The following is a 57,671-nucleotide window of genomic DNA, read 5'->3' as shown; positions in this document are numbered from 1 at the left end:
CCGGCAACGTCAAGGTCATATTTTCCGCGCGCAATAATGCGTCGGTCGATTTCGGCGATCTGGATCGTCTCACCGGTGAAATCGGGTTCCACCAGCACATTTCCGAGCGGGTCAATGATGCATGAGCCGCCTCGTATCAGGACAGTGCTCGGATCATCACCCTGAATCGGCGCATAATCGGCAGGGCCATCGCTCCTCGTGAGGTATTGGCACGCCGAGATCACAAAACAGCGGCCTTCGAGGGCGATCGTGCGCATGGTCGGAAGCCAGGCATCACGGTCATCTACTGTCGGCGCACAATAGAGCTCCACGCCCTGCGCATACATCGCGGCTCGAAGCAGCGGCATATAGTTTTCCCAGCATATGACACTACCGATGCGCCCGATCGGTGTGTCGACCACGCCGATCGTCGAGCCATCGCCAAAGCCCCAGACCAGTCGCTCCAGCGCCGTTGGCATCAGCTTGCGGTGCTTGTAGAGAAGCTTGCCTGCAGGAGAGTAGGTCAGGGTCGAGCAGTAGAGCGTGCCGCCATCCCGCTCGATGATGCCAACGACCAAATGCACGCCATTGTCCCGCGCGATCTCACCGATGCGCGATGCCTCCGGGCCTGGAATATCAATGGCACTCTCGAAATAACGGCGGAACTCTTCGCGGCCTTCCGGGCTTCGAAGCCCAAGCCGGGCACCGAAATCCAAACCCTTCGGATAGCCTCCGACAAAAGCCTCCGGGAAGACAACGAGCCCTGCACCTCGGCCTGCGGCTTCGCGGGTCAGCTCGGCGAGCTTCGCTACGGTCTTGGATGTGTTGAACAGGACAGGGGCGGCTTGAACGACTGCGGCTTTGATGAGAGACATGGCAAACAATCCTGAAATTACACGACGGCGCGTGTGCTGAGTGAGGGCTGCGTGATAAGGTTGGCAAGCTGATTGAGGCCATCTTCGAGATCTTCGCGGTCTGGCGCGACGCCAAGGGAAATCCTGACGGCTTCAATGGGATGTGCAACGGTTGCGAAGGCGGAAGAGGGGACGATTGAGACACCGGCACGGTCAGCATGCGCAGCAAAGTCAGCCGCGCGCCAATGTTGAGGCAGGTGCAGCCATAAATGGTGACCATGGGGGTCGGCCGCGTAATCATGACCTTTGAGGATTGATCGGGCCAGCTCTTGACGCGCTGCGTTCTCGTTCCGAATGGAGCGGGTAATCTCGCCCATGGTGCCGTCCGAAATCCATCGGCTTGCCAAGGCTGACATAAGCGGCGGAGCCATCAGGGTCGTCGCGCGCAGCACACCGGCAAGTCGAAGAGCCTTCGTGCTGTTGGGCGCAATCACATAGGCAACCCGCAAAGCGGGGCTTGCACATTTGGAAAGCGTGGCGATGTGCCAGGTGATGTCGGGCGCCAATTCCATCATCGAAACCGTGCGATCCGGTATCAGTGGTGCATAGGGGTCATCCTCGATGACCGCGACACCATTCTTGAGTGCTATAGAAACCAAAGCCCGACGGCGGTCTTCCGGCAAGGTCGCAGTGGTCGGATTGTCGATGCTGGGAATGACATAAATCGCCTTTGGCAAACGCTCGCGGCACAGCTTTTCGAAGGCGTCTGGAATGATCCCCTGCTCGTCCATTGCCAGAGGTTCAATCACCATTCCTTTCTGAACAGCAACCGCCTTGAGGCCGGGATAGGTCATGGCGCCGGTCGCCAATATGTCACCCCGATCAAGCAGCAGTTCACACACGGCGAACAATGCGCTCTGTGCCCCCCCTGAGACGACGATGCGGTCCGGCGTAACCCCTTCAATCCGGGGACGAAGCCAGCTTGCTGCGGCTTGCCTGTCCGGTTCTGATCCTGTGCTTTCCTGATAATGAAGATTAAGCAGCCCGCGCGTGCCCCCGAGAACCCCCGCGATTCCACTGGGAAAAACCTTTCTGAAATCGATATCAGACGGCTGTGAAGGAATGTTCATGCTCAGGTCAATCAGCGGCGGTGCCTGATCATGAGGCTCGCTATTGAGTGCCTCACGGATGAACGTCCCACGGCCCGCTTGTGCCTCAACGAGCCCCCGGCGGCGGGCTTCATTGCAGGCACGCGTGACTGTGGTGAGATCGACGTTAAGCGCCTCAGCGATCACGCGCTGCGCCGGCAACCGATCTCCCCCGGCAACCCTTCCGGAGCGAATATCGGCTTCCAACGCCTCTACGATACCGAGATATTTCATCCTCGCGTTTTCGATCAGTCGTGGCTTCCACATTTCGACCCCTCAAACTGTATGGCTTATTAACATACAGTTCTAATATCATGTATGGATACCAAAGGGAAGCGGAGATCGTGCTGCACATAAAGTTCTAAGAGCGCGGCAAGGACATCACGTCATTCGCGGTCTGAGCGAGTTACGCCCTGATCAATTGCCATTCTGCCCAGCCGCCCCATCAAGGGGCAACTGCCGCTTCACTGGATATACCCAAAAATTCAAAGCGTTGGAGAACTACACAAGCAGTTATGGCCTGTTGGATTCCTTATTCTCCCCCATTTTCTTCTCCTTCTCCTCTTTATCCTTATTATAATGCCATTTGATGGCGAAAAACATAGCCACAACCAAAACGATGGCTTTGAATATGCCGGCAATGATGGGGAACCAATCCCTGATTCTGAATCTTTCCAGGATTATTATGTGAACGGAGGAAACGTTAGCGAATGCGCCGTTTCCAGTGGTGTTTTCCAGCCGTCAGGACTGTCGAGCCAGGCCATGACGCCATGAGCAGACGAGCTGAGGCAATGACACTTCGAAACGGCGTATTCTCGAGAAGGCGCGCTATCAGGCAGCGCGCTGTATGGCGGGCCAACCAATATCGCTGCCTACAGCGAGAAGAGCATCGATAAGCGAATGCATATGAGCTTCAGTGTGGAATGGCGTCGGTGTTATGCGAAGCCTTTCCTGCCCACGAGCCACAGTGGGGTAATTGATTGGCTGGACGTAGATCGCGTGCTCGGTGAGAAGTCGTTCGCTGATCAGACGGCACAGATGCGCATCGCCGACGATGACGGGAAGAATGTGGCTTGGGGTGTCAAGGACGGGCAACCCTGCATCATTCATCATCGCCTTGAGACGGGTTGCATTGGCTGTCTGGCGCGCCCGTTCCTCAGGATGCGCCTTGACGTGTTGTATGGCTGCGAGCGCCCCGGCTGCGAGATGCGGACACAGCGAGGTCGTGAAAATGAAGCTGTCCGCCATGCTACGGATGACGTCGATCAAAATCGCCGGTCCGGTGACATAGCCACCCATCACACCAAATGCCTTTGCGAGTGTTCCCTCGATGATTGTCAGGCGATGCGCAAGCCCCTCGCGCTCGGCAACACCGCCGCCGCGCTGTCCATAAAGGCCCACGGCATGAACTTCATCAAGGTAAGTCAGAGCTCCGTGCTTATCCGCCACATCACAGATGGCCGAAATTGGGGCGATGTCGCCATCCATGCTGTAGACGCTCTCAAACGCGACGATCTTTGGACGATCCGGGTCGATCCCGCTCATGAGTTCATCAAGATGTGCTGCATCGTTGTGACGGAAGATAAATTTATCCGCGCCGGATCTGCGGATACCTTCGATCATCGAGTTGTGGTTCTGAGCATCCGAGAAGATTGCGCAGTTTGGCAGAACGCGACCCAGCGTACCGAGAGCGGCAAGGTTCGAGATCCAGCCCGATGTGAAGATTAGCGCAGCGTCTTTTCCGTGCAGATCGGCCAGTTCAGCCTCAAGGGCGACGTGCTGACGATTGGTGCCCGAAATATTGCGCGTTCCGCCCGTGCCTGCTCCCGAAAGATCGATGGCCTCGTGCATCGCGGCGAGCACGTCCGGGTGCTGGCCCATTCCGAGGTAGTCGTTGCTGCACCAGACTGTGACGGGCTGTTTTTGCCCGTCTGGACGATGCCAGAGCGCCGTCGGAAATTCCCCGGCAATCCGCTCTAATTCAGCAAATGTTCGGTAACGGCCGTCGAGCTTCATATCAGCAAGCAGATCTTCGAAAGACTTGTCGTAATTCATATCAGCACCCTTGGACTGTAGGTGCGGAAAATCACCTACATGACAGTATCATATCCATACAAATGTCGGGCTCTGTGTATGCCAATAAACAATACATTGCAATAGATTTGTACGCTTTGCGTTGGCGTGGATGTTGCAGAAACGTTGTCGCAATGGGTTTTGTCGCAAAAATTTGATCAGGCTGAAAGCAGCCAGATCGTCGGATGCACCTATGCTGCAAGCTCCGCAAATAACTGGGATGGTGGCTGATTGTCGTTGTCGACTTGACATCTACGGATCATGCGGGCCGCTTCGATGCCCGCGATTGTCGCTGAGGCTGAATGGAATGCCCTGAAGCCCATCATGTGTTTGGCAATGCGTGTGATAAAGCGGCAACCCAGTGCAAGAAGATTGTTGAGACATTTGGTCTACCGGATCGCAATTATGCCCGGAATATCATTGCTGGCGACGGCTTTCTTGGAGCGGGTTTCAATCGGAGTGGATCAGTTCTGCGCTCTCAAGGTTGGCTTAACGCGCATTTTTTCCGAAAGCCGTTTCACACTTTTTGGAATGCGCTCTAAAGAAAGGCCACGTTAGCCTTGATTTGCTGAAGATCTCAATCAGATATTGAACAACGGGCGCAAAAGAAAGCAGTATAAAGGATGATACTTTTTGGAAAAACGAATTCATTCGAAATCGACTGTCATCCACGTTCACCCCACTCAATCATGCGCAAAGATACTATCAAGGCTCAGTAAAAGTGAATTTTGCGATAAAGCCAGGCGATGCTATCCCTTTCGGGCAGCGGGTGAGAGTTCATAGCGACTTCGATTTTCCAGCGAGCTGGTTTAAACGCTCTTCATTTAGCGGCGCTATTTCGCTGTCCGAAATGAATTGTACGCCGATTTCGCAATTTTGCCGCCAAACGATCCGCGTCAGCAAGGCGCGGCCGTAAAAATCGTCGAACAGCCAGAAACGTTCTGGCAGACTGGGAACATCCGCGGTTCTCAATCGCGCGCCATGCGAAGCTATATCGCTGAATTGACATTCGATGATGAAACGCCCGTCGAGCCCAACAATTTTACCTGATCGCAAGCGTGTACGCTGTCGTTCTTCGCTTCGCCTTTCGCTTGTTGGCCTTTTGCGCACCATGATAACGTGCCTCTTGTTCCCTCTAAACAAGCTTCATAACAGTATTGATTTATCCAAACGTTACTCTCATCCGCGGTAAACCGACTTCTTTTGAATATGACTAATTAGGTGTCTAGAGCATTTCAAGCAAAAGTGTGAAGCCGTTGGGGTGGTGGGATGATACTTGAAAGCAAACAGATAAAGCATTTCCAATGACACAATCAAAACAAGAAATGCTCTAGTTGCGGGATTTGATGGTGGGGTTCATCCGCTCGACCTGATCATCGGTTCAATGAATGTATGGTCAAACTTCCTGCCGTGCTTAACCGCGATTTCCTAAAAGTCGGGAAGGGCAATGGAATAACGGGCATCGAAATATAAAATAATGCCCGACCCGGCATTTGCCGGGTCGGATTTCAAGAGCGCAGCGTCTCGTGTCCGTTTCTCTGCTGTTTTCAGGCGGCGAGAATGACTTTCATTGCCTTTTCGCGCGCAGCATTGCCGAACACTTCGTAAGCGTCCAGAATCTGATCGAGTCGGAAACGGTGCGTGATGAGTTTTTTCGGATCGAATTTACCAGCCTTGACGGTCTTCAGCAACATCGGTGTCGTGTTGGTGTTCACCAACCCCATCGAGATTTTTATGTTCTTGATCCAGAGATCTTCAATGCGAAGCTCGACTGGCTTCCCGTGAACGCCGACATTCGCGATATTGCCGCCAGCCGAAACGATCTTCTGGCAGATGTCGAATGTCGCGGGGACACCGACGGCTTCAATCGCCACATCGACGCCCTGTCCGTCGGTCATTTCCATGATCCGGGAGGCTGCGTCTTCTTCACCGACCTGAATGGTGTCGGTGGCGCCGAACTGACGCGCAAGAGCCAGACGCGCCGGGTCCATATCGATCATCACGATCTTACCCGGTGAATAGAATTGCGCCGTCAGGAGTGCAGACATGCCGACTGGCCCTGCGCCTACGATGGCGATCGTATCACCGGGCTTCACACCACCCGCCTGCACGCCGATTTCAAGCCCTGTTGGCAAGATGTCCGACAGCATCACCAATGCTTCTTCATCTGCACCTTGCGGGATCGGATAGAGCGAGTTGTCGCCATGCCGAATGCGGACAAATTCGGCCTGTGTACCGTCGATCGTATTGCCGAGCTGCCAGCCGCCATCATCACAATGGGAGTAAAGCTGTCGTTTGCAGTTTGGGCAGGAACCGCAGGATGTGATGCACGAGATCAGCACCGCATCGCCCCGGCGGAAGTTGCGAACCGCACCGCCAACCTCTTCAACAATGCCAACGCCCTCATGGCCGAGCGTCCGTCCTTCGGCGACGCTTGGCACATCGCCCTTCAGAATATGCAGATCGCTGCCGCAGATCGTCGTCTTCGTAATTCTCACGATGACATCCGTTGCTTCCTGAACGGTCGGCTTGGGCTTTTCGACCCAGTCTTTTTTACCTGGTCCGTGATAAACCAACGCTTTCATCATATCCTCCCTCGGGGGCATACCCCTCAGCATATTTTTGCAAAGATCACACAAACCTGACTCCTGTCCGGATAGTGAGGCGCCGTCGGCGCTTGCATGCAATGTAGACAACGACCGCGGATGGCCGAAGACTGATGGTTGGTCCATTCAGGAAGCCAGTACTCCAAATCAGAAGAAATCAGCCTACACCATTTGATCACCTGCCGAAATGGATTGAACAACGCGTATCCAGTCAAAATTCACCTCAGCATGAGGACCTTGTGGCGAGGGTTGTCACACGCGCCCTGTTCGGCTGCGCAGTGTCTGGTAGGGCGTTTCGCCGAAACGCTGATGATAGGACGCAGTCATCGCGGTGAGGTTTACATATCCTCTTTCCGCTGCAATTGCAGACACGGTTTGCCCGGGCATTGCCTCTTCGAGCGCCTTGCGAAGACCATCAAGACGGCAGGCCGTGAGATAGTCATGCGGGGTGACGCCACGAAACCGCCGAAACCCTTCGGAAAGGCTCCGGGCCGAAATGCCGACCTGTTCAGCAATCGCTGCCACGGAGGGTCCCTCATGCGCCCGTTCTTTCATGAGACGTTCCGCCTCGCGCACATATCGGGGGGCTGCACCGCGCGCTCCGGTCTCAAGATTGAGCCCGGCACTTTCCGCCCAGCCACGCAGTAACTCCAGACAAAGGGTTTCCTCGATCCGCTTTTCGATCAAGGGGCTGGAAATACCGTCATTCCGGGCGTCGACCGAAAGGGTTGCGTAATTGAGAAGGGAAAGCCAGGCAGATTGGCGGTGGCCGAAAACCAAACGTTTCTTCCAAAGGTCATCTTCCGGGACGAAGCCGTACCAACGCTGCGCCGTTTCCTCCATGAGCTTATGGGGTATCGTCAGGTTGAACTGAAGATCGTGTCCGTCCGCCACGTTCCAGTAGTCCGTGCGACTGCAATCCACAACATAGCTGTCACCGGGGCTGGTGTCGACGCTGATGCCGTTCGTCAATGGATGACGCACACTTCCACGCATGGTGTTGACCACGATAATGTTGCCCGAGGAAGGGTCGAATTCATCCGCTTTGGTGGGCACTCCAAAGCAGAACCGGCTCAAAATGATCCGGCCGATCGATAATGTACGCAAAGTGGCATTTGGGTCGGCACCGTCGATGAGGGGGCGCGCTACAAGTGGCATATAAACGCGATGGCAGAAGGCATTGACCTCTGCCCAGTCCCGGGAAGCATTTAGTTTTCCGCTCAGCAGCGGCTGGCCTTGCGCATCATAAAGCAGAGCATTCTGTAGCAATTTCTCCTCCCCCTCCTGAAACTCAGCAGTATTTGATCTGCTTTTCCATTTGGCTTTGCCAATCTATACTTACATGAAGAGAGGTTTATAGACAAATTTTTCAATTTAGAGCATTTCCTGCCAAAGCGCGAACGCGCTTGGGCGGGATAATGCGTGAAAGCAAATAGATAGGGCATTTCCATGCACTAATAAAAACAGGAAATGCTAAAATGAATCATGCGAAAAGAAATGCGTTCGCCCGCGCTTTTGTAAGAGGCTCGTTTCAGATCACGCGGCCATTTTCTTAAACCGGGTGAGGCTTGGATAGTTGGGTGCTAAGAGATGTGCATCATTGAGAGACGCAGACCGGGATGATGGTGGCTCTCAAGGAAGCTCATTTGATCCAGAGCGCCGATCTCATTGAATTGGATCAGCGCCTGAAGCATATCATTGTGCCCAGATATAGCGTCTCTTTGAGACTGCTGAAATTTTTGCAACAGAACAGCTGTGAAAGAAAGCTGTTTGTAATGTTATTCGATCAGCAAAGCATCGTCATCGAGTGTCTGCCCTCGCACTTTGCGGAACATGTCGATCAGGTCTTCCACGCCAAGCGTCTTGCGTTTATCGCCGGTGACGTCGAGCAAAATCTTGCCGCCATGCAGCATGATGGTGCGGTCGCCATAATCAAGCGCCTGACGCATGGAATGGGTGACCATGAGTGCCGTCAACTTGTTTTCAGCAATCAGCGTGCGGGTCAGCTCCATCACAAATTCCGCCATGCCTGGATCAAGCGCTGCCGTATGTTCGTCCAGCAGCAGCACTTCCGAGCCGGCCAGTGTTGCCATGATGAGCGAAAGCGCCTGACGCTGGCCACCCGATAGCAGCTCCATTCGATCCTGCATACGGCTTTCGAGTCCCAAATTGAGGCTTGCCACGCGTTCGCGAAACCAGTCGCGCCGCTTGGCATGAAGCGCATGGGTGAGACCACGACGTGCTCCACGCGATGCCGCCAGCGCCAGGTTTTCTTCAATCGTCAGCGTGCCGCAGCTGCCTGCAAGCGGATCCTGAAACACGCGCGCCACAAGACCGGCGCGCTCAGCGGTGGATTTGCGTGTAACATCCTGTCCGCTGATCTCAACTTTACCGGCTGTCGGAATGACATCGCCAGCAAGAACGCCTAGCAGTGTGGATTTGCCAGCGCCATTGGAGCCAATCACGGTTACAAATGAACCGCGATCCATAGTCAGATTGATCTTGTTGAGCACCTGCTTTTCCAGCGGTGTTCCACGGCCGAAAATAACGTCCAGATTGGATACTTCAATCATGATGATGCTCCTCCACGGCGCAGGCGCGGCAAGATCAGGGCGAATGTAACAAGAAGCGCTGTTGCGATATTGAGGTCGGAAGCCTGAAGTCCGACAATGCTGCCATTGGAAAGTGCGAGCTGGATGGCGATACGGTAGATGATCGATCCCAAAACACAGCCAATGAGAATGACAAGGATGAGGCGCGAGCGCAGCAAGGTTTCACCGATGATCACAGCCGCAAGGCCAACCACGATGGTGCCGACGCCGGAGGTCACGTCTGCAAAGCCGTTTGTCTGGGCAAAAAGCGAGCCACCAAGCGCTACGAGCGCATTGGAGAGTGCCATGCCGAGGTAAATCTGGCGATCGGTGCGCACGCCCTGCGCACGCGCCATTTTCGGATTGGCACCGGTTGCGCGCATGGCAAGGCCCATGTCACTTTCGAGAAAGCGCCAGACCAGGAACACTGCGATGGCAACCAGCACAAACAGGAAGGCCGGGCGCACATAATATTCAGGAATGCCGTGACCGAAAAACGGAGACAGCATTGTATCCTGATTGATGAGTGCAATGTTTGGGCGGCCCATAATGCGCAGATTGACCGAGAACAGCGCAATCATCGTAAGGATTGAAGCGAGCAGATTGAGGATCTTGAAGCGCACATTGAGCGTTGCTGTCACAAGACCGGCAATCGAGCCTGCAATCATTGCAACACCAGCAGACAGCCATGGATTCCAGCCAGCAAGGATCAGAACGCCCGTGACCGCTGCACCGAGCGGAAACGAGCCATCCACGGTCAGATCGGGGAAATCGAGCACGCGGAAAGCCAGATAGACGCCAATGGCGACAAAAGAAAAGACGAGGCCCAGTTCGACCGCGCCCCAGAAGGCGATCTGACTCACATTGCGATTCCTTGTTCTTTGCCGTCATCGAAGATGATAGGGCAGCTTTTCAGCGCCATATCATTACCGGCCTTCTGGAGGTTCTGGCATTTGCCAAAGACCGCCTGGAAGGTCTGCTTCAATCACGACCGGTTTTGATTTGAGTTTGTTCCTTGAAGCGAAAGCCTTGTGGAACCATCCCCCGGTTTTGCATGCGCAATTGCATTGATTGCGCTTGTTCTGGCTAACTCTTTTTGCGGATACAACTCAAAAGTTTCAACAAGCAAGCATTATCGCTGAAAAAGCGCTGAAAAGCCGCGTTCTGTGGGCGGGTTACAACATTTTTCGAGCTATTTGCGGGTCAGACTTCGCCGCGCGCACGCCACAACTCCCAGGCAAAACGCGCGCGGACGCCGATATCGAGGAATGGGCGCGGTGGCAACCCGCTTGGATTTCCCAGTTTTAACATGTCGTCGATCAGCGGATTGTCGAGATCGCAGGCCATGTCGGCTGCAAGGATGCCGCCAATCGTACCCTTGGTGATGCCGACTCCATTCTGGCAGAGTGAGGTGTAAATATTTTTGGCGATCTGGCCAAAACCCGGTGCACCGTTGCGCGACAGGCAAATAAAACCCGTCCAGGTGTGTTGCATATCGACATTGGCCAGCATCGGGAAACGTTGATCAAAAAGCCGCTTGTGCTCGCGCTTGATTGTTTCACGCTGCGCATTCGACTGGCGCAGCGACGGGCAGAAATGCACGTTCTGCCGCACCAGAATGCGCCGATCAGAAGTCAGGCGCATGGTGATCCCGGCAAAAGAATTGGCAGGCGTCAGGCCCCACGGTGCGACTTCGCCTATGGCCTTGTATTCCTGATCATCAAGTGGACGGCTGAGGCTCGCATGGGCTGCGAAGTTCAGCAGCTTATGTCTGAAAAAGCCAAACTGTTCACCAAACCCATTGACCGTCAGGATCATGGCAGGGGCCTGAAGCCGGCCCTCTGCCGTGGTAATGAGGATGCGATCACCATAGTCGATTTTGGTGACAGCAGAGTTTTCATAAAGCGTGACATTGGCGGGCAGGCTGTCTGCAAGGCCACGCACCAGAGCGGCCGGATTTAAAAGCGCGGTGCCATAGGTGAAGATCGCTGCTTTGAAATGGCTGGTGCCGAGCCGTTTGGCCAAAGCATCGCCTTCGAGCCAATCAAAGGGCTCGTTAAGACGCTCAAGCTCCTTGACTGTCGGCTCCAGAACTTTGCGCATCCCCTGATCGGAAACGGCGGCGTGAAACTTGCCATCCTGCCGCCAGTCGCAGTCGATGCCATGCTGGTCAATCTGCTGTTTAAGGTGATTGATTGCCGCGCGTGCCAGTGCGCGGTAGCTGTGCGACTTGGCCAGTTCCTCCATGGATGAGCTGACATTATGCGGCAGATCAATGGCAAAACCTGCCGCCCGGCCCGATGTGCCTTTTCCCACTTCCTGTGCATCAACCAGTGCAATGTGATCATTGGGCCGGTTTTCGGCAAGCCGTCTTGCTGCCGCGACACCGGCATAGCCTGCACCCAGCACGATCCAGTCGGCTTTGATGTGGCCTTTGAGGGCAGGGCGTGGTGCGCGCGCAGGCAGTATCCTGCTCCAGCCATTGGTGTTGTCATCAGCGGGAAGGATACGGATGGCGGGCATTTTAAAAGCTCAACAGATGTGAAACATGTTTAAAAGAAAAGGGCGGGAGATCGTCCCGCCCTTTTCCTTACAGTAGAAATTGCAATTATTCGACCTTGCTGGTTGCGCGGTCGATAACAGCCTGTGGGAACTCGACGCCCATCTTCTTTGCAGCAGAAAGATTGATGACGAGGTCGGTGCCTTTTGCGATGTCGACAGGAATATCGCCCGGCTTTTCGCCGTTGAGGATTTTTACAACCACAGCGCCGGTCTGTTTGCCAACGTCGTAATAGTTGAAGCCGAGAGCGGCGAGTGCGCCGCGCTTGACCGAATCCGTATCTGCGGTGAAGAGCGGCAGCTTGCTTTCTTCAGCAACACCGACCGCACTTTCAAGCGCTGAAACGATGGTGTTGTCGGTTGGCACATACATCGCATCTGCACGACCAACGAGCGCGCGGGCTGCACCCTGAACTTCTGCCGACTTGGTTGCAGCCGATTCAACCACTTCAATGCCTTCAGCCGCAGCCGCTTCTTTCAGTGCTGCCAGAAGCGAAACGGAGTTGGTTTCACCGGAATTATAGAGATAGCCGAGCTTCTTGATGTTCGGCATCACTTCCTTGATGAGCTTGATGTGTTCGACAACCGGCGACATGTCGGAAAGGCCGGTGACATTGCCACCCGGTTTTGCCATATCCTTGACGAGCTGTGCGCCGACCGGATCAGAAACAGCGGTGAAGACAATCGGAATATCACGGGTGGCGGAAACAACGGCCTGTGCCGAAGGCGTGGAAATCGGAACGATTACATCCGGCGCGTCCCCCACGAACTGCCGTGCGATCTGTGCGGCGGTTGCCGGATTGCCCTGCGCGGACTGATAGACGAATGTCAGATTTTCGCCTTCCTTGAAGCCGGCCTCTGCCAGCGCATCCTTGACGCCATCGCGTGCCGCATCCAGTGCCGGATGCTCAACAATGGCCGTAACGGCAACCGTTACGTCTTTGGCCTGCGCGTGCGTTGCGATGGCCGTTGCGGCCAGCAAGGCTAGAAGCATAGAACGCATGAAAATCTCCCCTGTTTTGGTGCGTCGTCTGTCGGCATAGGCTCAATATCCGGTTCCCCGGATTGAAGGGCTTAACCGCGTCTTTTGAGGCTTAATCCGGTCCGAATAGACTGTCAACGTGTTGTCATCACAGCCCGGCTTGCGCGCGTTATATTCCGTTTCATGAACACAGTGTTCAGCGGCCTTTCAATGACTATCGCCCGGTGCCATATTCTGACAAAACAGATGAAAAGTGCTTCCTCGCACGCAAGGACAATCGTCATGAAAAAGATAGGCTTTCTTTCATTCGGCCATTGGTCGCCTTCTCCGCAGTCGGGAACCCGTTCAGCGGGTGACGCGCTTCTGCAATCCATCGATCTGGCGGTTGCCGCTGAAGAGCTGGGCGCAGACGGCGCTTATTTCCGCGTGCACCATTTTGCGCGCCAGCTTGCTTCGCCATTTCCATTGCTTGCAGCCGTGGGTGCCAAAACCAGCAAGATTGAGATCGGCACTGCCGTGATCGATATGCGCTATGAAAACCCGTTCTATATGGCTGAAGATGCCGGTGCTGCCGATCTCATTGCGCAGGGCCGATTGCAGCTTGGGCTGAGCCGCGGATCGCCTGAACAGGTGATCGATGGCTGGCGTTATTTTGGCTATAAGCCGGATGAAGGCACAAGCGATGCCGATATGGGCCGCCAGCATGCGGAAGTGTTTTTGGGCGCGCTCAAAGGCGAAGGCTTTGCACAGCCCAACCCGCGTCCGATGTTTCCGAACCCTCCCGGCCTGCTGCGTCTTGAACCGCATTCGGAAGGTTTGCGGGATCGAATCTGGTGGGGTGCCGGTTCCAATGCCACAGCACGTTGGGCCGCAAAACTTGGCATGAACCTGCAAAGCTCGACGCTGAAGGATGATGAAACGGGTGAGCCGTTCCATGTTCAGCAGGCAGCGCAAATCCGTGCTTATCGCGAAGCATGGAAAGAAGCAGGCCATACAACCACGCCACGCGTTTCGGTGAGCCGCAGCATCTTTGCGCTGGTTGATGACCGCGACTGGGCTTATTTCGGTGGCGGGAGCAAAGAGCAGGATTCCATCGGCTATCTTGATGAGAACACGCGCGCCATCTTCGGCCGTTCCTATGCCGCAGAGCCCGATGCGCTTATCAAAGAGTTGCAAAAGGATGAAGCGATTGCCGAAGCCGATACCCTGCTTCTGACCGTGCCGAACCAGCTCGGCGTTGCATACAATGCCCATGTGATCGAAGCGATCCTCAAGCATGTTGCACCGGCACTGGGCTGGCGCTAACACGCGGCCTGATTAAACGCTCGCGGCATAACGTGCCGCGAGCGTTCGGTGTATTTCCTGTTTAGACTGAATCCTTGGAAATGCTCTCTGTGTTTTTCTTCACGCATGTCGTTATCAGAAAACCGGTGTCCACTTTTCCGCGACATGGTTTTTTCTTCACGCATGTCGTTATCGGAAAACCGGTTCCCACTTTTCCGCGACATGCTTTAAGTTTCTCAAAATTCTCCGAATATTCGCACCGTCGCTCCATAAGCATTTTCGCGCGATGCGGTGCGCATGATATAGGGCGTTAATGAAAGACCGACTGATTTATTGACCGCATAGCTGAGGCTTGTTGATGCGGAACCGCGCATATGGGCAAAGTCCGAACCATATACCAGCGCGCCGATATAATCTGCGTGCGCATCAAATTCCGGGTCTTTGTGCGCGATATCCTGTTCGATCTCACCATTGACGGACCACCGGAATCGATCGCTGAGCGGCATGCTGTAATTGGCGCCTGCATAAGCCGTGGTGAGCTGATATTTCATCGTGCTGTAGGTGAACGGGAACAGCACATTGTTTTCCGTGTATCCATCCATGGAAATATCGCTGTAACGCAGACCACCGTAATAGCCGAACGCTGCATTGTTGACGCTGAGATTGTCGGTGCGTCCGATTTCAAGCGCTGTGCTCCAGCCTTGCAGACGTGTTGTGCCGGTTCCCGCTTCTGTAAAGGGAAGGAGCGGGCGGGTTATATCTGTGTCGTAACGGTTTGCAGCAAGGCTTGCGCGCACATACCACGCGCCATTTGCCGTCTTTTGTTTCCATTGCGCATAAATACCGCCACCGAAATTGTCGTGTGCTGTGTCAAAACCGTCCGGCTGTTCTTGCCAGAAAGAATGGGCGATGGTGGCGCCTGCCGAGAAACTATCGGTAAAGCCGTGTGCGAGCGTGAAACCTGTCAGTAAATCGCGCTGATCGCCAAAACCACTGATGTCTGTGAACTGCGAATAACAGGTCTGGCCGGCACGATCCACATTGCAGGTGCCCTGCAATTTATTCAGCGTCAGGCGCTGCGCTTCCATGGCGGAAAAGCCGCTGAATGCCAGCTTTAACACGGTCGCAACAGTGTGATCGACATCGATGACTGTGGGTTTGGTCACGGGCTCGGCTGATGGAGAGTTTGGTGTCGGCCCAGCGCCATGATTTTCACCCGGTGTCGGCCCAGGATCAGGATCGGTTCCCGGATTTGTTGGTGTCGTCCCAGGATTAGGATCAGTTCCGGGATTTGTCGGATTTGTCTCGGGATCCGTCTCTTCATCCGTTCCGGGATTGATTGCCGGTAGTTTCCATAATGTTGCGTGAAGTTCACCCTGAGCGGTTTGGGCCGTCCCAACTATAACGCTGCCATCATCAGAAATATCATAGGCAATGGCATTGTCCCCGCCAATTGTTCCCAGATCAATCATGCCGTCATTTTCCGTCCACCGGAAAGCGCGCATCGCCATTGTATCTGTGTAGCTGTAACCAGTCACCGCTTTGCCATTGCTGGTCATGCCAAGAGCATGTGAAATCTCACCACCCAGTGAGCCCAAACTCATCATGCCAGTTTCCGATGTCCAGCGAAAAGCCTGATCATAGCCGCTGTCTATAGTCGCTGTGCCGATCACAACTTTTCCATCTGCTGAAACCAAGTCAGCAATGCTGTTTTGTATATTTTCCTGCGCATTGAGATCAACCATGCCGGTCTCTGCCGTCCAGCGAAAAGCATGTTGCTGATGATCGGCGGTATCACTGGCGCCGACGATTACGGATCCATCCGCTGAAACGCCGCGTGCGGTTGAATTATTGCCGCCCAGTGTCTCAAGACTGACCATGCCCGTGGCTTGCGTCCATCGAAATGCTTTTGTTTGCAATGTTTCGGTTGTGCTATAGCCAACAAGGGTGGTGCCATCAGCGGAAATAGCGTTGGAGAAGGACGATATTCCACCCAGTGTTCCAAGACCGGTTATGCCATCCTGAAGTGTCCAGCGGAATGCATTGGTCTCGGCATTATCGGCGAGAGAGCTGTTGCCAATGACAACATCGCCATTGGCTGAAACCCCGGTGGTATAGGATGTATTTCCCCCCAGCGTGCCAATGTTGCGCATGCCTGTATCCCGTGTCCACCAGAATGCGTTTGTTTGTGTGGCACTGACAGAACTGCTGCCGATTGCAGCACGTCCGTTTGCCGAAATCACATGAATTGCGGTTTCGCCAGAGCCATCAAGGGACCCAAGATCGGTTATACCATCCGGGGTAATGACAAAAGATTTGTCATACGCACCACTTGCTGACATTCGCCTTACGCCAAATGTTTTGCCGTCCGCAGATATGGTGACTGCATCAGCGCGTGATCCTCCGAAAGAACCGTGAACTTCATAAAGAGGAGCGTCAGCCCAAGCTTGAGAACTGATTGTCATAATTATTGTTGATTTTAGTATTAACTTATATTTTGACATGAAATATACAGCTCTCATTTAGAATTTTATAATTTAACTGTATGCAATACTTAATAAAGACTTAATTTATTCTAGTGAGATGCTGGAATAAAAATCAAGCATTATTGATTTAAATATTTATCTTATAGCTGGCCGTATATTGGGAAGTGAGGACGCGCGTGATCATACATCGCTTTGGATGCGCCACGGCATTTTTGTATGAGGAAGGTGTTTTTTTATAAAGCTTTATAAGTCTTTGATTGTCTCTATTCTATGCCATGCAAAGTAAGCAGATTTTTCATGCGTTGGATTGCAAGGCCGGGCTGGTCGAGAACATTGGCCTGATCTGCCAGGCGGAAAATCTCCGCATAATGCAGGATGCCACGAGCTGATTGCATCCCGGCAGGCATGGTAAAATGGGTCTGATGCCCATTGAGCCAGGCGAGGAATACAACGCCTGCCTTGTAATATTGTGTGGGGGCTTCAAAAATTTTGCGCGATAGGGGCACGGTCGGTTCGATGGTCGCGCGGAAGCCTGCATTGTCACCCTTGGCAAGGGCGGTAAGGGCGCTTGAAGCCTGTGGTGCAACCGCATCAAAAATCCCAAGCAGCGCATGGCTGTGCTTGTTGCCATCACCTTCGATCAATGGTGCGTAATTGAAATCATCGCCCGTAAAACACAGAACGCCATCCGGCAGGCGGTTGCGCAGCGCGATCTCATAGCGTTCTTCGAGCAGTGAAATCTTGATGCCTTCTACTTTGTCGCGATTGGTCTCTATGATGCCGATGACCGTATCAAGTGCGTCTTCAAACCTGTCCGAACCCCAATAACCTTTAAGCTGTGGGTCGAACATATCGCCCAGCCAGTGCAGGACCACTTTTTCGCGCGCGTTTGTGAGGATGTGGTTGTAAACCCTGATGTAATCGTCGGGTGAACGGGCAATGTGGGCGAGCGCGCGGCTGGCCATGAGAATGAAACGACCGCCATGTTTTTCGATGAATTCAGCCTGTGTTTCATAGGCTTTAATCACATCATCAAGGCTTTTTGCCTCCGCCGGATCAAGATGATCGGTGCCTGCGCCGGATGCCAGATCGGCGCCACTCACGGTTTTGCTTTCTGTGAGCGAGCGGCGGATGAGTTCCTGCGCGCCAGCCCAGTTGAGGCCCATGCCGCGCTGTGATGTGTCCATCGCTTCGGCGATCCGAAAGCCAAGGCTCCAGAGGTGGTGACGGAAGGCCATGGTCGCATCCCAGTCAATCGCCGGAGCATTCCATGGCGTGCTGTCTCTGAGCGGGTCTGAAACCACATGTGCTGCCGCATAAGCGATGCGATTGAATTTCGGAGGAGAGGCGGGGCGCGGTGTCGGGGTGCCACGCAAGTGATAGGCTTTTACGGTTCCGTCTGCAAAGGGCAGGGATAGCACGTTTTCCGATAATGCACTCATGTCAATCCTCCAACTCCACGGGGACATGAATAATTTAGATCGTTCCAAATATCAAGACGGGATTAAATAAGGCGCGATTATGTCTTAATGGCGGATAATTTGTGAAATGCGAAAAATGGGCATCTATTTTACGGGAAAGTCGAAAATTGATCGCATTTTTTGATTTTTCCGCAGCATTTTCAGCTTTGTTTCGCGCTCAATCAGGCGTGGTTTAAAATCATTGACAAATTTGGAACGTTCCAATTAAATGATGGGAACAGGAGTTTGGCATGAGCAAGAGCAGCATTACGGTCATTGATATTGCACGCGAGGCTGGCGTGTCGAAGTCAACCGTGTCGCTTGTTCTGCGGGACAGTCCGCTGGTGCATGCTGAGACCCGCGCAAAAGTTCAGGAAGCAATCGACAAGCTCGGCTATGTTTATAACCGCTCGGCGGCCAATCTCCGGCAGTCGAAATCGAAGATCATCGGGCTTGTGGTCAATGATCTGACCAACAGCTTTTTTGCCGAGCTTGCGGTGGGTGTTGATCGTGTCATGCAGTCGGCAGGCTATGTGCAGTTTCTCGCCAATACGGCGGAAAGCATTGATCGCCAGCGCGAGGTGATTGCCTCGATGCGCGAGCATGGCATTGCGGGGCTGATCGTTTCGCCTGCCCGCGGCACCGAGGCTGGTGATCTGAAACCATTGGCAAAAAGCGGCCTTCCGGTTGTGCAGATGGTGCGCGATGTGCCGGGATCTGGTGTGTCGTCGATTGTTTCGGATAATCGTGGTGGCGTGGCAAAGGCGGTCGAGCATCTTTTCTCACTGGGCCATCGCATCATTGCTTTCATGGGCGGCTATGCGGACACGGCTGTTTTTAGCGAAAGAGTTGCGGGCTATCGTGCGGGACTTGAGCAGGCGGGCTTGGTGTTTGATGATGCGCTGGTCTTTACCTCAGCACCCTCGCGGGCTGGCGGTGTGGAAGCAGTTGAGCGCATGTTGCGGCAGAGCACGAAACCGACGGCAGCAGTGTGTTTCAATGATGCTGTAGCTTTTGGCGTTTGCGATGGTTTGCGTGCCGCAAATCTGGAACCGGGCCGCGATTTCGGGGTGGTTGGTTTTGACGATGTGATCGAAGCAAAGACCGCTGTTCCGGCACTGACAACTGTGGCTGTTGATCCGCAAGGTCTGGGAGAACGTGCGGCGCAGCTTTTGCTGAAACAGATCAATTCAGAACGGGTGGAGGCGGAGGCGCAGCGCTTGTCGGTGCGTCTTGCGGTGCGTGCAAGCTGCGGTACGCAATCTAAAAAGGAGGAGAAATTCGCATGGCAAAGTGGGGCCTTATAGGCGCAAGCACCATTGCAAAAGAATGGGTCACCAGTGCCATTCGCGCGACCGGCGGCGAAGTTGTTTCCGTTTACAGCACCAATGCTGCACGTGGCGAGGCCTATGCCCGTGAAAATGGGATTGCCCGCTCTGTGACAAGCCTTGATGCGCTGTTGAATGATCCTGAAATTGACGCTGTCTATATCTCCACCACCAATGAACTGCACCGCGATCAGGCGATTGCAGCAGCACAAGCGGGTAAGCATATCCTCTGTGAAAAGCCGCTGGCGCTGACGATTGGCGACGCGCATCAGATGCTAGACGCCGTGCGTGAGGCTGGTGTGGTGGCAGCCACCAATCATCACTTGCGCAATGCTGCAAGCCACCGCGCCATGCGTGATGCGATTGCTCAAGGCAAGATCGGCAAGGTGCTCGGCGCGCGGGTTTTTCACGCGGTTTATCTGCCGCCGCATTTGCAGGGCTGGCGCATTGAACGGCCCGATGCGGGCGGCGGTGTGATCCTCGATATTACCGTGCATGATGCCGATACATTGCGCTTTGTGCTGGGTGAAGACCCGGTTGAGGTCGTGGCTTTCAGCCAGCAGGGCGGTTTAAGCGGCGAAGGGCTGGAAGATGGCGTGATGGGCGTTTTGCGTTTTCCATCTGGCGCGATTGCCCAGTTCCACGATGCTTTCACCACCAAATATGCGGAAACCGGCTTTGAAGTGCATGGGCGTGAAGGCTCGCTCATTGCACGCAATGTCATGACGCAGAAGCCTGTGGGGACCGTCATTCTGCGTGATCAGAATGGCGAGCACGAATTGTTGCTTGATCAGAAAAATCTCTACGAAACTGCCTTGCAGGCTTTCCACAATGCCATCGCAGGTAAAGGCCAGCCTTCCGCAACTCTGGAGGATGGCATTTGGTCGCTGGCGACCGGGCTCGCCGTGCTTGAGGCTGCAAAGACCGGCAAGGCAACCGCTGTTCATTCAGGACTTTGAACATTATGAGCAAACATATTTCATTTGCGGAAGCAGCATCGCTTATTCCCGACAGTGCTGTCGTTTCTGTTTCTTCATCCAGCGGCCTCGGCTGTCCGGATATGATGCTGAAAGCGATTGGCGAGCGGTTTGATGAAACCGGCCATCCGCAAAATATCACCACACTACACCCGATCGCTGCGGGCGATATGAGCGGCATCAAGGGCGTTGATTACATCGCCAAAAAGGGGCTTTTGAAAAAGATCATCGGCGGTTCTTATCCGTCTGGGCCATCCAGCGCTGAGCCGCCACTGATCTGGCAGATGATCACCAATAACGAGATTCCCGCCTATAATATTCCGTCGGGTATTCTGTTCGACATGCATCGTGAGGCAGCTGCCAAGCGCCCTGGTGTACTGACCAAAGTGGGACTTGATACTTTCGTTGATCCCAAACGTCAGGGGGCGGCCATGAACGACAAGGCGCGTGAGGAGCCGGTGGTCAAGCAGGTCAGTTTTGAAGGTGAGGACTGGCTCTATTTTCCCAATATCGTGCCGCATGTGACGATCATCCGTGCCACCACTGCGGATGAACGCGGCAATCTCACCTATGAACATGAGGGCGCATATCTTGGTGGGCTGGATCAGGCGCTGGCTGCGCGTAACAATGGCGGCATCGTCATTGCGCAGGTGAAGCGTATCGCCAAGGAGGGCACGCTGAAACCGCATGATGTGCGCGTGCCGGGCGTTCTGGTGGATTATATCGTGGTTGATCCCGATCAGAAGCAGACAACACAGACACTTTATGATCCGGCAATTTCAGGCGAAATTTTCCGTCCGCTCGATACGTTCCGCTTGGCCGAGTTCAATATTCAGAAGGCGATTGCGCGGCGTGTTGCACAGGAGTTACAGGCCGGAAGTGCGGTCAATCTTGGCTTCGGCATTTCCGCCAATGTGCCGCGCATTCTGTTGGAAGAAGGGCTGCATGGTGCCGTTACCTGGGTGATTGAGCAGGGTGCAGTTGGCGGCGTGCCGCTTCTCGACTTTGCCTTTGGCTGCGCGTCCAATGCGGATGCTTATATGCCGTCACCTTATCAGTTCACCTATTTTCAGGGCGCGGGGTTTGATGCCTCACTTCTGTCCTTCCTTGAGATCGGACGCGATGGCTCGGTCAATGTGTCGAAGCTGTCATTCCGTCCGCATGTGACGGCTGGTGCTGGCGGTTTTGTTGATATTACTGCAAGGGCCAGGAAGATCGTCTTCTCCGGCATGTTCAATGCAGGGGCGAAATTGTCGGTCGCTGACGGTAAGTTGGTGATCGAGAAGGAAGGTAAGCTCAAAAAGCTCGTTAATGAGGTTGAGCATGTTACTTTCTCCGGTGCGCGCAGTGTCGAGCAGGGGCAGGACATTACCTATGTCACCGAGCGCGCGGTTTTGAAGCTCACGCCAGACGGGATTGTGCTCACCGAGATTGCGCCGGGTGTGGATTTGCAGACGCATATTCTCGATCAATCTGAGTTTCCGCTGATTGTTTCGGATCAGCTTAAACGCATGGATGAGGCACTGTTTCGTGACGAGCCGATTGGTCTGACACTGCCGCAAAAGCCTGCACGAAAGCTGGAGGCTTAAATGGCTCAACGGATTGAGATTAAAATCGAGAACCACATCGCAGTCATGCTTATCAAGCGGCCCGAAAAGCTTAATGCGTTTGATATTGAGCTGTTGCAGGAATTGTCTGCGGTCTGTGACCGGGTGGAAGCCGATGGCTCCGTGCGGGTTGCGATCCTGACCGGCGAAGGCAAGGCCTTTTCCGCAGGTGGTGACATCAAGGCTTGGGGCGGCATGGAACCGCAAGAATTCGGCCATGCATGGGTGCGCTACGGTCATCGTGTGTTCGAGCGGCTTGCGACTTTGCGTGTGCCGCTGATTGCAGCGATGAATGGTCATGCTTTGGGTGGTGGTCTGGAACTGGCAGGTGCCGCCGATATTCGCATTGTTGAACGACAGGCAAAAATCGGCCTGCCGGAAACATCGCTTGGTATGATCCCCGGCTGGTCGGGCACGCAGCGCCTCGTGCGCCGCTTTGGTGCGCAGATTGTGCGCCGCATGGTGCTGGGTGGAGAAATGTTCACGGCCGAGGAAGCGCTGTCGCATGGGCTGGTCGATGCGGTGGTGGAGACGGGCGAGGCGTTAAAAGCCGCGCAAGACTATGCGACGCGAGTGGCCAAGCGCGGACCGGCTGCGCTGGAAATTTCCAAACTGATGCTGTCGGTCGCCAATGGCGAGGATAATGGCGCGGCGGTCGAGGCGCTGGGCTCCATTCTTGTCGCCAAGACCGGCGATCTGAAAGAAGGCGTGCGCTCGTTTACCGAAAAGCGCGAAGCGAATTTTGAAGGAAAATGGTGATGAGCGTAGTCGTAAAACCGCAGCCGCTGAACGGGCTTGAAGTTCGCGAATTCTTGATGCTGATTGATGGCAAATGGGTTGGCAGTCAAAGCGGCGAGACAATAGAACGTGTCGCGCCCGGCCATGGTGTCACGGTGAGCCGCTATCCGGCTGGCAACAAGGCAGATGTGGAACGCGCGGTTACGAGCGCGCGTAGGGCTTTTGATGATGCGCGCTGGTCGTCTAAAACGGCATCGCAGCGTTCGCTGATTTTACTGAAAGCCGCCGATCTGATTGAAACACGGGCGGAAGAGTTGGCCTATCTCGATGCGATTGAAGCTGGCAAGCCCATCTCTCAGGTGCGCGGCGAAATTGCCGGCTCCGTGGATATCTGGCGCTATGCGGCAGCGCTCGCACGCGATCTGCATGGTGAAAGCTATAATACGCTGGGTGATGGCACTTTGGGTGTCGTGCTGCGCGAGGCGATTGGCGTTGTGTCGATCATTACGCCGTGGAATTTCCCGTTCCTGATCGTGGGCCAGAAGCTGCCATTTGCATTGGCCGCGGGCTGCACGGCAGTCGTAAAACCTTCGGAACTGACTTCTGGTTCGACATTGCTGCTTGGCGAAATTCTTGCTGAAGCAGGTGTGCCGGACGGTGTCGTCAACATCATCACCGGAACGGGCGCTGATGTCGGCCAGCATATGAGTACGCACGCGCAAGTGGATATGGTGTCGTTCACAGGCTCCACAGGTGTTGGAAAGCTGACCATGGCCAATGCGGCGCAGACGCTCAAGAAAGTATCGCTGGAGCTTGGTGGCAAGAATCCGCAAATCCTGTTCCCGGATGCGGATATGGATGCCTTTATCGATGCGGCCGTGTTCGGCGCATGGTTCAATGCGGGCGAGTGTTGCAATGCCGGTTCGCGACTGATCGTGCATCGCTCAATTGCCGATGAGATTGTCGGTCGGGTCGCTGATCTGTCGAAGAAAGTTATCGTCGGTGATCCGTTGGATGTCAACACGCAGGTGGGCGCGATTATCACGCCACAGCATCTCAATAAGGTTGGCGCTTATGTCGATCAGGCTAAAAAGGCGGGTGCTGCCATTGCCCATGGCGGGGATGTGCTGGATTTAGGCCTTGGCCAATATATGGGACCGACGATCATTGCAGGTGTGAAAGCCGACATGGCCGTTGCGCGTGAAGAAGTGTTCGGGCCGGTTCTGTCGGTGCTGTCTTTTGATACGGTGGATGAGGCAATTTCGATTGCCAATGCGGTTGATTATGGCTTGTCGGCTGGCGTGTGGAGCCGCGATTTCGATACTTGCATGAACATTGGCCGCAAGGTGCGGGCTGGTACGGTCTGGATGAACACTTTCATGGATGGCACGCCGGAACTGCCTTTTGGCGGTTATCGCCAGTCGGGTCTCGGCCGCGAACTGGGCCGTCATGCGGTGGAGGACTATACCGAAACCAAGACGCTCAACATGCATATCGGTGCGCGGACGGGCTGGTGGATGCCGCAAGGAAAATAGGAGTGACGGCTTTGGGAGGACAGCCGGATATTGTCATCATCGGATCGGGGATCGGTGGCGCAACGATGGCCGCTGGTCTGTGTGAATCGGGTGCGGATATTCTCATTCTTGAGGCAGGGGAGCATTTGCCGGACAGACCGGAAAACCGCGACCCGCGCGCTATTTTCCAGCGTGGTTTCTTTCGCCCGAAAGAGTTCTGGTATGAGGCGGATGGCACGCCGTTTAATCCCGGCAATTATTACAATGTCGGCGGCAATTCCAAATTCTATGGCGCAGTGCTGGTGCGCTATCGGCACGAGGATTTTGAGGAGCTGGTGCATCTGGAAGGCGTGTCTCCGGCATGGCCATTTTCATACGACGCGCTTGAGCCCTGGTATTGCAAGGCGGAAGCGCTTTTTCAGGTGCGCGGTGAATTGGGTGATGACCCCACTGAACCCTATCATTCAAAGCCCTATTCCTATCCGGCAATCCGGGATGAACGTCCGATTGCCGATCTGCGCGCACGGCTGAAGAAAGCAGGGCTGCATCCGGCATCCTTGCCATTGGGTGTTGATATTGATCGCTGGCTGGCGAAGGCAAAAACGCCGTGGGACGCGCATCCCAACAGCAATGACGGCAAAATGGATGCGGAAGCTTGTCCGTTAGCACTAGCGCTTAAACATCCGAATGTCCGGCTTGAAACATCCGCGCGGGTAACACGGCTTGAAACCGGGCCCGATGGTAAAACCATTACAGAAGTTCATTATGTGAAGAATGGCGAGGCGCTGGTCCTGCATCCCAAACTGGTCATTCTTTCAGCGGGAGCCGTGCAGTCGGCGGCACTTTTGCTGCGTTCGGGACTGGCGAATAGGTCTGATCAGGTCGGTCGCAATTTCATGAACCACAATGCCAGTGCGGTGATCGGGTTTGATCCGCGCTATAAAAATGACAGCGTTTATCAGAAGACCTTTGGCTTCAACGATTACTATCTAAGCGATGGGGCAGGCGGGCCGCCGCTTGGCAATGTGCAATTGCTGGGGCGGGTTTCGGGCGCGATCCTGAAATCCAACATGCGCCAGGTGCCGGAATGGCTTTTGAATCGTATTGCCGGGCATACGATTGATTTTTACGCGATGAGCGAAGATCTGCCATCGCCGGAAAGTCGCGTGAGCGTGGATGGTGATCGCATCGTTCTGCATTGGGTGCGTTCCAACTGGAAGGCGCATCTGATGCTGGTTGATAAGCTCAAATCCGCGCTGCGTGCAGCAGGGTTTCCGGTGGTGTTGTCGCGGGCCTTCGACAGGCGCACACCATCGCATCAGTGTGGCACGGTGCGGATTGGCAATGATTCCGCAACTGCGCCGCTTGATCCTTATTGCCGTGCTTATGACCATCCCAATCTCTACGTGGTCGATGCGTCATTTCTGCCGACTTCGGCGGCGGTCAATCCTGTGCTGACCATTGCGGCGCAGGCTCTGCGCGTTTCTGATTACCTGAACCGGGAGAGGCTCCTATGAACCATCAAAGACCTGTGGCACTGGTGACTGGCGGGCGGCGCGGGATCGGGCTTGGCATCGCGCGCGCCTTGGCCGCCAAAGGGTTCGATATGGCGATTACCGACCGAGAGCGTGACGAGGCAGTCATCCATGAATTGCGTGGGCTTGGCGGAAGGGTGGCTTTCTTTGAAAGTGATCTGGCTTGTGTCGAAACGCATGAAGCGACGGTTTCAGCCGTAGTGAAGGCGCTGGGTGGCATTGATTGTCTCGTCAACAATGCTGGCATGGGCTCGGTTGAGCGCGGCGATTTTCTCGGGCTGAGGCCTGAGAATTTTGACATGATTATTAATGTGAACCTGCGCGGTACGGTGTTTTTTACGCAGGCTGTGGTGAAAGCCATGCTGGCGGCAACTGATGTGCGTTTTTCGCGCAGCATCGTGACGATCAGTTCGGTTTCATCCGTGATGACTTCGCCTGAACGGCTTGATTACTGCATCAGCAAAGCGGGACTGACGGCTTTCGTGCAGGGGCTTGCGCTGCGTCTTGCTGAAGCGCGGATCGGCGTGTTCGAGGTGCGTCCGGGTATCATCCGCACCGATATGACAGCGGGTGTTGCCGAGCGTTATGACGGACTGATCGAAGGCGGTCTGGTGCCGATGAAACGCTGGGGCGAGGCAGGCGATGTCGGTGCGATTGTTGCGCAACTTGCCAGTGGCGATTTCATTTTTGCGACAGGCTCGGCGATCAATGTCGATGGCGGCCTGTCGATTGCGAAGCTTTAGTTTCTCGGGAGGAGAAACGCATGAAGTATGACTATATCATCGTTGGCGGCGGTCCCGCTGGTTGCGTTCTTGCCAATCGTCTGAGCGAAGATGCATCGGTGAAAGTGCTGTTGCTGGAGGCTGGTGGCAGCGACTGGAATCCGCTGTTTCACATGCCTGCCGGTTTTGCAAAGATGACCAAAGGTGTTGCCAGTTGGGGCTGGGAGACCGTTCCGCAAAAACATCTGAAAAATCGTGTTTTGCGCTATACGCAGGCAAAAGTCATCGGCGGTGGATCCAGCATCAATGCGCAGATTTACACGCGTGGCAATGCAGCAGACTATGATCTATGGGCGAATGAGGACGGCTGTACCGACTGGGACTATCGTCATGTGCTGCCCTATTTCAAACGCGCTGAAGACAATCAGCGGTTCAACGATGATTTTCATTCCTATGGCGGACCGCTTGGCGTTTCGATGCCGTCTGCGCCATTGCCGATTTGCGACGCCTATATCCGCGCGGGTCAAGAACTCGGCATTCCGTATAATCCGGATTTTAATGGTCGTGATCAGGCTGGCGTTGGCTTTTATCAGCTTACCCAGCGCAATCGCCGCCGCTCGTCTGCGTCACTTGCCTATCTTGCACCCATTAAGGGGCGCAGGAATCTGACCGTTCGGATGAATGCGCCGGTGCGCGCGGTCAATCTGGAAAACACCCTAGTCACCGGTGTTACGCTGATGAGCGGTGAGGTTTTGCGCGCAAACCGCGAGGTGATTGTCTCCTCCGGTGCCATTGGTTCACCAAAACTTCTGCTGCAATCGGGCATCGGCCCTGCCGATCATCTTAAAAAAGTGGGCGTGAATGTAAAACATGATCTGCCGGGTGTGGGTGAGAACATGCAGGATCATCTTGATCTGTTTGTCATTGCCGAATGCACAGGCGATCACACCTATGATGGCGTGGTGAAATTGCACCGGACGCTGGGCGCGGGCCTGCAATATATCTTTTTGCGCTCTGGCCCGGTGGCATCGAGCCTCTTTGAAACCGGCGGCTTCTGGTATGCGGACCCGGATGCCCGCTCACCGGATATCCAGTTTCATCTGGGGCTTGGTTCGGGCATTGAGGCGGGTGTTGAGAAGCTCAAAAATGCAGGCGTGACGCTTAATTCCGCTTATCTGCATCCGCGCTCGCGTGGCACCGTGCGGCTGGCTTCCAGTGATCCGGCTGCAGCACCCCTGATTGACCCCAATTACTGGAGCGATCCGCATGATCGCAAAATGTCGCTGGAAGGCCTGAAGATCGCGCGCGAAATCCTGAGCCAGGATGCATTGAAACCTTATGTCATGGCCGAGCGTCTACCGGGCCCAAAGGTCGTCAGTGATGATGATCTGTTCGATTATGCCTGTGCCAATGCCAAGACCGATCATCATCCGGTCGGCACCTGCAGGATGGGGACAGATGCGATGGCTGTTGTCGATCTGGAGCTCAAAGTACGCGGTCTTGAAGGTCTGCGGGTGTGCGACAGTTCGATCATGCCACGTGTTCCGTCGTGCAACACCAATGCGCCGACCATCATGGTCGGCGAAAAGGGTGCGGATATTATTCGCGGTCTCGACCCGCTGCCGCCTTTTGTGTTTTCATGGGAGAAAAATGAACAGAAGCGGCGATCAAGGATTTAATCTTCATCCACAACTGGCTCAAAATGCAGATAGCCAGCAATGCCAGACCCTTTGCGCTTCGGATTGTCAGATGGGTGGTTTACGCCATCATTGACCGGAATACTGGCAAAGTCGAAGGGTGAAATGCCTTCGAGACAGGCAACGTTGACACCATATTGCTGTGGGTTTGAACGGCGCTGGTGGAAGGTGTAGATCCCGCATTTCGAGCAGAAATAGTGCTTCGCGGCTCCTGTGTTGAATGTATAGAGCGTCAGCGCCTCTTTGCCTTCCAGAATTTCAACGCCATTGAGTTCGGCAGAAACGGCGACAGCGCCGCGCATCCGGCAATAGGAGCAGGTGCAGCGGCGTGCCGTGTGAAGACCATCGGAAAGCTTCACACGAAAGCGAACCGTTCCGCAGTGGCAGGCGCCATTGGCCGTTTCAATATCGGGGTTCATCTTGCTCTCCTCTTTCGGGAAAATTGATATTTCCAATTTCTCAGCTTTACCATTGCCGAACTTTGATTAAATTCCTTTTCGATATTCTTTGGGAGGGAATTTTATGAGTGGGTTTGCAGTCGTCACAGGTGGAAGCACCGGCATTGGAAGGCATCTCGTGCTGGCTCTGGCCAGAGCGGGATATGCGGTTGCTTTCAGCTACCGGGGTGATGTTGATACGGCAGACACATTGATGCAGGCGGTTGAAGCGGCTGGTGGTCAGGCACTTGGGCTTGAATGCGATGTGGGTCTTGGCGCGGAGGTTGAAGAGTTCTTTGACGAGGTTTGCAGCTGGTATGGCGATGCGCCGGATGTGCTGATCAACAATGCCGGTATTCAGGTATGGAGCACTTTGCTGGAGCTTTCCGAAGAGGGCTGGGACGATGTTATCCGCACCAATATGAAGGGCTGTTTTCTCAACACCAAGGCCGCAGCCAAGCGGATGATCGATGTGGGCAAGGGCGGATCGATCATTAATATCGGCTCTGGCTGCAACAAACTGGCTTTTCCGAAACTGGTTTCCTATACGGCCTCCAAGGGTGGTATCGAGCAGTTCACCAAGGTTTCCGCGGTTGAACTGGGCCCACACGGCATTCGGGTGAACTGCGTGGCACCCGGCGCTATTCTCAACGAACGCACAGCACAGGAGCAGCCGGATTATGCAGGCACATGGAGCCGCATTACGCCGCTGCGACGGGTGGGCACTGCGGATGATATTTGTGGTCCAGCGCTGTTTTTTGCATCCGATGCCGCGCAGTTTGTAACCGGGCAAACTTTATGGGTTGATGGCGGTGTGTTTTCACAAGCCAATTGGCCCTATGAAGGATGAGGAAACGGTGGTGATCTTTGCTAAAAAGAATTTTTCAAACTGTCAGTCGAGCCTATAAACTATGTTATAGTAGCTCGGCTGGCAGATGAGTTTATTGTAATCAAGAGTATTTTTGAGCTGCGATTTTTATACGATCTGCATATTCATATATTTGATCAAGGGTTTCGATGATTACGCGGTCTTCAGTATCGCCGTCAAAAATCCCGATGTACTTTGTTGCGCGATTGAAATGTAGGCGTACCAGCGGCTTACGATTATTATCGTCCAGAAGAATGGCGCAATATGACTTGGCATCGCGCATTACAATCCGCTTCGCCGGAACCACTTCTCGGCATATGGCCCGGACAATCATAAAACCTTCGATTTCATCTTCGGTTGTTACGATTTCGGCTTCTTCTTCGGGCTGTTCGATCTCTTCAATAACCTGCTGTGTTTCAGCAAGTGCGTTGGATAAGCGGTTCTTCACCGCATCCATAATTACGTCGCGGAAGGCAGACTTGGTTACCGCAGTAAGCATTTCTTTTACGCTGGCCGTGAAGCGCTTTTCATACACATCACTCGAAACGATTCTAACAAAATCCTCTGATGGATCTTCTATGAGCTTGTTGATAGCCTTTTTTATACCCGAAGTGTACTTTAGACGTTCAGCAGTGGCTAAAATACTGTCTTCGTTGAAACTGCCTTTTTCGAATTTTTTTAGTTCCGCTGCGATTACCGGGTTAAAGTCTGCGAGATCGAAAACGAAAAAGGGACGGGTATCAAGCTTATTTAACGCATCCAGATCGGTATAGAAATTGAATGTGCGACCATTGGTCAAAATGGCAAATTTGGCGCTGGTGACGCTGAAATACCGATAAAGCTGATCTAAGTGCTTTTTTTCCAAGTTAACGTTGATTGGCTTGCATTCTATCAGAATGCGTATTTGATTATCCATGTAGATTGCATAATCGACCTTCTCGCCTTTTTTTCCAACCGCATCGGCTGTAAATTCGGGAATGACTTCATTGGGATCAAAGACATCGTAACCTAAAGCTCGAAGAAAAGGTAAGACAACAGCTGTCTTAACTGCCTCCTCTGTCGCCATAGTACTCGAATGCGTTTTTACACGTTCAGCAATAACTTTGATGCTTTCTTCGAAAGTGCTCATACATTATCCCCCATAAGCAACTCTAAATTTAAATCCCGATATATTGGTAAGCTGGCAGAGTCATGTAGTGCCGTCAAGAAATTAGAAAGTTAACGATCTCATCTACCGTCTTGTAACTGAATAATTATCTCATTTGCTTTATTGGGATCGCTTTTGAGCGGGCTAATTAGCTTGTTTGCGGGTGAGTTATGTTCATGCTGATTTGAAAAAGATAACAGGCATTTAAATGGTGATCCCGACTGGATTCGAACCAGTGGCCTCAAGATTAGGAATCTTGCGCTCTATCCTACTGAGCTACGGGACCAGCAATCTGAATGCTCAAAATAACTATTCAACGCGCATCTTAATCCGAAAACCGCTTCGCCCGTTTCGGGATGCGCTCTAAGCTAAGCATTTTTCGACACATACTGTTTTTCGTGCCATTCGCCAACCCCGCAAAAAGCGGGGGAGGCGCATTTTCTCTTAATAAAAAGAGCATTTTCAGCGATTCACTCAAAACATCAAATGCTCTCGACGTCAGGCGGCAAGCGCGGTTTCAATCACCGACACAAAATAGCTCACGCCATAAGGAATGGCTGCGTCGTTGAAGTCATAGGCAGGGTGATGCAGGCCGGGCGTGTCACCATTGCCAAGGAAGATATAAGCGCCGGGGCGTGCTTCCAGCATGTAGGAAAAATCCTCTGCGGCCATCATCGGCGCGACATCGGTTTTCACTTTGCCTTCGCCTGCCACATTTTTTGCCACGCGCGCCGCAAAATCGGTCTGCTCGGCGTGGTTATGGGTGACAGGATAGTTGTTTTTGTAGCGAACCTTAATGTCTGCACCGGTCACAGCTGCAATGCCCGCTGCCGCTTCACGAATGCGGCGCTCTGCATAGGCGCGGGTTTCCTTGCTCAAGGTTCGCACGGTGCCCGAAAGCTTGGCCGTTTCTGGAATGACGTTATAGGCCTCGCCCGCATGAAACTTCGTGACCGAGATCACGAGAGAATCGAGCGGATCGATATTGCGCGCCACAATGCCCTGAATGGCAAGGTGCAGTTGCGACCCGGCAAGGATCGGATCAATCGTGCGGTGCGGCTGGGCTGCATGGCCGCCGCGTCCGGTGATGAACAGGTCGAACTCGTCTGTTGCGGCCATGATTGGGCCTTTGCACATCGAAAACTGGCCAACAGGAAGGCCCGGAAGATTGTGCACGCCATAGACTTCCGAAATGCCGAAGCGATCCATCACGCCATCTTGAACCATGGCCAGCGCGCCAGCGCCACCCTCTTCAGCCGGTTGGAACAGCACAACAGCAGAGCCGCGGAAATTGCGGGTTTCAGCCAGGTATTGTGCAGCGCCCAACAGCATGGATGTGTGACCATCATGGCCACAGGAATGCGCTTTGCCCGGATTTTTGGATGCCCATTCAACGCCGCTGGTCTCGGTGATCGGCAGCGCATCCATGTCGGCGCGCAGGCCAATGGCCGGACCATCGCCATGGCGGCCCTTGATGACCGCAACGACGCCGCTGCGTCCAATGCCGGTTTCAACCAGATCGCAGCCGAAAGATTTCAGCTTTTCTTCCACAAAACGCGCCGTTTCGTGAACATCATAAAGCAGTTCCGGGTTCTGATGCAGATGGCGGCGCCAAGCGGCGATCTGGCTTTCAGTTTCGACGACACGATTAAGCACTGGCATTTCGGAAATATCCTGAGATTCTCAATAAGCAGATGTCGGGAGAATATGACGTTTCGGTGAAAGCGGGCAATCCCTAAAGCACCTGGCGCTTCAGGGATTATTTCTCACGCATGCGTTATCGGCAAACCGGTTCCCACTTTTCCGCGCATGCGCTATTTGCCTTTTGGTTGCCACATGGCATAGATAAGAGCAGTGCAAATCTTGCTTTTTGACTGATATATTCGCAGGCTTTTAAGGCCCTTGCTGATTGGAACTACAAATGATCGCGAAGTCGTTGAAAATCCTGGGTGCAGCAGCGGTTTTATCCGCCCTGACTTTGTCGGCTGCTCTGGCCAATCCATCGATTGCTGTCGATGTGGCGACCGGCAAGGTTTATTCTGCGCAGGATCCTTTCCAGCGCTGGTATCCGGCTTCGCTGACCAAGATGATGACGGCTTATGTCACGTTTCGCGCGCTTCAGTCGGGTCAGCTGACGCTTGAATCGCCTGTTAAAATGACCGTCAATGCTTCGAAAGAGCCGCCGAGCAAGATGGGGTATCGTCCGGGGTCGGTATTGACGCTCGATAATGCGCTCAAGATCATGCTGGTAAAGTCGGCGAATGATGTGGCCGTGGCCGTTGCGGAGGCCGTGGGCGGAAGCGAAGCCGGTTTCGTCAAGCGCATGAATGCGGAAGCGCAGCGCATCGGCATGACCGGGTCGCATTTTGCCAATCCGAATGGCTTGCATGATCCGAACAATTATTCGACCGCACACGATCTTGCTGTGCTTGGCGTGCAACTGCGCCGTGAGTTTCCGCAATATGCGCATTATTTCAATACAGAAGCGATTGATGCGGGTGACGGCAAGAAGCCACAGGCCAATTACAACATTCTGCTCGGCCGCTTCGATGGTGCTGATGGGATGAAAACCGGTTTTGTCTGTGCATCGGGCTTTAATCTTGCCAGTTCCGCAACACGTCAGGGACGCACTATTTTGGCCGTTGTGCTTGGGGCCGACCGTCAGGAAACCCGTGCTGTGCAGGCTGCACAGCTTATGACGGATGCGTTTCGCAGCAATGGTGCCGGTGTGCCGACCTTAGGATCGATGGTGCCGCCAGCCAGCAGTGCCGTCAATCAGGCGGTGGATATGCGCAAGACGATCTGCAGCCAGCAGGCCATGGCTGATCGCTGGGATGGCCGTGATGTCGAGGGGCATTTGCAGCTCAATTCGCCTTATATCCATGCGATGACCCGTGAGCCTGTTCCGGTTCAGGTTGGGCTTGTTTCCGCGCCGCCTGCAAAGATTACCCGCGTAGGCCAGCTTGATATTTCGCAGGTTCCTGTACCGATGCCACGCCCACAGCGTGCCGCCGCTTCAATCAATTAAGATCGTATCATGTCGCATCCAATCCCTGTTTCCGTACTGACCGGCTTTCTTGGCTCGGGCAAGACAACGTTGCTCAATCGTCTGCTCAAAGACCCGGCGCTGACCGATACGGCCGTCATTATCAACGAGTTTGGTGAAGTGAGCATTGATCATCTGCTGGTTGAAGAAGCCAGTGAAGGGGTGATCGAGCTTGCCGATGGTTGCCTGTGCTGCACGGTGCGTGGCGAGTTGGTGGATACGCTGGCCGATCTGATTGATCGTCTTCAGACAGGTCGTATCAAGGCATTGAAGCGCGTGATCATCGAAACAACGGGCCTTGCCGATCCGGCTCCGGTGCTGCATTCGATCATGGGGCATCCTGTTTTGATGCAGGCTTTCCGCCTTGACGGTGTGCTTGCAACCGTTGATGCCGTCAATGGAATGGCGACGCTTGATCATCATGAGGAAGCGGTCAAGCAGGCTGCCATGGCCGATCGCATTATCATTACCAAGGCGGATATGCCCGAAGCAAAGGCCGGGCTTGCAGCACTCAGGGCAAGATTGAAGCTGCTTAATCCGGGTGCGGACATTCTGGAAGCCTCTGATGCGCGCACCGGTTATGCTGCACTCTTTGAATGCGGCCTTTATAATCCTGAAACCAAGACGGCAGATGTGCAGCACTGGCTCAATGCAGAAGCCTATGAAGATGATGATCATCACGATCATGACCATTCGCACCATCATCATGGCCATGACCATGTGTGCGGCCCTGATTGCGATCATGACCACCATCATCATCACCACCACGATGATGCGATCCGTTCTTTTTCGCTGCGGCACAAGGCCCCAATTCCGTTTTCGACATTCGAGATGTTTCTTGATCTGCTGCGCTCAACCCATGGCGAAAAGCTGTTGCGCGTAAAAGGCATTGTGCAGATTGCCGAAGACCCGGATCGTCCGCTGGTCATCCATGGTGTGCAGAAGATTTTCCACCCGCCTGCTCGTCTGCCAAAATGGCCGAAGGATGAGCATGAGACGCTTTTGGTGATGATCGTCAAGGATTTGCCAGAGAGTTACGTGCGTGAACTGTTCGATGCATTTCTTGGCAAAGCGGGGATTGATCGCCCGGATCGGGCAGCAATGATGGACAATCCACTGGTTATTCCGGGCTTTTCAACGCGCTGATTATTTTCTCTGAATGAGAAAACGGTAAAATTTTTCGTCACGCTCTTGTTTGATCAGAGCGTGGCCTTCCTGCGTGCAGAAATGCGGAAGATCAATGCCCGACAAAGGGTCGGTTGTTTCCACCCAGAGAAGCGAACCAGAGGCCATGTTTTGCAGGCGATTGCGGGTTTTTAAAACAGGAAGAGGGCATTTAAGCCCCCTTAAGTCATAGACAGCTATCTCTTCACGCATTGCGCTTTAGTTTCCGCCGAGCTTCCACCAGGCTTTTTTCTTTTCAGGCGCTTTAGCCGCAACGGTGTCTGCAACAGTGCTTGCCGTGGTCATTGGCGAAACATTGGCCGGGTTTTGCTGTGGCACTGGCACATTGGCCGCCTGAACCGGGTTGGTGGCGACTGCTGGCGTTGCCGCAATAGCCGTGGTTGGCGCAGCCGAGATCGGCGTTGCCGCCGGCGCAATATCCGGTGCGTTCGGGGTTTCTGCCGAGCTTGGTGAAAGCGAAGGCGGTTCCCGCGTTACTTTTTCGCCACGTGCACGTGCCGCACTCCATGCCGAAACAAGCTTCGCTTCCGTGATGCCCTGAATGGATGGTGCCGGCTTTTTCTGCGCTGCACTGAAAGCGGACTGGAACGTCTTTTCATAAGACGAGGTATAAGCCATCGATTCAGCTGTTGCTGAAGGCGGGCAGGCGTCGGTTGCCGAAAGCGGCTGGCCGTTTGGTGTCGGTACGTTGAAGACATACCGTTTTTCGCAAACGTCAACCTTCGGCGGCACCTTCGTCGCTTCGAAAGAATCGTAGCCCTGCTTGAGCATTTTCCAGAAGCCGTAATTCGGATCGTTCTTGTAACGCGCCATATTGGCGGCAGTCATCCGGAACGGAAAGGCCTGTATCTGGAAATCCCGCTGCCCGCCCTTGAAGGCGTCGCGGCCGAAAGCGTAAATTTCGCTGATGCTGTCATCGGTCATTGAATAGCAGCCCGATGACGAGCACGCGCCATGCACCATCAGATTTTGACCGGTGCGGTTATGGGCGTGGTCATAGGCATTGGGGAAGCCAATATTGAAGGCGAGATGATATTGCGAATTCGGGTTCATCTGAGCCGGGCGCACGGTGTAGAAGCCTTCTGGCGCCTGACGATCGCCTTCGATGAACTTTGGACCGAGCTTGCCGGACCATTTGCAAATCTCGTAAGATGCAATCTGGTCGTACTTACCGTTGTTTTTCTGCTTCCAGACTTCAAGCACGCCTTCTTCCTTGAAAATGCGCACCATAACCGGCGATGTCCGGGTCATGCCCTTTGCCTGCATCTTGGCAATGATCTTTTGCGGAAGCGGCTTTTCAGCCCGCAGGCTGAGATCGGAAACGGACGAACCCTGACAGCCCGCCAGCAAAGCGGATGCCATGAGAGTTCCCAAAAGTGCGGTTCTGATCTTCATATCGCATCAAGCCTGTTCGAAATCTGACTTTTCAGTCTTCGCAAATTAACAACAAAACCTTTCGGTATCGTTGATAAATCCTTGCTCAAATACCTAAAAAACAGCGTGTCCGCAATATGGCGGAAATAGCGGCATGATGCAAATCCGGCGCAGTTTGGGCTGCGCCGGAGCAAGTTTTTGAATTTTATGGTAAATTAAATATTACGGCCGATATCGAGGAATTTCTGACGGCGCTCCTGTTTGAGCGTTTCGCCGTCAACATCCTTCATCGAACGCAATGAGGCGGTGATGATGTCCCCAGCCGCCGCAATAACAGCATCTTTACCGCGATGCGCGCCGCCGAGCGGTTCAGGAATGATGCCGTCGATAATCTTAAGATCAAACAAATCCTGCGCGGTAATGCGCATATTCGAGGCTGCATCCTTGGCGCGGGTGGAATCATGCCAAAGAATGGAAGCTGCCCCTTCAGGCGAAATCACCGAATAGATTGAATGTTCGAGCATATAGACGCGGTTTGCGACAGCAATCGCAATGGCGCCGCCCGAACCGCCTTCACCGATGATGATCGAGATGACTGGAACGCGCAGCTTGAGGCACTCAGCCGTGGAGCGTGCAATGGCTTCCGCCTGACCGCGTTCTTCAGCACTTACGCCGGGATAGGCGCCGGCGGTGTCAACAAACGTGATGAGGGGAAGCTGGAAACGGTCAGCCATTTCCATAATGCGAACGGCTTTGCGATAGCCTTCCGGACGCGCCGAGCCGAAATTATGCTTGAGGCGGGTCTTGGTGTCGGAGCCTTTTTCCTGACCGAGAATGGCAACGGGCAGGCCATTGAAGCGGGCAAAGCCGCCCTGAATGGCTTCGTCATTGGCAAACTGACGGTCGCCGGCCAGTGGCGTGAATTCCGTGAACAGCTGGCTGATATATTCGAGGCAATGCGGACGATCAGGGTGGCGGGCGATCTGCGCCTTCTGCCATGGCGTCAGCTTGCGATAAATATCCTTGAGTGCATCGGCCGAGCGTTTCTCAAGACGGCTGATCTCGTCGCTCATCTCGACGCTGCCCTGTTCCTGTGCGAGCTTTTTCAGCTCAAGGATCTGGCCTTCGAGGTCGGCAACGGGTTTTTCAAAGTCGAGATAGTTATACATCGGGCCTGACTATTGTGCGTTTCCAGAGATATCGGGCATAAAACATGCCAGAAAACGGCTGTTTTACGGCGTCTTACATATTAACTTCGCGCGCATCTTGCAAATTTTTCTGAAATCCTCTTACCCGCAGAGCGTTTAATCGGCAAGCGGATGATGTTCAGTTACCAGCTTATGCAGTCTTTCTTCCAGAACATGGGTGTAAATCTGGGTGGTCGAAATGTCTGCATGTCCAAGCAATTGCTGTACGGTTCTCAGGTCTGCGCCGTTTTGCAAAAGGTGGCTGGCAAAGGCGTGGCGCAGCACATGCGGAGAGACGGAGGCGCTTGAAAGCCCTGCTCTTGCAGCAAGATTTTTCAGTTCCCGGCCAAAAACCTGACGCGCCAGATGGCCGCTTTCGGAGAAAGCTGGGAAGAGCCATGGGTTGTCATCATAGCCGGGCAGGGAATCGCGCAGTGCCAGAAACGCCTGCAAAGCCTCACGCGCCTTTTGCGACAAGGGTACCATGCGATCTTTCGCCCCTTTGCCGCGCACGATCAGAAAACGGTGATCGGTGCGCGCAACGCTCACCGGAAGACCGACAAGTTCGGAGACACGCAATCCTGTTGCATAAAGCGTTTCAAGCAGTGCATGCAGGCGCAAGGCTTTGATGCGTTCCGATGGCTCTGTTGCTTCTTTCGCCTCACGTTCGGCGCGATCAAGAAGACGCCCGACATTCTCGACGCTCATGATTTTTGGCAGCGGCCTTTGCTTTTTTGGGGCATCGATAATGCTGGTTGGATCATCCTGCCGAAAGCCTTCGGCATAAAGAAAACGAAAAAATTGCCTGAGCGCTGAAAGACGCCGCGCTTGAGAGGTGGCGGCAAAGCCTTCGCTCGACATGCCATCAAGAACATTACGGATATCGTCAGTTCTGGCTTCTGCCAGATTGACGCCACGCGTCTTCATCGCATCAGCCGCAGCTTCCAGATCACGGCGGTAGGATTCAAGCGTGTTGCTTGCAGCGCCGCGTTCCGCACTCATCATTTCAAGAAAATTTTCAATCGCCAGTGAAGCACGCATCTTATTCCTGTCCCGCTTCGCTTGTTGCCTGCTGGTTATCCGGTGTTACAGGCGCAGGTGGTGCCACCACGGTCTGTTTGAGTTTCGACGATGGAATCTCCACCGTTATTTCGTGGGTTGTGGGTTTTACAAAATTGGCAAGGGAAAACATTGCGCCATAGACAATGGCAGCAAGGACAGCGAGCAACAGAAGAATGCGCGTCAGCGTGGGCATGGTGCGTTTATGCTGTGCTATTGAGACGAAAGCAAGGAGGGGTGTTACGAAAGCAGCGACGGGCTGTTTCTATGCATAAAAAGCCCTGTCCGGTTCATTTTAGACGACGAAAGCAATTGACGCCGCACGGTTTTTCATGTGGAACCGATATAAATGGACGAGGTCAATGAGCAGTACAGCAAATCAGACAAATCTTAACGACAAGGCAGATGCCGTTCGCCGGCTTCTTGGCACAAAAGTGGTTGTTCTTGTTGGGCTGATGGGTGCAGGCAAGTCGACAGTCGGTCGTAAAGTGGCAACGATGCTCGGTCTGCCTTTCCGCGATGTGGATACGGAAATAGAAACCGTTTCGCGCATGAGCATCCCTGAACTGTTTGAAACCTATGGTGAAGCAGAGTTTCGCGATCTGGAGCGCCGGGTGATCCTGCGGCTTCTCGATGATGGCCCGATGATTCTGGCGACCGGCGGCGGCGCTTATATGAATGCCGAAACCCGTGAGGCGATTGCGCATGCCGGTGTTTCCATCTGGCTGAATGCTGAGCTTGACGTGCTGATGGACCGTGTTTCGCGCCGTCAGAACCGCCCGCTTTTGAAAAATGACGATCCGCGCGGCGTGATGCAGCGGCTGATGGAGGTCCGTTATCCTGTTTATGCTTTCGCTGATCTGCATGTGATGACGCGGGACGATAAGAAGGAAGTGATTGCGGGAGAGTTGATCGATACGCTGATCGCGCATCTGAGCAAGGGCCAGGCCTGATGATAGGGCGTGGCGGGCCTGATCATACATGCCACGCTTGCTCTAATTTGTTGTTTTACGCATGTTGTTATCGGAAAACCGGTTCCCACTTTTCCACGACATGCATTGGGAGACGATTTGCATGAGTGACTCTTTAAACGCCGACAGTGTGACAGTTCCGGTCTCGCTGGGGGAGCGATCTTACGACATTCTGATCGGAAAAGGTCTGATTGCACGCGCGGGTGAAGAAGTTGCAAAGCGCCTGCCGGGCATTCGTGTGGCTATCGTCACCGATGAGAATGTAGCCAAGGCACATCTGGAAGCTTTGACGGAAAGTTTTGCACGTGTGGGCATCGAATCCACGCCTGTTATCGTGGCGCCCGGCGAAAAATCGAAATCCTTTTCGGCCCTGGAAACCGTGACCAATGCTGTGCTCGCCGCAAGGCTTGAGCGTGGTGACGCGATCGTGGCTTTTGGTGGCGGTGTTGTGGGCGATCTGTCCGGCTTTGTAGCCGGTATCGTGCGGCGCGGTATGAATTTTGTTCAGATGCCGACCTCGTTGCTTGCACAGGTGGATTCGTCTGTTGGCGGCAAGACCGGCATCAACACGCAATATGGCAAAAACCTTGTTGGCGTTTTCTATCAGCCGCAGCTGGTGCTGGCCGACACGCAGGTGCTTGATACACTGAGCCCACGTGAATTTCGTGCAGGCTATGCGGAAGTGGCCAAATATGGCCTGATTGACCGCCCGGATTTCTTTGCCTGGCTGGAAAAGAACTGGCAGGACGTCTTTGCAGGGGGGACTGCGCGCACGCAAGCCATTGCTGAGTCCTGCCGCTCAAAGGCTGCGGTCGTGGCACGTGACGAGCGTGAGAATGGTGATCGTGCGCTGCTTAATCTCGGTCATACATTTGGTCACGCGCTTGAAACGGCAACGGGTTACGATTCAAGCCGTCTGGTGCATGGCGAGGGTGTTGCCATCGGTATGGCGCTTGCGCATCGTTTTTCGGTCAAGATGAACCTTTGCGGCGTTGAGGATGCAGAACGTGTCGAAGCGCATTTGAAGGCCGTTGGCCTGCCGACCACGCTCAATGACGTGCCGGGCGGTCTGCCGGATGCTGAAAAGCTGATGGATTTCATTGCGCAGGACAAGAAAGTGGCGCGCGGTGCACTCACCTTCATTTTGACGCGCGGTGTCGGTCAATCTTTCATTGCCAAGGACGTACCGCCTGCCGCGGTGTTGGAATTCCTGAAAGAGCGTCTTTCCGCCTGATGGCTGTGCCCTCAAATAAACTGGAACTGCTTGCGGCAATTGAAACAAATTATGCCCGGCTCAAGCTTGATCTTGCGCGTGTAAAACCCGAGCAGGCCATGCAAAAGACCATGGAAGGCCATGCAAAGGGCACGCTGATGAGCGTGCATGATCTTGTTGCCTATCTGGCCGGATGGAACGAGCTGGTGCTTAAATGGTGTGAGCGCCGTAATCAGCGGCTTGCGGTCGATTTTCCAGAAACGGGCTTTAAATGGAATGAACTTGGCGCTCTTGCCGCAAAATTTTACCGTGACTATGAGACGCTGGCTTTTAAAGACCTGCTTTTGCGCTTTGAAGCTGCGAAAAATGCGCTGGTCGCGCTCATCGAGGCGCATACAGACGCCGAACTATATGGCGTTCAATGGTATGAGAACTATACGCTGGGTCGGATGATCCAGTTCAATACATCCTCAACCTATGCCAATGCGCGGGGTCGTTTGCGCAAATGGCTTAAGGTTCAGGCATAATGACGATCAGCGGCGTGTGGCTTCACCGGGAGCGGATGGCTCCAATGCCAGCGCATGAACGCCGGTATCCAGCTCCTGCTTCAGAAGCTCATTGATCGCGCGGTGGCGTGCAACACGGCTTAAGCCTGCAAAAGCTTCGGACACGATGCGCACGCGAAAATGTGTTTCGCCGGTGCCGTCATAGACCTCATGATTGCCACGATCTTCGTGATGATGGCCGGCATGGAGATGGCTTTCATTGATGATTTCAAGTCTTTCGGGCGCAAAAGCTGCGCGCAGTTTTGCTTCCATCGAAGATTGTTTGCTATTGTGAATGGACATTTGGGCCAGTTCTCCCCATATAGACGCTGTGCCTCATATAGACGTCGCCCCGGCGACAATCGGTGGGGCAAATCCGCACAGGAATTGCAATCTGTATTCGATTTTGCCCTGAAGTCATGGCCAAAACCATTCGGGACGAAATGTCAATTCTTGTTTAGCCACTCTTAATTCGCATAATCTGATTCGATGACAACGCACTCAAAACTTTTCGACAGCATCCGCATCCGTCCCAAGAAGGAAGCGGAAAAGAAGTCCAGTGGTCCCTGCTGCCAATGGGATGGTTGCGATAAGCCTGGTACGCATCGTGCGCCGGTTGGGCGTATGCGCGAGGGTGAGTATCTGCATTTCTGCGTGGATCACGTCCGCGAATATAATAAGAATTTCAATTATTTCTCCGGTCTTTCCGATGGGGAAATATCGAAGTTCCAGAAGGATGCGATTATCGGCAATCGTCCGACCTGGTCAACCGCATCCAATTCGACAGGGTCTGCGCGCACGTCGCCTGATATGGCGACGCGTCGTTCCGGGTCTGCGGCCTATCAGAATCGTATGCGCGATCCATTTGGTTTCGTGCGGGGTGCGAAAGCGGCCTCGGCGGGCAATGCACCGCGCAAACCGCGTACTTTGGAAATAAAAGCGCTTTCGACACTTGGTCTTGAAGCAAATTCGACTAGCGATATGATTAAGGCACGCTATAAAGAACTTGTGAAGCAACACCATCCCGATGCAAATGGTGGTGACCGCGGGTCGGAAGAAAGATTTCGTGAGGTCATTCAGGCTTATCAATTGCTCAAGACGGCAGGTTTTTGCTAAAGCCTGTCTGGGCTTTATAAGCCGAGTATCAGGGCGTGACCATGCCCTGACGGACATTCATCTACTGCGCTTTTGCGCGGATGCGATTACGGATGCCCGCAACGAAACAGAAGGGCGTCATCCGGTTCACCGCAAGGCTCCCTGATCGAATTTGAATGTCGCGGTGGGATAGTCCTGCTGCTTTGGAGGCATGATGAACAAGGTTGAGCGGGATATAGCCAATTTGCCGGATACAACGGTTTCGGTACGCGACGTGTTTGGAATTGATTCCGACATGCGTGTGCCAGCCTATGCGGCGGGCGATTCCTATGTGCCGGAAACGGACCCGGATTATATTTTCGACCGTCAGACGACGCTCGCAATTCTGGCAGGATTTGCCTATAATCGCCGCGTGATGGTTTCCGGTTATCACGGAACGGGTAAATCGACCCATATTGAACAGGTTGCAGCCCGTCTCAACTGGCCGTGTGTCCGCATCAATCTCGACAGCCACGTCAGCCGTATCGATCTCGTCGGCAAGGATGCCATCGTCGTCAAGGACGGTGTTCAGGTTACCGAATTCAAGGACGGCATTCTGCCCTGGGCCTATCAGCACAATGTCGCGCTGGTTTTCGATGAATATGATGCCGGTCGCCCGGACGTTATGTTCGTGATCCAGCGTGTTCTGGAAACGTCGGGCCGTCTGACGCTTCTTGATCAGAGCCGGGTCATCCGCCCGCATCCGGCGTTCCGCCTGTTTGCCACCGCCAACACGGTTGGCCTTGGCGATACGACCGGCCTTTATCACGGCACGCAGCAGATCAATCAGGCGCAGATGGACCGCTGGTCGATCGTCACCACGCTGAATTATCTGCCGCATGATAACGAAGTGAACATCGTTCTTGCCAAGTCAAAGCATTATCAGAATGCGGAAGGCCGTGAGATCGTCAACAAGATGGTGCGCGTGGCCGATATGACCCGTCAGGCTTTCATCAATGGCGATCTTTCGACCGTGATGAGTCCGCGTACTGTCATTACCTGGTCTGAAAATGCTGCCATTTTCAATGATGTCGGTTTTGCATTCCGCCTGACCTTCCTCAACAAGTGTGATGAGCTTGAACGCCAGACTGTGGCTGAGTTCTATCAGCGTGCTTTCGGTGAGGAACTTCCAGAATCTGCTGCCAATATCGTATTGGCATAAGGTTGGATAATGCCTGCCGCCCAGACCGGGCGGCGGTGTTGTGTTGTGAAGTCAGGATAGGCAGATGTCGGGCCAGAAGTCAGCAATAGGCGATAATTCGCGTGAGCGTAAAAACGGACCGGTGGATTCCGAACCGTTCAAGCGAGCGATGACGGCGACCATGCGCGCTATTTCCGGCGAGAACGAGCTGGAAGTGGCTTTCAGCAATGACCGTCCGGCGCTGACTGGCAATCGTGCCCGTCTGCCTGAACTGCCAAAGCGCCCGACGGCGCATGATCTTGCCGTTACGCGGGGTTTGGGTGATTCCATGGCGCTGCGTCAGGCGCGCCACAATGCGCGCATACACGCAAGCCTTGCGCCGGAAGGCAAACAGGCGCGTGCGATTTATGATGCGGTTGAGCAGGCGCGTGTGGAAGCCATTGGTGCGCGCGCGATGGCCGGGGTTGCCGAAAATCTTTCGGTGATGCTGGCGGATAAATATGCCCGCGCCAATTTCTCTTCTGTCACCAACAAGGATGATGCGCCGCTAGAGGAAGCGATTTCGCTTCTGCTGCGTGAAAAGCTGACCGGGCGCAAAGCACCAGCCGAAGCGGGGCCTGTGCTTGATCTGTGGCGCGAATGGATCGAACAGAAGGCCGGCAGCACGCTTACCCGCCTTGGTGAAAATATTGAAGATCAGCAGGCCTTTGCGCGCACTGTGCGCGATATGCTCGCTTCGATGGATATGGCTGAGGAGCTTTCGCAGGAAGAGCAAAGCGACGAGCAGGACGATAACAACGAACAGACGCCGGATCCGGAGGAAAACGAGGAAGGCGGAGACGAAAGCCAGGAAGGTTCTGATTCCGCTGAAAGTGATGAATCGGATAATTCCAGCGAAGAGGGCGAGCAGGGCGAGATGGAAGCCACGGACGCTTCCTCTGACGATATGGATGACAGCGAAGATGTCGACGCGGAAACGCCCGGTGACACGCGCCGTCAGAACCAGCCCTTCGCCAATTTTGCCGAGCATGTCGATTACAAGGTTTTCACGCGTGAATTCGATGAGGAAGTCGAAGCCACCGATCTTTGCGATGAGGCGGAACTGAGCCGTTTGCGCGGCTTTCTCGACAAACAGCTTTCTAATTTGCAGGGTGTGGTCGGCAGGCTTGCCAATCGTTTGCAGCGCCGCTTGATGGCGCAGCAGAACCGCTCATGGGATTTTGATCTGGAAGAGGGCTATCTCGACAGTGCGCGTCTTGTGCGTATCGTGATCGACCCCACGCAGCCGCTGTCCTACAAGATGGAGCGCGATACAGATTTCCGCGATACGGTCGTGACGCTGGTGATTGATAATTCCGGCTCCATGCGCGGCCGCCCGATTACGGTTGCAGCGACCTGTGCGGATATTCTGGCGCGCACGCTTGAGCGTTGCGGTGTGAAGGTCGAAATCCTCGGCTTCACCACCAAGGCATGGAAGGGCGGACAATCGCGCGAAGCCTGGCTTGGTCGTGGCAAGCCGTCCAATCCGGGCCGCCTTAATGATCTGCGCCATATCATCTATAAGCGCGCAGATGCGCCGTGGCGTCGTGCGCGCAACAATCTCGGATTGATGATGCGCGAAGGCTTGCTGAAAGAAAACATCGACGGCGAAGCACTGATCTGGGCACATCAGCGCCTGTTGGCACGTCCTGAACAGCGCAAGATTCTGATGATGATTTCGGACGGCGCACCAGTGGATGACTCAACGCTTTCGGTTAATCCGGGCAATTATCTGGAGCGTCATTTGCGTGCGGTTATCGAAGAGATCGAAACGCGTTCGCCAGTTGAACTGATTGCCATCGGTATCGGCCATGATGTGACGCGTTATTATCAGCGTGCTGTGACGATTGTGGACGCGGAAGAGCTTGCCGGTGCTATGACCGAGCAGCTTGCCTCTTTGTTCGAAGAACAAGGGGCAGGTGGCGCAGGGCAGGGGCGCCGCCGCGCTGGAAAACGATAAAATACAGATCGATAAAAGGGGCCGGACCGGCCCCTTTTTTATGCCATTATGCCTGCTGGCGGGTTGCTGCGAGAACGATTTCGCGAATGCAGACACCCTGCGGCTGATCGTAAGCATAGATGATGGCGCGCGCGACATCGTCTGCTGCAAGCACGGGCGTGCCCATGCTCTTCTTCCAGTCCTGATAACCGGCTTTGATGCCTGCATCACTGGTGTGGCTGAGAAGCTCGGTCTCAACGGCACCGGGTGCGATTGTCACGACGCGCACGTCATGCGGAGAGAGTTCTTCACGCAAGTTTTCAGAAAGCCCGTGTACGGCGAATTTCGTGGCCGTATAGGCCACATGATTGGCGAAGGTCTTGCGACCTGCCACCGAGCTGATATTGATGATGGTGCCGTGCTTGCGCTTGACCATTCCGCTTGAGACTGCATGAATGCCGTTGAGCAGGCCCTTGACGTTTACATCAAGCATGCGGTCCCATTCATCGGGATTCTGCCTGGTTGCATCGCCCAGCAGCATCACACCGGCATTGTTGACAATGACATCGGCGGGGCCAAATTTTGCTTCGGCCTCCTGAACTGCCGCCACAAGTGCCTTTCGATCGGTCACGTCAACGGACTTGCAGAGTGTGTTGGGCAGGTTGAGCTTTTCCATCGCATCAAGACGGCGCGCCAGCAGGAGCAAGGGGTGGCCGCGATCCGCAAACATTTTTGCGCTGGCAAGGCCGATGCCGGAACTTGCGCCGGTGATGATGGCGAGTGGACGTTTTTCTTTGTTAATAGACATTTAAATTACCCTTATCTAAATATAAATATATCCACCAAAATCACGAAGCCCGCGATGGAAATAAATCCATGCAGATTATGATTATTGAGAACACTATAGGAGCCGAATTCAGAAAAGATAGTCGGCAGATCATTCGTGCCGACTTATCGAAGTGCTGTATATAGATATGAAATCACTGCAATGAAATTGATTTTCATTCAGATAAACGGAACGTGAAGGCAGCAAGCCGACCGGTATGTTTCCGATCAGCGCTTGGTCGTGTTCAGCCTGTCAGGGGCATAAAGCGCTGGCGCGAAAATCGCCAGAATGGCACCATAGGGCACCAACATCAGCGTTCCCATCACAACCTTCACGAAGAAGTCGCCGAAGGCCAGTGAAGCCCAGAGCGGGACGCCAAGTCCAAGGAGTGAGGCAGGCTCCGCAAGCGACGAGTCGGGCATGCCCGTTATTGCGTCAATCCATGCAAACTGCGCGGCAAAGGCGATGGAGAAGAACAGCACCGTATCGACAACGGAGCCGAACATGGCGGCGGCAAAAGGTGCTTTCCACCATGTTTTCTGGCGCAGGCGGTTGAAGACAGTGATGTCCATTAATTGTGCGATCAGAAATGCCGAACCGGAAGCAATGGCAATGCGTGGCGTGGCAAGCCAGATCGACATGACGACACCAAGCACAAACCCCGCATAGACGACCTTGCGCGCTGCTGCGGGTCCAAAACGGCGATTTGTGAGGTCATTGACGAGAAAGGCCACCGGATAGGTGAAAGCGCCATAGGTCAGCAGCTCGCCAAGGCCGAAATGCTCAAACGGATATTGGACAAGGATGTTGGAGGCAGCAACCGCTGCGCACATGCAAAAAATGGCCGGAATCAACCGGGCAAAGGAAGAACCTGTCATAGGCATTTTTTTATCCTGGGTGATGGAACCAGCAAAAAAGGCTGACGTTTGTCAGCCTTTTTTGTCAAAACTTAAAAAGCTGATTGCTTATGCAGCAACTTCAGCCTGCTTCTTCACGATCTGACGCTTCAGCAGGCGCGCGCGCTGCGAGAGTTCCTTGTCGTCAGACTTGACGAGGAAAGCGTCGAGGCCGCCGCGATGCTCAACCGAACGCAGAGCAGAAGCGGAAACGCGAAGACGGTAGCTCTGGCCGAGTGCTTCGGACATCAGCGTAACGTTGCAGAGATTTGGCAGGAAGCGACGACGCGTTCTGTTGTTTGCGTGGCTTACATTGTTGCCGTACTGGACCGAAGTGCCGGTCAATTCACAAGCGCGGGACATTTTGGTCTCACCTTCAAATTTTTGTTTCTCAGGCCCCGACCCGAATGTCCGAATTCAAAGCAATCATAGCAGTTTGCTGCTGCTGGCGCGCGATCTCGGACAGGCGGCCTATTGGGAAAGTCGCGTTTCTATAGTGACAGGAGAGAAAACAGTCAAGACAGATTCCGCTTTGAAGCTTGAAAGGCGCGCATTTACGGTCGTTTGCAGTATCCTTTGCGCCTCCTGATCATAACTTTGCCAGCTTTTCTTGTTCGACAGTGGGTATGAATCGAAAATCCAAAGCAGATTTGGAGTGATCTACAGGCGAAAGCTCAAAGATAAAAATCGCATCTGGCAGAAAAGCAGAATCGGTTCGCAGATGTGTTTCGGATTTGCCATATAGCATTCATGTGGGTGAATGCTATCAGGGCTGATAAATCGAAAGGAAAATCTGCATGATCGAGCAGGTGCATTTCGAACAAACGGTGAAGAAGCAGGCTTGGGAGCGGGGAATCGCTTTTTTTACTGTGCTGTCGATTGCGAGCCTATCTGCGATGAGCAGCGCCCGGGCTGAGGATCTCTATCGCACCGAATATGAAATCTCGATGTTTGGTCTTTCTATTGCGCGTTCAGCGATAGAAACCATCGTCAAGGGTGCCAATTATGGTGTGAATGGACGATTCAAAACGTCGGGCATTGCACGGATTTTCGATGATACCGACGGTACGGTCTATGTCGGTGGCAGTTCCTCTCAGGGCAAGGTCATGCCATCGGCTTTTGATCTCGCCTATAAGCATGGGCGGAAAAATAAGAGCACCATGATCCGTTTTGCCGATGGCAAAGTGATCGCTTCTGAAAATGTGCCGCCGGTCAAAAAGCGCGATCCCTGGGTGGAGAGCGGACCGAATGATCTGGTGAATGTCAGTGATCCATTGAGCGCGCTCATGATTCCAACCAACGATCCCAAAGCTGTGTGCAATCGTACGCTTCAGGTTTTTGACGGGCAGACGCGCGCCGATTTAAAATTGAGTTTCAATGGCACGGAATCCTTCACCACAAAGGGCTTTACCGGCGAATCGGTGATCTGCTCGGCAAAGTTCGTGCCGATTTCCGGCTATCAGAAGGGTAAGAAGGCTATCGATTATCTTGCCAATCGCAGCAAGATAACGATTTCTTTTGCTTCCTTGGGCCATTCCGGTATTTATGCGCCCGTTGTGGCACGCATCGGCACACAGCTGGGGACGCTGAAGATCGAAGCTACGCGATTTGAAAAGATAAGGTAACGGGACGCAAAAGACGGCGTAAGACGCGCATGTGATCCCGCAAATGGGGGATCCATTATGAAGCTGGCAACGCTGATCGGTTTTTCGGCTATCGCGATGTGGGCGCTGTTGGCGCTTTTTACTGCGGGTTCCGGTCAGGTTCCGCCTTTCCAACTCTCAGCCATGACGTTTTCGATTGGCGCATCCATCGGTCTCATTTCATGGCTGTGGCGGCCGGGGGCCATCAAACATCTGCGTCAGCCGCCAATCGTCTGGCTTGTCGGCGTGATTGGTCTGTTTGGTTACCACTTTTTTTATTTTACAGCACTCCGAAATGCGCCAGCGGTCGATGCCAGCCTGATTGCCTATCTCTGGCCCCTGCTGATTGTGGTCGGATCTGCTCTGATGCCGGGCGAACGGCTGCGCTGGTATCATATCGTTGGCGCACTTCTTGGGCTTGGCGGGACGGCGCTCATTGTAAGCAAAGGGGACGGTATCGGCTTTGAAGCCCGCTATAGTTTTGGTTATGCAATGGCTGCGCTTTGCGCTTTGACATGGTCCAGCTACTCGCTGCTTTCCCGCCGTTTTTCGAGTGTGCCAACCGATGCTGTGACTGGGTTCTGTGTGGCGACGGCTGTTTTATCGCTGATTTGTCATCTGGCACTTGAGCAGACAGTGTGGCCGGAAACCGCAACGCAGTGGCTCAGTGTTATGGCGCTTGGACTTTTGCCAGTAGGGGCGGCCTTCTATGCCTGGGATTTTGGAGTGAAGCGCGGCAATATTCAGGTGCTGGGCGCGGCAAGTTACGCTGCGCCGCTTCTTTCGACGCTTGTGCTTATTTCAGCCGGTATGGCGCAACCATCCATGCGCATCCTCGCCGCCTGCCTGTTGATCACGGCAGGTGCAGCACTTGCTGCAAAAGACATGATTCTATCGCGGCGCAAAGAAGCGGCTTCCACACAATCAGGTTAGAGCATATCCAGAAAATCCCACTTCTGGCAAAATAGTGTCAGTGGCTGGGGTGAAGGCATCCCTCGTGATTGCCGAGAATTTCGATAACCCGGCACTGGTCGATGCGGCCATGTGCCGTGCAATCCAGCATCCGTAACAGTTCTGTTTTCAAAGACATCAGTTTTGCGATGCGATTTTCGACATCGATCAGGCGTGTGCGCGCAATCGAATCAGCGGCAGCGCACGACTGGTCGGGATTGTCCTGAAGGTCGAGAAGCGTGCGGATTGCATCGACCTCAAAGCCCAGATCGCGCGCATGGCGGATAAATAACAGCCGCTGAATGTCAGCATTGTCATAAAGGCGACGATTGCCTTGCGTGCGCGGGGGCACCGGAAGAAGCCCGATTTGCTCGTAATAACGGATTGTCGGCACTTTCACACCGCTGGCTTTGGATGCTTCGCCGATCGGAACGTTGGTGATCATTTTTGCTCTTGCTCCTCTAGTCACTAGAGGATGTAGACCTTGTTTCAGACAATTCAAGAGTGGTCTCGACAGGGGCAGATTATGAATGAGATTTTAAAACAGAACCGGTTTCGCGTGGAAGGTATGGATTGTGCTTCCTGCGCGACGAAAATCGATACGGCTGTGCGTCGTGTTTCGGGTGTGGAAGATGTTTCCGTGTCGGTGACGACAGGCATGATGACGGTGCGTCATGATGGCAGCAGCGATTTGGAAAGCGTTGCCAAAAAAGTGCGCAGCCTTGGCTATGGCATCGAACAATTGGTTGACAAAAAAGCGCCTCACAAACACGAGCATCACGATCACGATCACGATCACGATCACGATCACGATCACGATCACGATCACGATCATGCAGGCTGCGGCGGCCATGATCATAAGCATGACCACAATCACCATGATCACGTTCATGACGATGCTGAAGCAAAGCAGATTGTTGCGGGTGCTGACAGTCTGCGTTTTCGTGTGGAGGGGATGGATTGTGCCTCTTGCGCGGCCAAGATCGATACGGCTGTGCGTCGCGTCGGTGGTGTGCAGGATGTGTCTGTTTCGGTGACCAATGGCACCATGATCGTCAATCATGATGGCTCGGCCAGTGTTGATGCGATTGCCGCAAAGGTGACGGCACTTGGCTATAAGGCCAGTGCGCAATCAACCGCCACGCGCAAGCTCCAGCCTGCCGCGCCAGAAAAGCAAAAGCGCTGGTGGCAAACCGCAAAGGGCAAGATGATGCTCGCCTGCGGTGGTGGTCTGGTGGTGGCTTATGTTGTCGGCTATTTTTATCCGCCGGTTGCACTGTGGGCGTTCACGGCTGCCATGCTGATCGGTCTTATACCGATTGCAAAACGCGCTTATTCGGCAGCCATCAATGGCACACCGTTTTCCATCGAAATGCTAATGACGATTGCTGCCATTGGTGCGGTGATCATTGGTGCGACAGAAGAAGCCGCCGCTGTCGTTTTCCTGTTTCTGGTCGGCGAATTGCTCGAAGGGGTTGCTGCTGGCAAAGCGCGTGACAGCATCCAGTCGCTGACCGCGCTGGTGCCCAAGACCGCGTTTGTTGAAAGCAATGGCGTAACCAGTGAAGTGCCTGCGGCGGCGCTCAATGTGGGCGATGTGATTGTGGTGCGCCCTGGTGATCGTATGCCAGCTGATGGCGAGATCATTTCGGGTGAAAGTGCCATTGATGAAGCACCGGTGACGGGCGAAAGCACGCCGGTTGGCAAGGGCGTGGGCGAAAACGTCTTTGCAGGCACGATCAATGGCGATGGCTTGCTGCGGGTGAAGGTGACGGCTGCAGCTGAGGACAACACCATCGCACGCGTTGTGCGGCTGGTTGAGGAAGCACAGGAAGCCAAAGCGCCGACCGAGCGTTTCATCAATCGCTTTTCGACCTATTACACGCCGGGCGTGGTTGTTGTGGCTGCACTGGTTGCCATTCTGCCGCCGCTTGTTGTGGGCGCTGAATGGGGTGAGTGGATTTACAAGGGGCTGGCCATTCTACTGATCGGCTGCCCCTGTGCGCTGGTTATTTCGACGCCAGCAGCCATTGCGGCTTCGCTTTCGGCGGGTGCGCGGCGCGGGTTGCTTTTGAAAGGTGGTGCTGTCCTTGAAACCATCGGAAAGATCACGACCGCCTGTTTTGATAAAACCGGAACGCTCACCGAAGGTAAGCCGAAGGTAACGGATGTTCTGCCGGGAGCACTTTCGGAAGAAGAAGTCTTGCGTCTCTCTGCTTCACTGGATGCAGGTTCCAGCCATCCGCTGGCGCTTGCAATTGTCAGCGCATCAGATGCGCGCGGTCTGAAGCTCTCCTCCGTTGCGACGGGCAAGGCACATGGCGGCAAGGGTGTGTCAGGTGTGGCTGACGGGATTGAGCTGTTCCTTGGTTCGCGCAAGGCTGCCAATGAAATCTCTCCCATTCCAGACGATCTTGCAGCGCGGATTGCTGCCTGCAATGATGAAGGCAAAACGGTTTCTGTTTTGGTTGCAGACGGCAAAATTGCAGGCGCTATCGCCATGCGTGATGAGCCGCGTGCGGATGCCATTGCAGGGCTGAAGGTGCTGAAAAATGCAGGCATTCGCACCGTCATGCTGACGGGTGATAATCGCCGTACCGCAGAAGCCATTGGTAAGGATCTCGGTATCGAAGTTCACGCCGAGCTCCTGCCGGAAGACAAGCAACGGATTGTTGGCGCGTTTCGCAATGACGGTCAGATTGTTGCCAAGGTTGGCGACGGCATCAATGATGCGCCAGCACTGGCTGCTGCCGATGTTGGCATTGCCATGGGCGGCGGCACCGATGTGGCGCTTGAAACAGCTGATGCAGCGGTGCTGCATGGCCGGGTGGGTGATGTGGCTGCGATGGTTGATCTGTCGAAGCGGACCATGCGCAATATCCATCAGAACATCACAATCGCGCTTGGGCTGAAAGCGGTGTTCCTCGTGACCACGGTGCTTGGGATTACCGGCCTCTGGCCTGCTATTCTGGCCGATACGGGTGCAACAGTTCTCGTGACAATCAACGCTCTGCGGTTGTTAAGACAACCTTCGTAAAACCAAAACCGGCGAAGAAAACTTCGCCGGTTTTTTATATTTACTCGCCGATCAGTTCGCGAATGCGTTCGCCATATTGTTTGGCAAAGGCGAGGTGTTCGGGATTAATCTGCTTCACTTCATCGACGAGCTGTTCTTCTTCTTCGGCATCCGCCGCCGCAAGTCCGTTCATCATGGCGAAATAGGCAAGAAGATAATCGCGTGGTTCGATATTTTCAGCCTTCATAACCGCAACAACCTGTGGCCGCGATTCAATGCTTTTTACCATGGAATCCATGGTCGGACGTGCATCCTGACCTTCTTCTGCCGTGGGCGAAAGCTGCATTTCCTCAAGCTTGTTATGGATTTTTTCCATGCGCGTGAGCAGGTCTTCGCTCAGCTTGAAATTGTTGATTTCTTCTGGTGTCTTCGGCGGCGTGGCAATCGCAATAATATCTTCGGCATAAGTGACGTTCACTGATTGCGGAAGGACGATAAGCGAAAGGCCAAAGACTGCGGCTGCGTTGAACTTCTTGATGCGGGAAAAGGTCGTCATGATCGTATCCTAGAAATGGTCTTTGCGCTTACGGATTTCTGCGAAAATGGCTTCATCACTTGCTTCGCGCATATCAAGGCGTGCGCGAATGCCACTATCGTGCCAGCGCAGAAACGGATTGGTGGCCATTTCAAGCGCAATGCTTGTGGGCAGGGTCATTTTATCAGCCGCACGCAACCGCGCAATCTCTGCCGCCCGTTCTTTCAAGGCCGAATTGTCAGGATCAATCGTCAGGGCGAAACGCGCATTGCTCTGCGTGTATTCATGACCGCAATAAACGACCGTGTCACCCGGAAGCCTCACAAGTTTTTGCAGAGACTGGAACATGGTTGCCGGTGTTCCTTCGAACAGACGACCGCAGCCCAATGCAAAAAGCGTGTCGCCCGTGAACACGACTTTCGCTTCCGGCAGATAGAAGGAAATCTCGCCAGCCGTATGGCCGGGGGTGGAGATCACTTTCACCTTGAAAAGTCCGAAGGTGAATTCGTCGCCGTCTTTCATCTTGCGGTCGAGCGTCGGGATTTTGCTGGCTTCTGCTTCCGGGCCGATGATGCTGACGCCGAATTTGGCTTTCAACGCCGCATTGCCTTCAACATGATCAAGGTGATGATGCGTCGTGAAGATGAAGTCGAGTGTCCAGCCACGGCGTTTCAGTGCCGCTTCAATGGCTGCCGCATCCGGCGCATCGATTGCAGCTGTCAGGTCGCTTTCGGGATCATGAATGAGAACACCATAATTATCGCTGCGGCAGATGAATTGTTCAATGTCCAGGCGTAACATGGCGTCCTCCCATATATCTTAGAGCGTGTTGCGCTCGCTCTAATTCTTTGTTTTTACGCATGTCTTTGTCCCAAAACCGGTTCCCACTTTTGGGAGACATGCTCTAATCTTTTTTAGCTTCAGGCAATGTGTGCTTCTGGATAAGCGGCATTTGTGAAAGCGTGAAGACAATGGTGATCGGCATAATACCCCAGACCTTGAAAGAGACCCAGGCATCGGTCGAAAAATTCCGCCACACCACTTCATTCACCACTGCGAGGAAGATGAAGAACAGGCCCCAGCGGAAGGTCAGTTTCCGCCAGCCTTCGGCATCAAGCCGGAATGCCGAATCAAACACATAACCGAGCAGGGATTTGCCGAACAGCAGTCCGCCAAGCAGGATCGCGCCAAACAGCGTGTTGACGATTGTGGGCTTCATTTTGATGAAGGTGTCGTTGTGCAGCCAGAGTGTGAGCGCACCAAAAACCAGCACCACGATACCGGAAATGAGTGGCATCATCGGCAAGGTGCGTGTCATCGACCATGAAATGGCAAGGGCTATGACGGTCGCAACCATGAAGAGGGCGGTTGCCAGAAAGATCGGCTCGCCAATCTGAGCGAGCACCGGAAAATGCTCAATCAGGCTTTCACCACGCGCATTGGCGAAAAAGAAAACCAGAAGCGGCCCGAGTTCCAGCGCAAGCTTGAGCAGCGGCGGCACTTCCTTGCGTTCGGCTTCGGTCTTTTGCGAGGGATCGCGTTCGAAAATGGGATGCTCCATCAGGCAACTCCTGCGATGGCGCGGGCAAAATCCTTGGCCGCAAATGGTTCAAGATCGTCGACACCTTCGCCAACGCCGATGAAATAGATTGGGAGCTTATGTTTGGCAGAGATTGCCACCAGAATGCCACCGCGTGCCGTGCCGTCCAGCTTGGTCATGACAAGGCCGTTGACGCCAGCGATATTTTTGAAAATCTCGACCTGATTGAGCGCGTTCTGCCCGGTGGTGGCATCCAGCGTCTGAAGGACGGTGTGCGGGGCTTCCGGGTCATGCTTGCCAAGCACACGGACGATCTTGGCGAGTTCGTCCATCAGCTCGGCCTTGTTCTGCAAACGGCCTGCGGTGTCGATGATGAGCACATCGCTGCCCGCCTCTTTCGCCTGCTTCCATGCATCATAAGCAAGGCCTGCCGCGTCTGCACCAAGCTTGCTCGAAACCACCGGCGAGCCGGTGCGCTCACCCCAGATATGAAGCTGTTCGATGGCTGCGGCACGGAATGTATCGCCTGCCGCAAGCATGACTTTGAGGCCGCCAGCGGTGAGTTTTGCCGCCAGCTTGCCGATGGTCGTGGTCTTGCCGGTTCCATTGACGCCGACAACCAGAATGACATGCGGCTTATGCGAAAGATCGAGTTCCAGCGGTTTAGCAACGGGACCGAGAACCTTCTCGATTTCTGCGCCCATGATGTTTCGGACTTCTTCGCCAGTCACGTCCTTGCCATAACGGCCGGATGACAGCGCATCGGTGACGCGCATCGCGGTTTCAAGACCGAGATCGGCCTGAATGAGTACGTCTTCAAGATCCTGCAACGTGTCTTCATCAAGCTTGCGCTTGGTGAAAATACTGCCAATGGAATCGCTTAATGAATTCGATGAGCGCAACAACCCGCGGCGCAGGCGCTCGAACCAGGAAAGCCTTGGTTCAGGCGCTGCCTCAACTGGCACTTCTTCCTGATGCTCTTCAACGGCCTTTGCGACCTTGACCTTTTTGGGCTTTACCGGTTCCGGCTGAACGGCGGGTTCAACCCCATCCTCAACAGTCGCTGTCTCGGGGATTGCCGGCACTTCAACCTGTTCAGGTTCAGCAACAGGTTCCGGCTCTGGCTCAATGTTCGGCTCTGCAACAGGGGCTTCAACGACGATTGGCTCCATCACTGGAGGCTGTTCAATCGGAATTTCAATCTCGGCAACCGGATGTTCCGGTTCTGCCTTCTCTTCCTCAACCGGCTCAGGATCAGCAATAACAACTGGTGTGTCCTGTTCGGAAACGACCACTTCGGTTGCGGCTAACTCGGTGGTTTCAGGAAGCTGTGCTTCCAAAGAATCGGGAGCCAGTTCTTCGACCGGTTTTTCCTCGACCTCCTTCTTGCCGAAGGAGAACATTTTCTTGATGAAACCCATTGCCATGAATTTTGATGCCCTTAAGCTTTAAGCCGCTTGCGGCTCTGTCTGACGGGTGAGGAGTTTTTCACCGTCATGCCCCGTCACAATTCGTTCGATAATTTCGCCAGCATTGCCCTGATCCACAGCGGCAAGCGTAAAGCCTTCCGTGCGGGCAATGCCTTCCTTCTCGATCAACAGGCGCTGCACAGTGCCATTGAGAGAAGCTAAGTGTTTTTGATATGCGCGGTCACCAACGGCACGCAAACGTGCGGCGCGATCTTTCACGATTTCGCGTCTGACCTGTGGCATGCGTGCAGCCGGTGTGCCTTCGCGTGCGCTATAGGGGAAGACGTGCAGATGTGTCAGGCCACATTCCTCGACGATCTTCATCGAGTTTGCGAACATCTCTTCTGTTTCGGTCGGGAAACCGGCAATGATGTCGGCACCGAACACGATGTCGGGGCGAAGGCTGCGTACATCTTCGCAGAAGCGGATGGAATCATCGCGTAAATGACGGCGCTTCATGCGCTTTAAAATCATGTCGTCGCCTGCCTGAAGCGACAGATGCAGATGCGGCATCAGGCGCTTTTCATTGGCGATTGCTTCCATCAGGTCTTCATCGGCCTCAATGGAATCAATGGATGAGAGACGCAGGCGCTGCAAATCCGGCACTTGGGCGAGAACGGTTTTCACCAGTTTGCCAAGACGCAAGCTTCCCGGCAGATCGGGACCGTAGGAGGTCATATCCACGCCGGTGAGAACCACTTCCGCGTAGCCGTTATCGACAAGGCGCTTGACCTGATCGACCACGCCGCCCATTGGCACCGAACGCGAATTGCCGCGCCCATAAGGAATGATGCAGAAGGTGCAGCGATGATCGCAGCCATTCTGCACCTGCACGAAGGCGCGCGCGCGGCCTTCAATGGCATCAACCATATGGCTTGCGGTTTCGCGCACTTCCATAATGTCGTTGACGCGCACCTTTTCAAACTGGTTCACGCCGAAGTCGGGCAACATGCGATAGGAATTTGACTTGAGCTTTTCCTCATTACCAAGAATGAGATCGACTTCGTCCATGGCCTCGAACTTGGCTGATTCCGTCTGCGCAGCACAGCCGGTGACGATGATGCGGGCTTCCGGGTTGTCGCGGCGGGCCTTGCGAATGGCCTGACGTGCCTGACGCACGGCTTCTGCCGTGACCGCACAGGTGTTGAAGATGATCGCGCCGTCTTTGAGTTCACCAAGACCGGCATTATCCGCTTCGCGCTTCATCACCTCGGATTCATAGGTGTTGAGGCGGCATCCAAAGGTTACGACTTCCACGGCCATCAGGCAGCTCCCCGGTCTTGATTGGGGGCGTAGTCCCAATTGCCGGTTACAGGATCAAATGTGCTATCAAACTCCCACTCGGCAGGCCCGGTCATCATGACGTGATC

Annotated in this window: 52 protein-coding genes, 1 tRNA gene and 1 pseudogene (2 of these 54 running past the window's edge); 21 read left to right on the top strand and 33 right to left on the bottom strand. The window is 54.1% G+C overall.

Annotated features, from left to right (window positions below):
* From ABE527_RS13255 to ABE527_RS13205, 11 genes and pseudogenes are all read right to left on the bottom strand, one after another.
* On the bottom strand, positions 1-854 hold the 5' portion of the coding sequence (locus ABE527_RS13255) for a carbon-nitrogen hydrolase family protein (protein WP_499697180.1). It extends 136 nt beyond the left edge of the window; 854 of the gene's 990 nt are visible here — the first part of the coding sequence; it begins with the start codon at positions 852-854; the stop codon falls past the left edge of the window.
* A 17-nt stretch (positions 855-871) separates the two neighbouring features.
* Positions 872-2,248 carry an aminotransferase-like domain-containing protein gene (locus ABE527_RS13250; RefSeq protein WP_499697179.1) on the bottom strand — a complete coding sequence of 459 codons (1,377 nt, stop codon included), beginning with the start codon at positions 2,246-2,248 and terminating at the stop codon, positions 872-874.
* Positions 2,249-2,812: 564 nt separating this feature from the next.
* A complete protein-coding gene (gene hemA / locus ABE527_RS13245; RefSeq protein WP_499697178.1) occupies positions 2,813-4,036 on the bottom strand; it encodes a 5-aminolevulinate synthase in 1,224 nt (407 codons plus the stop codon).
* Between the two features lie 209 nt (positions 4,037-4,245).
* Positions 4,246-4,440 (bottom strand): annotated as a pseudogene (locus ABE527_RS13240) (IS6 family transposase); the annotation flags it as partial.
* Between the two features lie 391 nt (positions 4,441-4,831).
* A complete protein-coding gene (locus ABE527_RS13235) occupies positions 4,832-5,167 on the bottom strand; it encodes a PilZ domain-containing protein (RefSeq protein WP_499694795.1) in 336 nt (111 codons plus the stop codon).
* Positions 5,168-5,601: 434 nt separating this feature from the next.
* Entirely contained in the window at positions 5,602-6,639 is a 1,038-nt protein-coding gene (locus ABE527_RS13230; RefSeq protein ID WP_265986006.1) for a zinc-dependent alcohol dehydrogenase family protein, read from the bottom strand.
* Positions 6,640-6,912: 273 nt separating this feature from the next.
* Positions 6,913-7,929, bottom strand: a complete 1,017-nt coding sequence (locus ABE527_RS13225; protein WP_499694794.1) for an AraC family transcriptional regulator — start codon at positions 7,927-7,929, stop codon at positions 6,913-6,915.
* A 509-nt stretch (positions 7,930-8,438) separates the two neighbouring features.
* Positions 8,439-9,233, bottom strand: a complete 795-nt coding sequence (locus ABE527_RS13220) for an ABC transporter ATP-binding protein (protein WP_265982425.1) — start codon at positions 9,231-9,233, stop codon at positions 8,439-8,441.
* On the bottom strand, positions 9,230-10,114 hold the full coding sequence (locus tag ABE527_RS13215; protein WP_499694792.1) for an ABC transporter permease: 885 nt from the start codon (positions 10,112-10,114) through the stop codon (positions 9,230-9,232). The genes ABE527_RS13220 and ABE527_RS13215 overlap by 4 nt, the downstream gene beginning before the upstream one ends.
* A 340-nt stretch (positions 10,115-10,454) precedes the next feature.
* Positions 10,455-11,774, bottom strand: a complete 1,320-nt coding sequence (locus ABE527_RS13210; RefSeq protein ID WP_499694791.1) for an NAD(P)/FAD-dependent oxidoreductase — start codon at positions 11,772-11,774, stop codon at positions 10,455-10,457.
* Positions 11,775-11,859: 85 nt separating this feature from the next.
* The gene (locus ABE527_RS13205) at positions 11,860-12,813 is read right to left on the bottom strand and encodes an ABC transporter substrate-binding protein (RefSeq protein WP_265982422.1); all 954 of its coding nucleotides are present in this window, start codon (positions 12,811-12,813) and stop codon (positions 11,860-11,862) included.
* 261 nt (positions 12,814-13,074) lie between these two features.
* On the opposite strand from ABE527_RS13205, the gene ABE527_RS13200 reads away from it, so the two are divergent.
* Positions 13,075-14,097, top strand: a complete 1,023-nt coding sequence (locus ABE527_RS13200; RefSeq protein ID WP_499697177.1) for an LLM class flavin-dependent oxidoreductase — start codon at positions 13,075-13,077, stop codon at positions 14,095-14,097.
* A gap of 215 nt (positions 14,098-14,312) precedes the next feature.
* Here the strand turns inward: ABE527_RS13200 and ABE527_RS13195 are convergent, their stop codons facing one another.
* Positions 14,313-16,418: an autotransporter domain-containing protein gene (locus ABE527_RS13195; protein WP_499697176.1), complete on the bottom strand. Its 2,106-nt coding sequence runs from the start codon at positions 16,416-16,418 to the stop codon at positions 14,313-14,315.
* 407 nt (positions 16,419-16,825) lie between these two features.
* On the bottom strand, positions 16,826-18,004 hold the full coding sequence (locus ABE527_RS13190) for a dihydrodipicolinate synthase family protein (RefSeq protein WP_499697175.1): 1,179 nt from the start codon (positions 18,002-18,004) through the stop codon (positions 16,826-16,828).
* Between the two features lie 269 nt (positions 18,005-18,273).
* Here ABE527_RS13190 and ABE527_RS13185 point away from each other — a divergent pair, with 269 nt between their 5' ends.
* From ABE527_RS13185 to ABE527_RS13150, 8 genes are read left to right on the top strand one after another with little or no spacing between them, the layout of a single operon-like run.
* Positions 18,274-19,329 carry a LacI family DNA-binding transcriptional regulator gene (locus ABE527_RS13185; RefSeq protein ID WP_499697174.1) on the top strand — a complete coding sequence of 352 codons (1,056 nt, stop codon included), beginning with the start codon at positions 18,274-18,276 and terminating at the stop codon, positions 19,327-19,329.
* Positions 19,308-20,309, top strand: a complete 1,002-nt coding sequence (locus ABE527_RS13180; RefSeq protein WP_499697173.1) for a Gfo/Idh/MocA family protein — start codon at positions 19,308-19,310, stop codon at positions 20,307-20,309. The genes ABE527_RS13185 and ABE527_RS13180 overlap by 22 nt, the downstream gene beginning before the upstream one ends.
* Before the next feature lie 5 nt (positions 20,310-20,314).
* Positions 20,315-21,916, top strand: coding sequence for an acyl CoA:acetate/3-ketoacid CoA transferase (locus ABE527_RS13175; RefSeq protein WP_499697172.1), 1,602 nt, complete (start codon positions 20,315-20,317; stop codon positions 21,914-21,916).
* Entirely contained in the window at positions 21,917-22,693 is a 777-nt protein-coding gene (locus tag ABE527_RS13170; RefSeq protein WP_499697171.1) for an enoyl-CoA hydratase/isomerase family protein, read from the top strand.
* Positions 22,687-24,207 (top strand): aldehyde dehydrogenase family protein, encoded by a 1,521-nt coding sequence (locus ABE527_RS13165; protein WP_499697170.1) that lies wholly within the window; start codon positions 22,687-22,689, stop codon positions 24,205-24,207. The genes ABE527_RS13170 and ABE527_RS13165 overlap by 7 nt, the downstream gene beginning before the upstream one ends.
* A gap of 11 nt (positions 24,208-24,218) precedes the next feature.
* Positions 24,219-25,703, top strand: a complete 1,485-nt coding sequence (locus ABE527_RS13160; RefSeq protein WP_499697186.1) for a GMC oxidoreductase — start codon at positions 24,219-24,221, stop codon at positions 25,701-25,703.
* On the top strand, positions 25,700-26,464 hold the full coding sequence (locus ABE527_RS13155; RefSeq protein ID WP_499697169.1) for a 3-ketoacyl-ACP reductase: 765 nt from the start codon (positions 25,700-25,702) through the stop codon (positions 26,462-26,464). Before ABE527_RS13160 ends, ABE527_RS13155 begins: the two co-directional genes overlap by 4 nt.
* A gap of 20 nt (positions 26,465-26,484) precedes the next feature.
* Positions 26,485-28,122: a GMC family oxidoreductase gene (locus ABE527_RS13150; protein WP_499697168.1), complete on the top strand. Its 1,638-nt coding sequence runs from the start codon at positions 26,485-26,487 to the stop codon at positions 28,120-28,122.
* Here ABE527_RS13150 and ABE527_RS13145 read toward each other — a convergent pair.
* On the bottom strand, positions 28,119-28,559 hold the full coding sequence (locus ABE527_RS13145) for a GFA family protein (protein ID WP_265982411.1): 441 nt from the start codon (positions 28,557-28,559) through the stop codon (positions 28,119-28,121). The two genes, ABE527_RS13150 and ABE527_RS13145, sit on opposite strands and share 4 nt — an antisense overlap.
* A 103-nt stretch (positions 28,560-28,662) precedes the next feature.
* Here ABE527_RS13145 and ABE527_RS13140 point away from each other — a divergent pair, with 103 nt between their 5' ends.
* Positions 28,663-29,427: an SDR family NAD(P)-dependent oxidoreductase gene (locus ABE527_RS13140; protein WP_265982410.1), complete on the top strand. Its 765-nt coding sequence runs from the start codon at positions 28,663-28,665 to the stop codon at positions 29,425-29,427.
* A gap of 100 nt (positions 29,428-29,527) precedes the next feature.
* On the opposite strand, the gene ABE527_RS13135 is transcribed toward ABE527_RS13140, so the two are convergent.
* The 3 genes from ABE527_RS13135 to ABE527_RS13125 all read right to left on the bottom strand — a co-directional run bounded on the left by ABE527_RS13135 (position 29,528) and on the right by ABE527_RS13125 (position 32,254).
* Positions 29,528-30,574, bottom strand: a complete 1,047-nt coding sequence (locus ABE527_RS13135; RefSeq protein ID WP_265982409.1) for a type I restriction endonuclease — start codon at positions 30,572-30,574, stop codon at positions 29,528-29,530.
* Between the two features lie 227 nt (positions 30,575-30,801).
* A tRNA-Arg gene (locus tag ABE527_RS13130) sits at positions 30,802-30,878 on the bottom strand.
* 212 nt (positions 30,879-31,090) lie between these two features.
* Positions 31,091-32,254 (bottom strand): M20 aminoacylase family protein, encoded by a 1,164-nt coding sequence (locus ABE527_RS13125; protein WP_499697167.1) that lies wholly within the window; start codon positions 32,252-32,254, stop codon positions 31,091-31,093.
* A gap of 259 nt (positions 32,255-32,513) precedes the next feature.
* Between ABE527_RS13125 and ABE527_RS13120 the strand changes: the two genes are divergently transcribed.
* Together ABE527_RS13120 and ABE527_RS13115 are read left to right on the top strand one after the other, a co-directional pair.
* Positions 32,514-33,620: a D-alanyl-D-alanine carboxypeptidase family protein gene (locus ABE527_RS13120; protein WP_265982407.1), complete on the top strand. Its 1,107-nt coding sequence runs from the start codon at positions 32,514-32,516 to the stop codon at positions 33,618-33,620.
* A 9-nt stretch (positions 33,621-33,629) separates the two neighbouring features.
* Complete coding sequence (locus ABE527_RS13115) at positions 33,630-34,784, top strand: CobW family GTP-binding protein (protein ID WP_499694778.1); 1,155 nt, start codon at positions 33,630-33,632, stop codon at positions 34,782-34,784.
* Here ABE527_RS13115 and ABE527_RS13110 read toward each other — a convergent pair whose 3' ends face one another.
* The 5 genes from ABE527_RS13110 to ABE527_RS13090 all read right to left on the bottom strand — a co-directional run bounded on the left by ABE527_RS13110 (position 34,785) and on the right by ABE527_RS13090 (position 38,639).
* Positions 34,785-35,015 (bottom strand): sulfurtransferase TusA family protein, encoded by a 231-nt coding sequence (locus tag ABE527_RS13110; protein WP_499694777.1) that lies wholly within the window; start codon positions 35,013-35,015, stop codon positions 34,785-34,787. It abuts the gene before it with no gap.
* 6 nt (positions 35,016-35,021) lie between these two features.
* Positions 35,022-36,218, bottom strand: a complete 1,197-nt coding sequence (locus tag ABE527_RS13105) for a hypothetical protein (RefSeq protein ID WP_499697166.1) — start codon at positions 36,216-36,218, stop codon at positions 35,022-35,024.
* Between the two features lie 194 nt (positions 36,219-36,412).
* Entirely contained in the window at positions 36,413-37,366 is a 954-nt protein-coding gene (locus tag ABE527_RS13100; RefSeq protein ID WP_265982403.1) for an acetyl-CoA carboxylase carboxyltransferase subunit alpha, read from the bottom strand.
* A gap of 135 nt (positions 37,367-37,501) precedes the next feature.
* Positions 37,502-38,425: a site-specific tyrosine recombinase XerD gene (gene xerD / locus ABE527_RS13095; protein WP_499697165.1), complete on the bottom strand. Its 924-nt coding sequence runs from the start codon at positions 38,423-38,425 to the stop codon at positions 37,502-37,504.
* A gap of 1 nt (position 38,426) precedes the next feature.
* Entirely contained in the window at positions 38,427-38,639 is a 213-nt protein-coding gene (locus ABE527_RS13090) for a hypothetical protein (RefSeq protein ID WP_499697164.1), read from the bottom strand.
* Between the two features lie 166 nt (positions 38,640-38,805).
* Between ABE527_RS13090 and ABE527_RS13085 the strand changes: the two genes are divergently transcribed.
* From ABE527_RS13085 to ABE527_RS13075, 3 genes are all read left to right on the top strand, one after another.
* Entirely contained in the window at positions 38,806-39,396 is a 591-nt protein-coding gene (locus ABE527_RS13085) for a shikimate kinase (protein WP_265982400.1), read from the top strand.
* 121 nt (positions 39,397-39,517) lie between these two features.
* The gene (aroB, locus tag ABE527_RS13080; protein ID WP_499697163.1) at positions 39,518-40,648 is read left to right on the top strand and encodes a 3-dehydroquinate synthase; all 1,131 of its coding nucleotides are present in this window, start codon (positions 39,518-39,520) and stop codon (positions 40,646-40,648) included.
* Positions 40,648-41,154, top strand: coding sequence for a ClbS/DfsB family four-helix bundle protein (locus ABE527_RS13075; RefSeq protein WP_499697162.1), 507 nt, complete (start codon positions 40,648-40,650; stop codon positions 41,152-41,154). Before aroB ends, ABE527_RS13075 begins: the two co-directional genes overlap by 1 nt.
* A 6-nt stretch (positions 41,155-41,160) precedes the next feature.
* Here ABE527_RS13075 and ABE527_RS13070 read toward each other — a convergent pair whose 3' ends face one another.
* A complete protein-coding gene (locus ABE527_RS13070; protein WP_265982397.1) occupies positions 41,161-41,475 on the bottom strand; it encodes a BolA family protein in 315 nt (104 codons plus the stop codon).
* Positions 41,476-41,661: 186 nt separating this feature from the next.
* Between ABE527_RS13070 and ABE527_RS13065 the strand changes: the two genes are divergently transcribed.
* From ABE527_RS13065 to cobT, 3 genes are all read left to right on the top strand, one after another.
* Entirely contained in the window at positions 41,662-42,288 is a 627-nt protein-coding gene (locus ABE527_RS13065; protein WP_265982396.1) for a J domain-containing protein, read from the top strand.
* Between the two features lie 193 nt (positions 42,289-42,481).
* Complete coding sequence (cobS, locus tag ABE527_RS13060; RefSeq protein ID WP_265983802.1) at positions 42,482-43,468, top strand: cobaltochelatase subunit CobS; 987 nt, start codon at positions 42,482-42,484, stop codon at positions 43,466-43,468.
* Between the two features lie 64 nt (positions 43,469-43,532).
* The gene (cobT, locus tag ABE527_RS13055; protein ID WP_499697161.1) at positions 43,533-45,446 is read left to right on the top strand and encodes a cobaltochelatase subunit CobT; all 1,914 of its coding nucleotides are present in this window, start codon (positions 43,533-43,535) and stop codon (positions 45,444-45,446) included.
* 46 nt (positions 45,447-45,492) lie between these two features.
* Here cobT and ABE527_RS13050 read toward each other — a convergent pair whose 3' ends face one another.
* From ABE527_RS13050 to rpmB, 3 genes are all read right to left on the bottom strand, one after another.
* Positions 45,493-46,233, bottom strand: coding sequence for an SDR family oxidoreductase (locus ABE527_RS13050; RefSeq protein WP_499694771.1), 741 nt, complete (start codon positions 46,231-46,233; stop codon positions 45,493-45,495).
* Between the two features lie 245 nt (positions 46,234-46,478).
* Complete coding sequence (locus tag ABE527_RS13045) at positions 46,479-47,135, bottom strand: queuosine precursor transporter (RefSeq protein ID WP_265982393.1); 657 nt, start codon at positions 47,133-47,135, stop codon at positions 46,479-46,481.
* Between the two features lie 81 nt (positions 47,136-47,216).
* Positions 47,217-47,510, bottom strand: coding sequence for a 50S ribosomal protein L28 (rpmB, locus tag ABE527_RS13040; RefSeq protein ID WP_265982392.1), 294 nt, complete (start codon positions 47,508-47,510; stop codon positions 47,217-47,219).
* A 434-nt stretch (positions 47,511-47,944) separates the two neighbouring features.
* Here rpmB and ABE527_RS13035 point away from each other — a divergent pair, with 434 nt between their 5' ends.
* Together ABE527_RS13035 and yddG are read left to right on the top strand one after the other, a co-directional pair.
* Positions 47,945-48,772 carry a DUF3108 domain-containing protein gene (locus ABE527_RS13035; protein WP_265982391.1) on the top strand — a complete coding sequence of 276 codons (828 nt, stop codon included), beginning with the start codon at positions 47,945-47,947 and terminating at the stop codon, positions 48,770-48,772.
* 57 nt (positions 48,773-48,829) lie between these two features.
* Complete coding sequence (gene yddG / locus ABE527_RS13030; protein WP_265982390.1) at positions 48,830-49,723, top strand: aromatic amino acid exporter YddG; 894 nt, start codon at positions 48,830-48,832, stop codon at positions 49,721-49,723.
* Positions 49,724-49,760: 37 nt separating this feature from the next.
* Here yddG and ABE527_RS13025 read toward each other — a convergent pair whose 3' ends face one another.
* On the bottom strand, positions 49,761-50,183 hold the full coding sequence (locus ABE527_RS13025; RefSeq protein WP_265983800.1) for a MerR family transcriptional regulator: 423 nt from the start codon (positions 50,181-50,183) through the stop codon (positions 49,761-49,763).
* An 84-nt stretch (positions 50,184-50,267) separates the two neighbouring features.
* On the opposite strand from ABE527_RS13025, the gene ABE527_RS13020 reads away from it, so the two are divergent.
* Positions 50,268-52,778, top strand: coding sequence for a heavy metal translocating P-type ATPase (locus ABE527_RS13020; protein ID WP_499697160.1), 2,511 nt, complete (start codon positions 50,268-50,270; stop codon positions 52,776-52,778).
* Between the two features lie 40 nt (positions 52,779-52,818).
* On the opposite strand, the gene ABE527_RS13015 is transcribed toward ABE527_RS13020, so the two are convergent.
* The 6 genes from ABE527_RS13015 to dapF form a co-directional block, all read right to left on the bottom strand.
* Complete coding sequence (locus ABE527_RS13015) at positions 52,819-53,313, bottom strand: hypothetical protein (RefSeq protein ID WP_396996054.1); 495 nt, start codon at positions 53,311-53,313, stop codon at positions 52,819-52,821.
* A 9-nt stretch (positions 53,314-53,322) separates the two neighbouring features.
* Complete coding sequence (gloB, locus tag ABE527_RS13010; protein ID WP_265982387.1) at positions 53,323-54,093, bottom strand: hydroxyacylglutathione hydrolase; 771 nt, start codon at positions 54,091-54,093, stop codon at positions 53,323-53,325.
* A 103-nt stretch (positions 54,094-54,196) separates the two neighbouring features.
* Positions 54,197-54,853, bottom strand: a complete 657-nt coding sequence (locus tag ABE527_RS13005; protein ID WP_499694767.1) for a septation protein A — start codon at positions 54,851-54,853, stop codon at positions 54,197-54,199.
* Positions 54,853-56,259: a signal recognition particle-docking protein FtsY gene (gene ftsY / locus ABE527_RS13000; RefSeq protein WP_265982385.1), complete on the bottom strand. Its 1,407-nt coding sequence runs from the start codon at positions 56,257-56,259 to the stop codon at positions 54,853-54,855. Before ftsY ends, ABE527_RS13005 begins: the two co-directional genes overlap by 1 nt.
* A 21-nt stretch (positions 56,260-56,280) precedes the next feature.
* Complete coding sequence (mtaB, locus tag ABE527_RS12995; RefSeq protein ID WP_499697159.1) at positions 56,281-57,564, bottom strand: tRNA (N(6)-L-threonylcarbamoyladenosine(37)-C(2))-methylthiotransferase MtaB; 1,284 nt, start codon at positions 57,562-57,564, stop codon at positions 56,281-56,283.
* A protein-coding gene (gene dapF / locus ABE527_RS12990) for a diaminopimelate epimerase (RefSeq protein ID WP_499697158.1) crosses the window boundary here: on the bottom strand, positions 57,564-57,671 show its 3' end. Its footprint extends 780 nt past the window's final position; 108 of the gene's 888 nt are visible here — the last part of the coding sequence; its start codon lies beyond the right edge, outside the window; its stop codon occupies positions 57,564-57,566. Before dapF ends, mtaB begins: the two co-directional genes overlap by 1 nt.

Source organism: Brucella sp. TWI432 (genome assembly GCF_039674445.1).
GTDB lineage: Bacteria > Pseudomonadota > Alphaproteobacteria > Rhizobiales > Rhizobiaceae > Brucella > Brucella chromiisoli.
Note: the sequence above shows the minus strand (reverse complement) of the source record. Positions and strands in the feature narration are given on the sequence as shown.

Excerpts from the sequence above, each read along its gene's own strand:
- ABE527_RS13190 (WP_499697175.1), bottom strand. The coding sequence starts at position 18,004 with ATGAGTGCATTATCGGAAAACGTGCTATCCCTGCCCTTTGCAGACGGA.
- ABE527_RS13015 (WP_396996054.1), bottom strand. The coding sequence starts at position 53,313 with ATGACGACCTTTTCCCGCATCAAGAAGTTCAACGCAGCCGCAGTCTTT.
- ABE527_RS13115 (WP_499694778.1), top strand. The coding sequence starts at position 33,630 with ATGTCGCATCCAATCCCTGTTTCCGTACTGACCGGCTTTCTTGGCTCG.
- ABE527_RS13075 (WP_499697162.1), top strand. The coding sequence starts at position 40,648 with ATGGCTGTGCCCTCAAATAAACTGGAACTGCTTGCGGCAATTGAAACA.
- ABE527_RS13050 (WP_499694771.1), bottom strand. The coding sequence starts at position 46,233 with ATGTCTATTAACAAAGAAAAACGTCCACTCGCCATCATCACCGGCGCA.
- ABE527_RS13110 (WP_499694777.1), bottom strand. The coding sequence starts at position 35,015 with ATGCGTGAAGAGATAGCTGTCTATGACTTAAGGGGGCTTAAATGCCCT.
- rpmB (WP_265982392.1), bottom strand. The coding sequence starts at position 47,510 with ATGTCCCGCGCTTGTGAATTGACCGGCACTTCGGTCCAGTACGGCAAC.
- ABE527_RS13200 (WP_499697177.1), top strand. The coding sequence starts at position 13,075 with ATGAAAAAGATAGGCTTTCTTTCATTCGGCCATTGGTCGCCTTCTCCG.
- ABE527_RS13205 (WP_265982422.1), bottom strand. The coding sequence starts at position 12,813 with ATGCGTTCTATGCTTCTAGCCTTGCTGGCCGCAACGGCCATCGCAACG.
- ABE527_RS13180 (WP_499697173.1), top strand. The coding sequence starts at position 19,308 with ATGGCAAAGTGGGGCCTTATAGGCGCAAGCACCATTGCAAAAGAATGG.
- ABE527_RS13070 (WP_265982397.1), bottom strand. The coding sequence starts at position 41,475 with ATGTCCATTCACAATAGCAAACAATCTTCGATGGAAGCAAAACTGCGC.
- ABE527_RS13210 (WP_499694791.1), bottom strand. The coding sequence starts at position 11,774 with ATGCCCGCCATCCGTATCCTTCCCGCTGATGACAACACCAATGGCTGG.
- mtaB (WP_499697159.1), bottom strand. The coding sequence starts at position 57,564 with ATGGCCGTGGAAGTCGTAACCTTTGGATGCCGCCTCAACACCTATGAA.
- ABE527_RS13125 (WP_499697167.1), bottom strand. The coding sequence starts at position 32,254 with ATGCCAGTGCTTAATCGTGTCGTCGAAACTGAAAGCCAGATCGCCGCT.
- ABE527_RS13195 (WP_499697176.1), bottom strand. The coding sequence starts at position 16,418 with ATGTCAGCAAGTGGTGCGTATGACAAATCTTTTGTCATTACCCCGGAT.
- ABE527_RS13105 (WP_499697166.1), bottom strand. The coding sequence starts at position 36,218 with ATGAAGATCAGAACCGCACTTTTGGGAACTCTCATGGCATCCGCTTTG.
- ABE527_RS13230 (WP_265986006.1), bottom strand. The coding sequence starts at position 6,639 with ATGAAAGCGTTGGTTTATCACGGACCAGGTAAAAAAGACTGGGTCGAA.
- cobS (WP_265983802.1), top strand. The coding sequence starts at position 42,482 with ATGAACAAGGTTGAGCGGGATATAGCCAATTTGCCGGATACAACGGTT.
- ABE527_RS13090 (WP_499697164.1), bottom strand. The coding sequence starts at position 38,639 with ATGCCCACGCTGACGCGCATTCTTCTGTTGCTCGCTGTCCTTGCTGCC.
- ftsY (WP_265982385.1), bottom strand. The coding sequence starts at position 56,259 with ATGGCAATGGGTTTCATCAAGAAAATGTTCTCCTTCGGCAAGAAGGAG.
- ABE527_RS13045 (WP_265982393.1), bottom strand. The coding sequence starts at position 47,135 with ATGCCTATGACAGGTTCTTCCTTTGCCCGGTTGATTCCGGCCATTTTT.
- ABE527_RS13250 (WP_499697179.1), bottom strand. The coding sequence starts at position 2,248 with ATGTGGAAGCCACGACTGATCGAAAACGCGAGGATGAAATATCTCGGT.
- ABE527_RS13085 (WP_265982400.1), top strand. The coding sequence starts at position 38,806 with ATGAGCAGTACAGCAAATCAGACAAATCTTAACGACAAGGCAGATGCC.
- ABE527_RS13165 (WP_499697170.1), top strand. The coding sequence starts at position 22,687 with ATGGTGATGAGCGTAGTCGTAAAACCGCAGCCGCTGAACGGGCTTGAA.
- ABE527_RS13120 (WP_265982407.1), top strand. The coding sequence starts at position 32,514 with ATGATCGCGAAGTCGTTGAAAATCCTGGGTGCAGCAGCGGTTTTATCC.
- aroB (WP_499697163.1), top strand. The coding sequence starts at position 39,518 with ATGAGTGACTCTTTAAACGCCGACAGTGTGACAGTTCCGGTCTCGCTG.
- ABE527_RS13235 (WP_499694795.1), bottom strand. The coding sequence starts at position 5,167 with ATGGTGCGCAAAAGGCCAACAAGCGAAAGGCGAAGCGAAGAACGACAG.
- ABE527_RS13155 (WP_499697169.1), top strand. The coding sequence starts at position 25,700 with ATGAACCATCAAAGACCTGTGGCACTGGTGACTGGCGGGCGGCGCGGG.
- ABE527_RS13170 (WP_499697171.1), top strand. The coding sequence starts at position 21,917 with ATGGCTCAACGGATTGAGATTAAAATCGAGAACCACATCGCAGTCATG.
- ABE527_RS13150 (WP_499697168.1), top strand. The coding sequence starts at position 26,485 with ATGAAGTATGACTATATCATCGTTGGCGGCGGTCCCGCTGGTTGCGTT.
- ABE527_RS13140 (WP_265982410.1), top strand. The coding sequence starts at position 28,663 with ATGAGTGGGTTTGCAGTCGTCACAGGTGGAAGCACCGGCATTGGAAGG.
- ABE527_RS13175 (WP_499697172.1), top strand. The coding sequence starts at position 20,315 with ATGAGCAAACATATTTCATTTGCGGAAGCAGCATCGCTTATTCCCGAC.
- xerD (WP_499697165.1), bottom strand. The coding sequence starts at position 38,425 with ATGCGTGCTTCACTGGCGATTGAAAATTTTCTTGAAATGATGAGTGCG.
- ABE527_RS13135 (WP_265982409.1), bottom strand. The coding sequence starts at position 30,574 with ATGAGCACTTTCGAAGAAAGCATCAAAGTTATTGCTGAACGTGTAAAA.
- hemA (WP_499697178.1), bottom strand. The coding sequence starts at position 4,036 with ATGAATTACGACAAGTCTTTCGAAGATCTGCTTGCTGATATGAAGCTC.
- ABE527_RS13035 (WP_265982391.1), top strand. The coding sequence starts at position 47,945 with ATGATCGAGCAGGTGCATTTCGAACAAACGGTGAAGAAGCAGGCTTGG.
- ABE527_RS13065 (WP_265982396.1), top strand. The coding sequence starts at position 41,662 with ATGACAACGCACTCAAAACTTTTCGACAGCATCCGCATCCGTCCCAAG.
- ABE527_RS13185 (WP_499697174.1), top strand. The coding sequence starts at position 18,274 with ATGAGCAAGAGCAGCATTACGGTCATTGATATTGCACGCGAGGCTGGC.
- ABE527_RS13220 (WP_265982425.1), bottom strand. The coding sequence starts at position 9,233 with ATGATTGAAGTATCCAATCTGGACGTTATTTTCGGCCGTGGAACACCG.
- yddG (WP_265982390.1), top strand. The coding sequence starts at position 48,830 with ATGAAGCTGGCAACGCTGATCGGTTTTTCGGCTATCGCGATGTGGGCG.
- gloB (WP_265982387.1), bottom strand. The coding sequence starts at position 54,093 with ATGTTACGCCTGGACATTGAACAATTCATCTGCCGCAGCGATAATTAT.
- ABE527_RS13020 (WP_499697160.1), top strand. The coding sequence starts at position 50,268 with ATGAATGAGATTTTAAAACAGAACCGGTTTCGCGTGGAAGGTATGGAT.
- ABE527_RS13145 (WP_265982411.1), bottom strand. The coding sequence starts at position 28,559 with ATGAACCCCGATATTGAAACGGCCAATGGCGCCTGCCACTGCGGAACG.
- ABE527_RS13005 (WP_499694767.1), bottom strand. The coding sequence starts at position 54,853 with ATGGAGCATCCCATTTTCGAACGCGATCCCTCGCAAAAGACCGAAGCC.
- cobT (WP_499697161.1), top strand. The coding sequence starts at position 43,533 with ATGTCGGGCCAGAAGTCAGCAATAGGCGATAATTCGCGTGAGCGTAAA.
- ABE527_RS13100 (WP_265982403.1), bottom strand. The coding sequence starts at position 37,366 with ATGTATAACTATCTCGACTTTGAAAAACCCGTTGCCGACCTCGAAGGC.